The organism is Caulobacter endophyticus (assembly GCF_029543245.1).
Classification (GTDB): Bacteria; Pseudomonadota; Alphaproteobacteria; order Caulobacterales; family Caulobacteraceae; genus Caulobacter; species Caulobacter endophyticus_A.
This window is the reverse complement of sequence record NZ_JARQWV010000013.1, coordinates 1-55,732: the sequence shown is the minus strand read 5'-3', so window position 1 is coordinate 55,732 and position 55,732 is coordinate 1. Positions and strand designations below refer to the sequence as shown.

General features: G+C 68.6%; 53 protein-coding genes (1 of these 53 cut by a window edge). 27 read left to right on the top strand and 26 right to left on the bottom strand.

All coding sequences use genetic code 11. From position 1 onward, the window contains the following. On the top strand, positions 1–118 hold the 3' portion of the coding sequence (locus tag P7A99_RS13830) for a hypothetical protein (protein WP_277794411.1). Its footprint begins 95 nt before the window's first position; only the last 118 of its 213 coding nucleotides appear in the window; the start codon falls outside the window, past its left edge; it ends in the stop codon at positions 116–118. Between the two features lie 34 nt (positions 119–152). Here P7A99_RS13830 and P7A99_RS13825 read toward each other — a convergent pair whose 3' ends face one another. Both P7A99_RS13825 and P7A99_RS13820 read right to left on the bottom strand, forming a co-directional pair. Beyond that, entirely contained in the window at positions 153–929 is a 777-nt protein-coding gene (locus tag P7A99_RS13825) for a potassium channel family protein (protein WP_277794410.1), read from the bottom strand. Then, positions 922–1,521, bottom strand: coding sequence for a hypothetical protein (locus P7A99_RS13820; protein ID WP_277794409.1), 600 nt, complete (start codon positions 1,519–1,521; stop codon positions 922–924). Before P7A99_RS13820 ends, P7A99_RS13825 begins: the two co-directional genes overlap by 8 nt. A gap of 58 nt (positions 1,522–1,579) precedes the next feature. On the opposite strand from P7A99_RS13820, the gene dapF reads away from it, so the two are divergent. The 4 genes from dapF to P7A99_RS13800 are packed head-to-tail and all read left to right on the top strand — an operon-like array spanning position 1,580 to position 5,584. Continuing rightward, complete coding sequence (gene dapF, locus P7A99_RS13815) at positions 1,580–2,434, top strand: diaminopimelate epimerase (RefSeq protein WP_277794408.1); 855 nt, start codon at positions 1,580–1,582, stop codon at positions 2,432–2,434. After that, entirely contained in the window at positions 2,347–3,258 is a 912-nt protein-coding gene (locus P7A99_RS13810; RefSeq protein ID WP_277794407.1) for an SDR family NAD(P)-dependent oxidoreductase, read from the top strand. The genes dapF and P7A99_RS13810 overlap by 88 nt, the downstream gene beginning before the upstream one ends. Next, positions 3,255–4,601 (top strand): tRNA (N(6)-L-threonylcarbamoyladenosine(37)-C(2))-methylthiotransferase MtaB, encoded by a 1,347-nt coding sequence (gene mtaB, locus P7A99_RS13805; RefSeq protein ID WP_277794406.1) that lies wholly within the window; start codon positions 3,255–3,257, stop codon positions 4,599–4,601. The genes P7A99_RS13810 and mtaB overlap by 4 nt, the downstream gene beginning before the upstream one ends. Beyond that, entirely contained in the window at positions 4,598–5,584 is a 987-nt protein-coding gene (locus P7A99_RS13800) for an endonuclease/exonuclease/phosphatase family protein (RefSeq protein WP_277794405.1), read from the top strand. The genes mtaB and P7A99_RS13800 overlap by 4 nt, the downstream gene beginning before the upstream one ends. Before the next feature lie 187 nt (positions 5,585–5,771). On the opposite strand, the gene P7A99_RS13795 is transcribed toward P7A99_RS13800, so the two are convergent. Beyond that, entirely contained in the window at positions 5,772–6,182 is a 411-nt protein-coding gene (locus P7A99_RS13795; protein ID WP_277794404.1) for a thermonuclease family protein, read from the bottom strand. A 167-nt stretch (positions 6,183–6,349) separates the two neighbouring features. On the opposite strand from P7A99_RS13795, the gene P7A99_RS13790 reads away from it, so the two are divergent. Further along, complete coding sequence (locus P7A99_RS13790; RefSeq protein WP_277794403.1) at positions 6,350–6,784, top strand: GFA family protein; 435 nt, start codon at positions 6,350–6,352, stop codon at positions 6,782–6,784. A 167-nt stretch (positions 6,785–6,951) separates the two neighbouring features. Here the strand turns inward: P7A99_RS13790 and P7A99_RS13785 are convergent, their stop codons facing one another. Next, on the bottom strand, positions 6,952–7,581 hold the full coding sequence (locus tag P7A99_RS13785) for a trimeric intracellular cation channel family protein (RefSeq protein ID WP_277794402.1): 630 nt from the start codon (positions 7,579–7,581) through the stop codon (positions 6,952–6,954). Positions 7,582–7,696: 115 nt separating this feature from the next. Here P7A99_RS13785 and ftsY point away from each other — a divergent pair, with 115 nt between their 5' ends. The 5 genes from ftsY (at position 7,697) to xth (ending at position 11,984) form a co-directional block, all read left to right on the top strand. Beyond that, positions 7,697–8,638, top strand: a complete 942-nt coding sequence (gene ftsY / locus P7A99_RS13780; protein ID WP_165258571.1) for a signal recognition particle-docking protein FtsY — start codon at positions 7,697–7,699, stop codon at positions 8,636–8,638. Positions 8,639–8,642: 4 nt separating this feature from the next. Then, complete coding sequence (locus P7A99_RS13775) at positions 8,643–9,242, top strand: inner membrane-spanning protein YciB (RefSeq protein WP_277794401.1); 600 nt, start codon at positions 8,643–8,645, stop codon at positions 9,240–9,242. Positions 9,243–9,556: 314 nt separating this feature from the next. Continuing rightward, the gene (locus tag P7A99_RS13770; protein ID WP_277794400.1) at positions 9,557–10,126 is read left to right on the top strand and encodes a MarR family winged helix-turn-helix transcriptional regulator; all 570 of its coding nucleotides are present in this window, start codon (positions 9,557–9,559) and stop codon (positions 10,124–10,126) included. A 149-nt stretch (positions 10,127–10,275) separates the two neighbouring features. Then, on the top strand, positions 10,276–10,926 hold the full coding sequence (locus tag P7A99_RS13765) for an outer-membrane lipoprotein carrier protein LolA (RefSeq protein WP_431307675.1): 651 nt from the start codon (positions 10,276–10,278) through the stop codon (positions 10,924–10,926). A gap of 251 nt (positions 10,927–11,177) precedes the next feature. Further along, on the top strand, positions 11,178–11,984 hold the full coding sequence (xth, locus tag P7A99_RS13760) for an exodeoxyribonuclease III (protein WP_277794399.1): 807 nt from the start codon (positions 11,178–11,180) through the stop codon (positions 11,982–11,984). 180 nt (positions 11,985–12,164) lie between these two features. On the opposite strand, the gene dnaQ is transcribed toward xth, so the two are convergent. From dnaQ to P7A99_RS13735, 5 genes are read right to left on the bottom strand one after another with little or no spacing between them, the layout of a single operon-like run. Then, positions 12,165–12,887 carry a DNA polymerase III subunit epsilon gene (dnaQ, locus tag P7A99_RS13755; RefSeq protein WP_277794398.1) on the bottom strand — a complete coding sequence of 241 codons (723 nt, stop codon included), beginning with the start codon at positions 12,885–12,887 and terminating at the stop codon, positions 12,165–12,167. 31 nt (positions 12,888–12,918) lie between these two features. After that, a complete protein-coding gene (coaE, locus tag P7A99_RS13750; protein ID WP_277794397.1) occupies positions 12,919–13,518 on the bottom strand; it encodes a dephospho-CoA kinase in 600 nt (199 codons plus the stop codon). Beyond that, positions 13,515–14,378, bottom strand: a complete 864-nt coding sequence (aroE, locus tag P7A99_RS13745; RefSeq protein ID WP_277794396.1) for a shikimate dehydrogenase — start codon at positions 14,376–14,378, stop codon at positions 13,515–13,517. Before aroE ends, coaE begins: the two co-directional genes overlap by 4 nt. Then, positions 14,375–14,983, bottom strand: coding sequence for a Maf family protein (locus P7A99_RS13740; RefSeq protein ID WP_277794395.1), 609 nt, complete (start codon positions 14,981–14,983; stop codon positions 14,375–14,377). Before P7A99_RS13740 ends, aroE begins: the two co-directional genes overlap by 4 nt. After that, the gene (locus tag P7A99_RS13735; RefSeq protein ID WP_277794394.1) at positions 14,980–15,882 is read right to left on the bottom strand and encodes a pyruvate, water dikinase regulatory protein; all 903 of its coding nucleotides are present in this window, start codon (positions 15,880–15,882) and stop codon (positions 14,980–14,982) included. The genes P7A99_RS13740 and P7A99_RS13735 overlap by 4 nt, the downstream gene beginning before the upstream one ends. A gap of 447 nt (positions 15,883–16,329) precedes the next feature. On the opposite strand from P7A99_RS13735, the gene hemE reads away from it, so the two are divergent. The 4 genes from hemE to rho all read left to right on the top strand — a co-directional run bounded on the left by hemE (position 16,330) and on the right by rho (position 20,693). Beyond that, complete coding sequence (gene hemE, locus P7A99_RS13730; RefSeq protein ID WP_277794393.1) at positions 16,330–17,358, top strand: uroporphyrinogen decarboxylase; 1,029 nt, start codon at positions 16,330–16,332, stop codon at positions 17,356–17,358. A gap of 5 nt (positions 17,359–17,363) precedes the next feature. Continuing rightward, positions 17,364–18,413: a ferrochelatase gene (gene hemH / locus P7A99_RS13725; RefSeq protein WP_347276694.1), complete on the top strand. Its 1,050-nt coding sequence runs from the start codon at positions 17,364–17,366 to the stop codon at positions 18,411–18,413. After that, the gene (locus tag P7A99_RS13720; RefSeq protein WP_277794487.1) at positions 18,368–18,874 is read left to right on the top strand and encodes a CopD family protein; all 507 of its coding nucleotides are present in this window, start codon (positions 18,368–18,370) and stop codon (positions 18,872–18,874) included. The genes hemH and P7A99_RS13720 overlap by 46 nt, the downstream gene beginning before the upstream one ends. A 370-nt stretch (positions 18,875–19,244) precedes the next feature. Further along, positions 19,245–20,693, top strand: a complete 1,449-nt coding sequence (gene rho / locus P7A99_RS13715) for a transcription termination factor Rho (RefSeq protein ID WP_277794392.1) — start codon at positions 19,245–19,247, stop codon at positions 20,691–20,693. A gap of 281 nt (positions 20,694–20,974) precedes the next feature. Here rho and P7A99_RS13710 read toward each other — a convergent pair whose 3' ends face one another. Both P7A99_RS13710 and P7A99_RS13705 read right to left on the bottom strand, forming a co-directional pair. Further along, positions 20,975–21,940, bottom strand: coding sequence for a quinone oxidoreductase family protein (locus P7A99_RS13710; RefSeq protein ID WP_277794391.1), 966 nt, complete (start codon positions 21,938–21,940; stop codon positions 20,975–20,977). Next, positions 21,940–22,632 carry a dienelactone hydrolase family protein gene (locus P7A99_RS13705; protein ID WP_277794390.1) on the bottom strand — a complete coding sequence of 231 codons (693 nt, stop codon included), beginning with the start codon at positions 22,630–22,632 and terminating at the stop codon, positions 21,940–21,942. The genes P7A99_RS13710 and P7A99_RS13705 overlap by 1 nt, the downstream gene beginning before the upstream one ends. 115 nt (positions 22,633–22,747) lie before the next feature. Between P7A99_RS13705 and P7A99_RS13700 the strand changes: the two genes are divergently transcribed. The 6 genes from P7A99_RS13700 (at position 22,748) to P7A99_RS13675 (ending at position 28,828) form a co-directional block, all read left to right on the top strand. Beyond that, positions 22,748–22,993, top strand: a complete 246-nt coding sequence (locus P7A99_RS13700; protein WP_101720421.1) for a DUF6489 family protein — start codon at positions 22,748–22,750, stop codon at positions 22,991–22,993. A 4-nt stretch (positions 22,994–22,997) separates the two neighbouring features. Further along, entirely contained in the window at positions 22,998–24,335 is a 1,338-nt protein-coding gene (gene mnmE / locus P7A99_RS13695; RefSeq protein ID WP_277794389.1) for a tRNA uridine-5-carboxymethylaminomethyl(34) synthesis GTPase MnmE, read from the top strand. A 172-nt stretch (positions 24,336–24,507) separates the two neighbouring features. Continuing rightward, positions 24,508–26,376, top strand: a complete 1,869-nt coding sequence (mnmG, locus tag P7A99_RS13690) for a tRNA uridine-5-carboxymethylaminomethyl(34) synthesis enzyme MnmG (RefSeq protein WP_277794388.1) — start codon at positions 24,508–24,510, stop codon at positions 26,374–26,376. Then, complete coding sequence (gene rsmG, locus P7A99_RS13685) at positions 26,376–27,035, top strand: 16S rRNA (guanine(527)-N(7))-methyltransferase RsmG (RefSeq protein WP_277794387.1); 660 nt, start codon at positions 26,376–26,378, stop codon at positions 27,033–27,035. Before mnmG ends, rsmG begins: the two co-directional genes overlap by 1 nt. Next, positions 27,019–27,825 carry a ParA family protein gene (locus P7A99_RS13680; RefSeq protein ID WP_277794386.1) on the top strand — a complete coding sequence of 269 codons (807 nt, stop codon included), beginning with the start codon at positions 27,019–27,021 and terminating at the stop codon, positions 27,823–27,825. Before rsmG ends, P7A99_RS13680 begins: the two co-directional genes overlap by 17 nt. A 100-nt stretch (positions 27,826–27,925) precedes the next feature. Continuing rightward, positions 27,926–28,828: a ParB/RepB/Spo0J family partition protein gene (locus P7A99_RS13675; protein ID WP_277794486.1), complete on the top strand. Its 903-nt coding sequence runs from the start codon at positions 27,926–27,928 to the stop codon at positions 28,826–28,828. Positions 28,829–29,076: 248 nt separating this feature from the next. On the opposite strand, the gene P7A99_RS13670 is transcribed toward P7A99_RS13675, so the two are convergent. Both P7A99_RS13670 and mutS read right to left on the bottom strand, forming a co-directional pair. Next, entirely contained in the window at positions 29,077–31,899 is a 2,823-nt protein-coding gene (locus P7A99_RS13670; protein ID WP_277794385.1) for a [protein-PII] uridylyltransferase, read from the bottom strand. Positions 31,900–31,977: 78 nt separating this feature from the next. Further along, complete coding sequence (mutS, locus tag P7A99_RS13665) at positions 31,978–34,680, bottom strand: DNA mismatch repair protein MutS (protein WP_277794384.1); 2,703 nt, start codon at positions 34,678–34,680, stop codon at positions 31,978–31,980. Positions 34,681–34,782: 102 nt separating this feature from the next. On the opposite strand from mutS, the gene P7A99_RS13660 reads away from it, so the two are divergent. Continuing rightward, positions 34,783–35,226: an energy transducer TonB family protein gene (locus tag P7A99_RS13660; RefSeq protein WP_277794383.1), complete on the top strand. Its 444-nt coding sequence runs from the start codon at positions 34,783–34,785 to the stop codon at positions 35,224–35,226. Here the strand turns inward: P7A99_RS13660 and P7A99_RS13655 are convergent. From P7A99_RS13655 to P7A99_RS13640, 4 genes are all read right to left on the bottom strand, one after another. Then, positions 35,223–36,134, bottom strand: coding sequence for a cobaltochelatase CobT-related protein (locus tag P7A99_RS13655; protein WP_277794382.1), 912 nt, complete (start codon positions 36,132–36,134; stop codon positions 35,223–35,225). The genes P7A99_RS13660 and P7A99_RS13655 overlap by 4 nt on opposite strands. Before the next feature lie 150 nt (positions 36,135–36,284). Continuing rightward, positions 36,285–37,439, bottom strand: coding sequence for a molecular chaperone DnaJ (gene dnaJ, locus P7A99_RS13650; RefSeq protein WP_277794381.1), 1,155 nt, complete (start codon positions 37,437–37,439; stop codon positions 36,285–36,287). A gap of 158 nt (positions 37,440–37,597) precedes the next feature. After that, positions 37,598–39,505, bottom strand: coding sequence for a molecular chaperone DnaK (gene dnaK / locus P7A99_RS13645; protein ID WP_277794380.1), 1,908 nt, complete (start codon positions 39,503–39,505; stop codon positions 37,598–37,600). A 314-nt stretch (positions 39,506–39,819) separates the two neighbouring features. Further along, entirely contained in the window at positions 39,820–42,459 is a 2,640-nt protein-coding gene (locus P7A99_RS13640; RefSeq protein ID WP_277794379.1) for a M1 family metallopeptidase, read from the bottom strand. Between the two features lie 92 nt (positions 42,460–42,551). Here P7A99_RS13640 and P7A99_RS13635 point away from each other — a divergent pair, with 92 nt between their 5' ends. Further along, positions 42,552–43,169 carry an alpha-ketoglutarate-dependent dioxygenase AlkB gene (locus P7A99_RS13635; RefSeq protein WP_277794378.1) on the top strand — a complete coding sequence of 206 codons (618 nt, stop codon included), beginning with the start codon at positions 42,552–42,554 and terminating at the stop codon, positions 43,167–43,169. A gap of 238 nt (positions 43,170–43,407) precedes the next feature. Here P7A99_RS13635 and dnaA read toward each other — a convergent pair whose 3' ends face one another. The 5 genes from dnaA to mutM all read right to left on the bottom strand — a co-directional run bounded on the left by dnaA (position 43,408) and on the right by mutM (position 48,324). Next, positions 43,408–44,895: a chromosomal replication initiator protein DnaA gene (dnaA, locus tag P7A99_RS13630; protein ID WP_277794377.1), complete on the bottom strand. Its 1,488-nt coding sequence runs from the start codon at positions 44,893–44,895 to the stop codon at positions 43,408–43,410. Positions 44,896–45,324: 429 nt separating this feature from the next. Beyond that, entirely contained in the window at positions 45,325–45,600 is a 276-nt protein-coding gene (gene rpsT, locus P7A99_RS13625) for a 30S ribosomal protein S20 (protein ID WP_058347097.1), read from the bottom strand. Between the two features lie 137 nt (positions 45,601–45,737). Then, a complete protein-coding gene (locus tag P7A99_RS13620) occupies positions 45,738–46,523 on the bottom strand; it encodes an enoyl-CoA hydratase (protein WP_277794376.1) in 786 nt (261 codons plus the stop codon). A gap of 27 nt (positions 46,524–46,550) precedes the next feature. Then, positions 46,551–47,411: a TraB/GumN family protein gene (locus tag P7A99_RS13615; protein ID WP_277794375.1), complete on the bottom strand. Its 861-nt coding sequence runs from the start codon at positions 47,409–47,411 to the stop codon at positions 46,551–46,553. A 49-nt stretch (positions 47,412–47,460) separates the two neighbouring features. Next, on the bottom strand, positions 47,461–48,324 hold the full coding sequence (mutM, locus tag P7A99_RS13610) for a bifunctional DNA-formamidopyrimidine glycosylase/DNA-(apurinic or apyrimidinic site) lyase (protein WP_277794374.1): 864 nt from the start codon (positions 48,322–48,324) through the stop codon (positions 47,461–47,463). Between the two features lie 83 nt (positions 48,325–48,407). Here mutM and P7A99_RS13605 point away from each other — a divergent pair, with 83 nt between their 5' ends. Together P7A99_RS13605 and ubiB are read left to right on the top strand one after the other, a co-directional pair. Beyond that, positions 48,408–49,166 carry a class I SAM-dependent methyltransferase gene (locus P7A99_RS13605; protein ID WP_277794373.1) on the top strand — a complete coding sequence of 253 codons (759 nt, stop codon included), beginning with the start codon at positions 48,408–48,410 and terminating at the stop codon, positions 49,164–49,166. Between the two features lie 5 nt (positions 49,167–49,171). Then, positions 49,172–50,680, top strand: coding sequence for a 2-polyprenylphenol 6-hydroxylase (gene ubiB / locus P7A99_RS13600; protein ID WP_277794372.1), 1,509 nt, complete (start codon positions 49,172–49,174; stop codon positions 50,678–50,680). 133 nt (positions 50,681–50,813) lie between these two features. Here the strand turns inward: ubiB and P7A99_RS13595 are convergent, their stop codons facing one another. Both P7A99_RS13595 and P7A99_RS13590 read right to left on the bottom strand, forming a co-directional pair. Beyond that, on the bottom strand, positions 50,814–51,239 hold the full coding sequence (locus tag P7A99_RS13595; RefSeq protein ID WP_277794371.1) for an HIT domain-containing protein: 426 nt from the start codon (positions 51,237–51,239) through the stop codon (positions 50,814–50,816). Beyond that, entirely contained in the window at positions 51,232–52,278 is a 1,047-nt protein-coding gene (locus P7A99_RS13590; protein WP_277794370.1) for a MaoC family dehydratase, read from the bottom strand. The genes P7A99_RS13595 and P7A99_RS13590 overlap by 8 nt, the downstream gene beginning before the upstream one ends. A 132-nt stretch (positions 52,279–52,410) precedes the next feature. Here P7A99_RS13590 and mdh point away from each other — a divergent pair, with 132 nt between their 5' ends. After that, positions 52,411–53,373, top strand: coding sequence for a malate dehydrogenase (gene mdh / locus P7A99_RS13585; protein ID WP_101720443.1), 963 nt, complete (start codon positions 52,411–52,413; stop codon positions 53,371–53,373). Positions 53,374–53,610: 237 nt separating this feature from the next. Here the strand turns inward: mdh and P7A99_RS13580 are convergent, their stop codons facing one another. Together P7A99_RS13580 and P7A99_RS13575 are read right to left on the bottom strand one after the other, a co-directional pair. Continuing rightward, positions 53,611–54,042: a CBS domain-containing protein gene (locus P7A99_RS13580; RefSeq protein ID WP_277794369.1), complete on the bottom strand. Its 432-nt coding sequence runs from the start codon at positions 54,040–54,042 to the stop codon at positions 53,611–53,613. 77 nt (positions 54,043–54,119) lie between these two features. Next, positions 54,120–55,025 (bottom strand): NAD(P)H-binding protein, encoded by a 906-nt coding sequence (locus P7A99_RS13575; RefSeq protein WP_277794368.1) that lies wholly within the window; start codon positions 55,023–55,025, stop codon positions 54,120–54,122. A gap of 96 nt (positions 55,026–55,121) precedes the next feature. Here P7A99_RS13575 and P7A99_RS13570 point away from each other — a divergent pair, with 96 nt between their 5' ends. Beyond that, entirely contained in the window at positions 55,122–55,541 is a 420-nt protein-coding gene (locus tag P7A99_RS13570; RefSeq protein WP_277794367.1) for a winged helix-turn-helix transcriptional regulator, read from the top strand. The last annotated feature ends 191 nt before the right edge of the window (positions 55,542–55,732 follow it).

The following is a 55,732-nucleotide window of genomic DNA, read 5'->3' as shown; positions in this document are numbered from 1 at the left end:
CCGACTTCGGCAAATCGGCACAGGTAAAGCGCACATCGACGTCGAGACTGATGTCGCTTTCTCGGATTTGATGCGAACGCTCGAGCTAAAGGCTCGGTCTGCCGGAATGATCAAGTAAACTTGGCCGGGGCGGACAACCGCCCCGGCTCTCATCACGCCCCGTCGTCCGGGATGCACAGCATCTTGCCGCAGGCCTTGCAGTGCACGGCGTCGGGATCGTGCTTGCGCAGGCCGCAGTCGGGGCAGGGATAGGTCACCTTGTGCGGCCGCAGGATCGACTGGATCAGGCCGATGAACAGCGACACCCCGCCGATCATCACCGCCATCGACAGAAGCTTGCCCCACACGCCCGGCAGGGTGACGTCGCCATAGCCCGTGGTCGTCAGGCTGGTGACGGTGAAATAGAGGGCGTCCACATAGCCGGCTATTCCCTCGTGACGCCCCGCGAAGCTGGAATAGACGAAGCCCGTCACCACGAAGACGAAGGTCAGCAGCGACGAGGCTGCGCGGGTGATGTCCTCGATGCGGGTGTCGTCGTAGCGCCTGGCCACGGTGCGCCAGAAGAACTCGCTGTGCACCAGGGTCCACAGCCGCAACACCCGCAGGAAGCCGAAATTGTAGAGCCAGGCGGGGAACATCAGCGTGGCCAGCACGAACAGGTCGATCCAGGTGATCGGCTTTTTCAGCCAGCTCTTCATGTCGCCGTGGGCGATGGCGCGGGCGATGAGGTCGGCGGCCAGGAACGTCGCGACCCCGTAGTCGATCAGGTAGAAGGTCACCCCGTGGTGGTGCATCAGCGGAGCGGCCACGAAGAAGCCGATGATGATCAGGTCGATCAGGATCACCGCATAGCGGAACCGCACCGCCGTGGGCGAGGCGCCGTGATAGAGGGCGCGCAGGCGGGCGCGCAGGCGCAGATCCTCAGCCATTGTCGGCGACCAGCCGCAACGGCGCGCGCTTGGCCTCCACCGGCGCGGGCGGCGAGCCGCCCACCAGGGTCAGGGCCGTCTCATAGCCGCCGCCGAAATCGACGCGGGTCATGGTGTCGAGTTGGCGCGGGATCGGCTCGCGTTCCCAGACGGCGCCGGGGTCGATGTCCTGCATCCACACAACTCCGCCTTCGACGCTGATGATCGCACCGATGTAGCAGACACCCGACTTGGCGGTCTCGGCATGGACCGTGACCACCGGGAACAGACGGGCCGCGGTCACCAGGATGTCGCCGAGGCTGTTGAGCACCACCGCCGGGGTCTCGGGCTGGGTCTCGCCGCGCTTCTCGAGCGCCGCCTCGATGAACTCAGGGTAGGGCGCGGGCTGCAGGTTCTTGACGTCGGACAGGCGATAGCAGCCGAAGCCGTTGAAACGGATGTGGTCGCTGATCTCGCAGAGCATCAGGAATTCGGGTCCGATCCCGACCACATAGCCGTTCACCCAGCCGTTCTCGAAACGCCGGTGAAAGCGCATCAGCCGACGCGCTTGCATGGCGCTGTTCAGTTCCTCGCGAACATCCTTGGCCGTCATCTCACTGCGTCGTCCCGCTGCGGTGCATTTTGCGTCGCTTTCGACTATATAGCCGCCCATGAGCCGCACCTTCCTGAAGATGAACGGGCTCGGCAACGACTTCGTCGTCATCGAGACCCTCACCCAGCCGTTCGAACCCTCCGCCGAGGAGATCCGCGCGATCGCCAAACGCGGCCAGGGCGGGATCGGCTGCGACCAGGTGGTGGCCATCGATCCGCCGAAGGCGGACGGCGCCTCGGCCTATGTGCGCTTCTGGAACGCCGACGGCGAACCGGCCGGCGCCTGCGGCAACGCCACCCGCTGCGTGGCCTGGCTGCTGATGCAGTCGGGCGGCAAGGACGCCGTGGCCTTCGACACCAGCGCCGGGCGCCTGTCGGGCGTGATGGCCGGCGACAAGCGCGTCACCGTCGACATGGGCGAGCCGCGCCTGTCGTGGGAGCAGATCCCGCTGGCCGAAGAGATGGACACCACCCGCGTCGAGCTGCAGGTCGGCCCGATCGACGCCCCGTGGGTGCACACCCCGGTCTGCGTCTCGATGGGCAATCCCCACGTGGTGTTCTTCGTCGACGCCCCGGTCAGCGACGAGTTCGCCGAGAAGACCGGCAGCCTGGTCGAGCACCACCCGCTGTTCCCCGAAGGGGTCAATGTCGGCTTCGCTCACATCGTCTCGCGCGACCACATCAAGCTGAAGGTCTGGGAACGGGGCGCGGGCCTCACCGCCGCCTGCGGCACCGGCGCCTGCGCCGCCCAGGTCGCCGCCGTGCGCCGGGGCCTGACCGACCGGACCGCCACCGTCGAGTTCGAGAGCGGCCCGCTGGTCATCGAATGGCGCGAGGCCGACGGCCACGTGATCATGACCGGCCCGGTGGCCCTGGAGTTCACCGGCAAGCTGCCCGAGACCGTCAGCGCATGAGCGAGCTGCACCCCGCCCTCGCGCCCGGCAAGACCGCTGTAATCACCGGCGCGGCCGACGGCATCGGCCTGGCCGCCGCCAAGGCCTTCGTCGAGCTGGGCCTCAACGTGGTCATGGCCGACGTCACCGGCCGCAAGTTGAAGCAAGAGGCCGAAGCCATCGGCGCCCTGGCCGTGCCCACCGACGTGGCCGACCGCGCCGCCGTCGAAGCCCTGCGCGATATCGCCGTCGAACGCTTCGGCGCGGTCGACGTCCTGATGAACAACGCCGGCGTGGGCGGCGGCGGCGACGCCTTCTCGGGCGACGACGCCTGGAAGCGCATCCTCGACGTCAACCTGTGGGGCGTGATCAACGGCGTCCAGGTGTTCGGCGAAGAGATGGCCGAGAGCGGCCGTCCGGGCCTGATCATCAACACCGGCTCCAAGCAGGGCATCACCCAGCCGCCGGGCGACACGGCCTACAACGTCTCCAAGTCGGCGGTGAAGGCCTTGACGGAAGGGCTCGCCCACACCCTGCGCGAAATCGTCGACTGCCAGGTCAGCGCCCACCTGCTGATCCCCGGCTTCACCTTCACCGGCATGACCAAGCGCGGCCCGGGCGGCAAGCCCGACGCGGCCTGGACGCCCGAGCAGGTCGTCCACTTCATGCTGGCCCGCATCGCCGCCGGCGACTTCTACATCCTGTGCCCGGACAACGATGTGCCGCGCGCGCTGGACGAAAGGCGCATGGCCTGGGCCATGGGCGACGTCATCGAGAACCGCCCGGCCCTGTCGCGCTGGCATGACGACTGGAAGGACGCCTTCGCGGCGTTCGTCGCGTCATGACCGTCTACACCGTCATCAAGGCCCAGCCGACGCCCCCATCTCCTCAAGAAGGGCCCGAAGTCGGCGAGGAGGGCGGTCCGGCCGTGACCATGCCCGGCGCCAACGGCGTCGACGTCGTCACCTTCGGCTGCCGCCTGAACGCCTATGAGAGCGAGGCCATGCGCGCCCGCGCCGCCGCCGACGGCCTGTCGGACGCCGTGGTGTTCAACACCTGCGCGGTGACCAACGAGGCCGTGCGCCAGGCCCGCCAGGCGATCCGCAAGGCCCGCCGCGAGCGTCCGGACGCGCGGATCATCGTCACCGGCTGCGCCGCCCAGATCGACCCGGCCGCCTTCGCCGCCATGCCGGAAGTCGACCTCGTGCTCGGCAACGCCGAAAAGGCCGCCCCCGGCGCCCTGGTCGAGACCACGACCCGCGTGCGGGTCAACGACATCATGTCGGTCAAGGAGACCGCCGGTCACCTGATCGACGGCCTCAAGGACCGCGCCCGCGCCTATGTCGAGGTGCAGAACGGCTGCGATCACCGCTGCACCTTCTGCATCATCCCCTACGGCCGCGGAAACTCGCGCTCGGCTCCGGCCGGCGAGGTGGTCGAGCAGGTGCGCAAGCTGGCGGCCGAAGGCTATCGCGAGGTCGTACTTACCGGCGTCGACGTCACCTCCTGGGGCGCCGATCTGCCGGGCGAGCCGACCCTGGGCCAGCTGGTGGGCCGCATCCTGCGCATGGTTCCCGACCTGCCGCGCCTGCGTCTTTCCTCGATCGACGCGGCCGAGATCGATCCGGACCTTCTGAAGCTGTTCGCCGAAGAACAGCGTCTAATGCCGTACCTGCACCTGTCCCTGCAGGCGGGCGATGATCTGATCCTCAAGCGCATGAAGCGCCGGCACAATCGCACCGACGCCCTGAACCTGGTGGCCAGCGTTCGAGCCGTGCGCCCGGACGTGGCCTTCGGCGCCGACCTGATCGCCGGCTTCCCGACCGAGAGCGAAGAGGCGTTCGAAAACACCGTCCGCCTCGTCGAGGAGGCGGGCCTGGCCTTCCTGCACGTCTTCCCCTACAGCGCCCGCCCCGGCACGCCGGCCGCGCGGATGCCGCCGGTGAAGGGTCCAGTGATCAAGGACCGCGCCAAGCGGCTGCGCGAAGCCGGCCAGCGCGGCCTGGAACGCCACCTGGCCGCCCAGGTCGGCCGCGTGCTGCCGGGCCTGGTCGAGCGCGACGGCCTGGCGCGCGCCGAGGACTTCACCGAGATCGCCTTCACGGGCGAGGCGCCGGCCGGCGAGATCGTGGCCTTCCGCGTCACCGGCCACGACGGAACCCGCGTGATCGCCGAGCGGGCCGCTTGAAGCGCCTTCTCGCGGCCGTCCTCGCTTGTCTGATCGCCGCGCCCGTCACGGCGCGCGCCGACGAGACGCGGCCGGATGAGGCTTCGGTCAGCTTCAGCGTCATGACCTACAACGTCGCCGGCCTGCCCTGGCCGGTGAAGAAGGGTCGCGGCGAGGCGCTGAAGAAGATCGGCGACGAACTGGCCAAGATGCGCGCCGCCGGGACCGAGCCCGATGTCGTGCTGATCCAGGAGGGCTTCCGCAAGGAGATCGGCGAGCTGGTCGACCGCTCGGGCTATCCCTATGTGGCGCGCGGCCCAAAGCGGAAGCAGCGCGACGCCAGTCTGTGGGCCAAGGGCGAAAAGCCCGACTATCGCCGCGTGGCCTACCGCTGGAAGGGCGAGGGCCTGGGCAAGTGGGGCTCCAGCGGCCTGTGGGTGCTGAGCAACCATCCCATCGAGGACGTAAAGTCCCACGCCTATCGCTACTGCGCGGGGCTGGACTGCCTGGCCAACAAGGGCGTGATGCTGGTCAGCCTGAACGTGCCGGGCCTGCCCACGCCGGTCGAGGTCGCCGACACCCACCTCAATTCCAAGGGCGCCTCGCGCGTGCCCCGTTCGCGCAACCGCATGGCCCACCACCTGCAGGCCGACGAGTTCAAGCGCTTCATGGCCGCCGACCGCACGCCCGGCGCGCCGCTGATCGTCGGTGGCGACTTCAACGTCATGCACGCGCCCGACCGCTTCGACTACGTGATGGCCGACTATCCGTTCGAGGTGGTCAGCCGCTGGTGCCACAACCTGCCGGGCGCCTGCGACACCCAGATCTCCTACGACGGCGACGCGCCCTGGCTCGACACCCAGGACCTGATCGGTTTCCTCGACGGCGACAGGGTCGACGTCACGCCCACCCGGGTGGAAGCCACCTTCGACGGCGCCCACGAGCCGGTGCTCTCGGACCACGACGGCTATCGCGTCACCTTTCAGCTGACGCCGAAGCGCTAGCGGCGACCGGCCGGGACAGAGGGCTTCCCAAGCCCATAAGCTCCCGCCTTCCTGGGCCTTGTGCCCAGGACCCATCGTTCAGCCTGCTCGGACCTATTCAGGTCTGAAGCGCCGAGGCGGCGGCGCCATGGACCCTGGGCACAAGGCCCAGGGAGGCGATGGAATTTCAGCTTTCCGAACTTGATCCCTATCGCCGACCGCCCCGGCCGGCGCCGCCCTCGACGCCGCCGCGCGCCCTCAGCAGGTCGCCCACCGAGGCGCCGTCGATGGTGCAGCGGGCCACGACCCGGTCGTAGGAGTGCTTGATCGCCCGGCATTGCAGGTACTGCCGCCAGACCACGTCCTCGAGCATGGTCTTGGCCGCCCGGCCGCCGGCAGAGTGCAGTTCCGGGGCGTAGAAGTCCGACACCCGCACCTCGATCCAGGTCGACGGATCGCTGCTCCTGCCGACGCACAGACTGTCGCCGTCGCCGACATAGCGCACCGGGCCGTCGAAGCGCGCGCCCGGCGCGGGCAGGGCGCCCTCGCACGGATCGGCCAGCGCCACGGCCGGCGCCGCCAGCAACGCCGTCGCCAGAACCAGTCCCCAGCCCCTCATCGATCCCTCCGCCTTGCGCGAGAGGAATCGGTACGCCCTATCGAAGCAGTTGTATTTTCTCACGATTTACTAACTCGAACGCATTACTGCGCCCGTTCAACACCGCGTCGGGCCTTGCTGTCACGCGGGATCTGACCTCTGTTGCCGCCCTGCTTGCGGAGAGGATCATGGGCATTAGCGGCGGCTGCCAGTGCGGCGTGGTGCGGTTTCGCGTGGAGGGCCAGCCAGGCCGCGCCTCCATCTGCCATTGCCGGATGTGCCAGAAAGCGTTCGGCGGCCCTTTCGGCGCTCTGGTGACGGTAAGCCAGGCCGACCTGACCTGGACGCGGGGGCAGCGGGCGACCTTCCAGAGCTCCGACGCGATCCGCCGCGGCTTCTGCGCCGCCTGCGGCACGCCGCTGACCTACGAATGGAGCCAGGAGAAGATCGACCTGGCCGTCTTCGCCTTCGACGATCCGTCGGCTGTCGAGCCCGTGGTCCAGCTGGCGATCGAGAACCGGCCGGCGTGGATGGAACATCTGGCCGACATGCCGGTGCGTCCGCCCATGGGCGGATCGGCGAGCCCGGTGGTGTCGAGGCAGCATCCGGACTTCGATACGTGATCCCTCTCCCCTTGCGGGAGAGGGTGGCCTGCGAAGCAGGTCGGGTGAGGGGTCTCTCAGACCTCAAAGCCGCGTGAGACGGTCAGGCCGGGTGAGGCGTCTTACATCTGAGAGACCCCTCATCCGTCGGCCTTCGGCCGCCACCTTCTCCCGCAAGGGGAGAAGGGTCAGGACTGCTTCTCTTCCCCGCCCATGAACCCGGGCAGGCTCCAGCCGAACTTGATGGCGCAGGCCCTAAGGCCGAACGCCGCGACAAACCCGGCGATGCCGGCCGGCCAGAAGCCGACGTTCAGCCACTGCAACACCGCGAACACGGCCGCGCCCAGCAGGGCGGCGGTGATGTAGATCTCGCGGCGTAGCAAGAGGTTGGGCTCCTCGGCCAGCACGTCGCGCACCACCCCGCCGAAGGCCGTGGTCAGCACGCCCATGATCACCGAGGTGAAGGGATGCACGCCCAGGCTCAGGGCCTTGGCCGTGCCGACCACGGCGTAGGCGGCCATGCCCAGGGCGTCCAGCCACAGCAGGGCCCGGAACCGCCAGCCGCGCTGGCCCAGCAGCCATATCACCAGGGCCGCAGCCAGGCAGGCCAGGATGTAGCCCGGCCGCTGGATCCAGAACACCGGTGCGTCGATCAGCAGGTCGCGCAGCGTGCCGCCGCCCACGCCGGTGATCGCCGCAAAGAAACCGAAGGTGATGATGTCGTGCTTGCGCCGCGCGGCGGCCAAGGCTCCGGTCGCGCCGAACACGGCGGCGGCGGCGTAGTCGAGCCAGAACAAGGCGGCGGCCAAGGGATCCATGATCTCTAGACGCCATGCTCCGGAGCCAAGCGCAACCGTTCACGCTTCCGTGGCGCTAACCCTGAATCGTAAATCGCGTCTTCACTTTTCCACCCACCTCGCTACAGGAGCGCGGATGAGCGAAAAGCCCTCGCAGAAACAAGGCTGGTTCCAGCGGCTCACCGCCGGCCTGGCCAAGTCCTCCCAGCAGATGACCGACCAGGTCACCGGCGCCTTCACCAAGAAGCCGCTGGACCAGGAACAGCTCGATGCGCTGGAGGAAATGCTGATCGAGGCCGACCTCGGCCCGCAGATCGCCGCCCGCATCACCGACGCCTTCGGCAAGGCCCGCTTCGGCAAGGCCTCGAGCGACCGTGAGGTCAAGGAAGCCCTGGCCGAGCTGATCACCGCCGAACTGGCCGACCGCGAAGGCCGCTTCGACCCGCTGGACGGTCCGCGCCCCTATGTGGTGCTGTTCATCGGCGTCAACGGCTCGGGCAAAACCACGACCCTGGGCAAGATCGCCGCCGACCTGACCGAGAAGGGCGCCCGCGTCCTGATCGCCGCCGGCGACACCTTCCGCGCCGCCGCCGTCGAGCAGTTGAAGGTGTGGGCCGACCGGGCCGGCGCCGACTTCATGTCCAAGCCCACCGGCAGCGACGCCGCCGCCCTGGCCTTCGAGGCCGTCGAGCGCGCCAAGGCCGAGGGCTACGACGTGGTGCTGATCGACACCGCCGGCCGCCTGCAGAACAAGCAGGGCCTGATGGACGAGCTGCTCAAGGTCATCCGCGTGGTCAAGAAGGTCGATCCCGACTACCCGCACGAGACCCTGCTGGTGCTCGACGCCACCGTCGGCCGCAACGCCCTGGCCCAGGAAAAGGTGTTCGGCAACAGCGTCGGCGTGTCCGGCATCGTCATGACCAAGCTGGACGGCACCGCCCGCGGCGGCGTGCTGATCCCCGTCGCCCGCGCCTCGGACAGCCCGATCAAGCTGATCGGCGTCGGCGAGGGGATCGACGACCTGCAGCCGTTCGACGCCCGCGCCTTCTCGCGCTCGCTGGTCGGGCTGGAGGACTGAGCGCGTGACCGCCGAGAGCAAGAAGAAGACCGCCTGGGTGCGCACCGCCGTCGACTACGGCGCGCCGATCGCCTTCGCCGTCACCTATTTTGTCACCAAGAACTTCCAGACCGCTACCTGGGTGCTGGTCGCCGCCTCGGCCCTGGCCCTGGTCGTCGGCTACGCGGTCGAACGGCGCGTGGCCCTGCTGCCGCTGTTCTCGGGCCTGATGGCGCTGATCTTCGGCGTGCTGGGCCTGGTTTTCCACAGCGACGTGTTCGTCAAGATCAAGGTCACCGTCGTCAACGGCGCCCTGGCGGCCTTCATGATCGGCGGAGTGTTCCTTGGCCGCGCGCCGCTGAAGGCCCTGATGGGCGAGGCGCTGCACATGTCGGACGCCGCCTGGCGGACCCTGACCCTGCGCTACGGCGGCTATTTCGCGCTGGCGGCCATCGCCAACGAGGTGGTGCGTCTGACCCAGGACACTCCCACCTGGGTGAAGTTCCGCATCGCCCTCTTGCCGCTGGCCATCGTCTTCTCGCTGACCCAGACGCCCTTCATTATGAAGCACATGGCCAAGCCGGACGACCAGAAGACCCCCGAGCCGCCCGACGCCGGGTTCTAACGGCTCCATAGGACCCTTTTCCTCAAATTCATCGTCATCCCGGAAAGCCCGAAGGGCTTATCCGGGACCCAGGAGACCGGGCTCGGTGGTTTGGTCCGGAGCCTTGGCGCTTGCCGGCGCAATGCGGCGGCCCCTGGGTCCCGGCTCTACGCTGCGCGGAGCCTGTCCTCGGGCGCGCTTCGCGCGACCCGGGGGGCCGGGATGACACCGAAGGTGCGGGTTAGACGCGATCCGCCGACCACGGACCATCTGTCGTCAAACCGACGTGTTAGCGTGCTAGCTGGACGTCCGTCAGCGGAAACGGGGCGGACGACATGGCCAAGCACAAGAGCGACAAGACCGCGGCGCGCGAGGTCGGGGTGCTGGACCGCTCGCCCAGCCACCTGCTGCACCGGGTGCTGCAGACTGCTCTCGACATCTATGTGGAAGAGACCGGCGTCGGCGGGATCACCCAGCGCCAGTTCGCCGTCCTGGCCGCCGTGGCCCAGCACGAAGGCGTCACTCAAACGGGCCTCGTGAAGGCCACCGGCATCGATCGCTCGACCCTGGCCGACATGGTCGCCCGGATGATCGCCAAGGGCCACCTGGAACGTCAGCGTTCGGAGCAGGACGCCCGCGCCAACTCCGTACGCCTCACGCAGGCCGGCCGTCTGATCCTGGAAGAGAGCCTGCCGCGCGTGGCCGCCGCCGACGCACGCATCCTGTCGCTGCTGAAGGCCGGCAAGCGCGACGGCTTCCTCGACCTGCTGGCCGAGATGGCGGCGGTCGACCTGAGCGCGCCCCGCCCCGAGCCGAAGGTCAAGAAGCCCAAGGCCGAAAAGGCCGACAAGCCGAAGAAGGAAAAGAAGGCCAAGAAGGACAAGGACGCCAAGAAGGCCGCCTGACCCGACTTTGCCGCGAAACCTCAGCCGTTCGGCGGCGTTTCTTTCAGCCCCAACCTGAACGGCCCTTCATCGCAGCGCCGGAAAACGGCCCTTCCATGGCCTTTCCCGCGACGCGCGGTCAGGGCAAAGGTGGAGGCGAAGGAGTTCGCATGACGCAGACCACCATGAATCGTCGCAGCCTGATCGCCGCCGGCGGCGCGGGCCTGATGGCCGCCGCCTTCGGCGCGCCGGCCCTGGCCCAGGAGCTGTCGGACGAGGACAAGGCGCTGATCGCCAAGGCCACGGCCTATATCCAGGGCCTGAGCAACGCCAAGGGCCGCTTCGTCCAGACCGATCCGCGCGGCGTGACCACCCAAGGCACCCTATGGCTGCAACGTCCGGGCAAGGCCCGCTTCGAGTACGACGGCCCCAACGGCCTGCTGGTCGTCAGCAACGGCAATAATGTCAACATCTTCGACAGCCGCCTGAAGACCTTCGAGAGCTATCCGCTAAGCCGCACGCCGCTGGCCCTGCTGCTGGCGCGCGAAGTGCGCCTGGACCGCGGGGTGAAGATCACCAGCGTGCGCAAGCTGGCCGACGGCTTCACGATCGTCGCCCAGGACGCCAGGCGTCAGACCCTGGGCCGGCTGGAAATGAACTTCAGCAGCGCGCCCGAGCTGATCGGCTGGACCATCAGCGACGTGAAGGGCGGCCAGACCCGCGTGCGCCTGTCGGGCCTCGACAAGGTCGCCGCCATCGATCCGAAGCTGTTCGTACTGACCGATCCGCGCCGCCGCACGGGCAAGCCGGCCACGGGCTGAGATCCGTGCAAACAGCCCCGTTTGTGACATTCTCACAACATGCAACAGATAAGCGGTTTTCCGCTTGACTAAAAATCACGGCGTGGCACTTTTATCACGCATGGCGATGAGCGCCCGACCCGCTCTTCGCAAACCGTGCCGGATCTATCCCCTCCCGGCGGCGGCATGAGAGACCTGACTTTCGCCCGGACGCTTCGTGTGTCCGGGCGTTTTTCTTTGTGGTCCGCGAGCTGTGCAGGTAGGGGAGCGGCATGCGCCTCCGTATCGCCACCTGGAACGTGAATTCCGTCCGCCTGCGCGCCGAACAGGCCGCCCGCTTCGTCGACGAAGCCGCGCCCGATGTCCTGTGCATGCAGGAGATCAAGTGCCAGGACGGCGAGTTCCCGCGCGAAACCTTCGAGGCCATGGGCCTGCCGCACATCAAGATCGCCGGCCAGAAGGGCTGGCACGGCGTGGCCATCGCCTCGCGCCTGCCGATCGAGGACGTCCCCACCCTGATGAACTGCCGCGAGGGCCATGCCCGCTGCGTGGCCGTGAAGGTGGCCGGCGTCGAGATCCAGAACTTCTACATCCCGGCCGGCGGTGATTTGCCCGACCGCGTCGCCAACCCGAAGTTCGACCACAAGCTGGATTTCTACGAGACCCTGACGGCCGCCCTGAAAAAGCGTGATCCCAAGGATCCGCTGATCGTCACCGGCGATCTCAACATCGCGCCGGGCGAGAACGACGTCTGGAGCCACCGCCAGATGCTGAAGGTGGTCAGCCACACCCCGGCCGAGCTCGAGGCCTTCGACGCCATGATCAAGTCGATGGATCTGCTGGACCTGCCGCGCCTGGCGACGCCCGAACCGGAAAAGCTGTTCTCGTGGTGGAGCTATCGCGCCGCCGACTTCCGCAAGTCCAACCGCGGCCTGCGCCTGGACCACATCCTGGCCAGCCCTGGTCTGCGCGACGCGGCCATCGTCGACGGCAAGGTCTCCTCGCGGGTCCACGACGACGTCCGCGAATGGGAACGCCCCAGCGACCACGCGCCGGTCACGGCGGATCTGAAGGTCTGATTCCTTTCACCTTCTCCCATAGGGAGAAGGTGGGGCCCATGCGCAGCATGGGAGGATGAGGGGTTAAGACGTCGGCCGGCGCGCCGGCACGATCTTGGCAATCGGCGAGGGCAAACCCCTCACCCTGCCACCGCTACGCGGCGGGGCCCCACCTCTCCCTCCGGGAGAGGTTTCTTCAGGCTACTCCGCCGCCGGCGCTAGTTCCGGCAGGTCGAACTTCAGCCAGACGGCCTTGTCCTTCAGGGTCGACTTGACCCAGTCGGCATGCACCGCCCGTTCGGCCTCGGTCGAGCGGAAGGGCAGGGGGCGCGGGCGGGCGCCGTAGCCGCCGGCGCGGGCGGCGCTTACGGCATTCACCGCCACCGCATGGGTCAGTTCGAGCGCGCGTTCCTTGCCGCCCTGCAGTTCGAGATAGACCTCGGCCAACAGGTGGGAGTCGATCAAGGCCCCGTGCTTGTCGCGGCTGTCGAGGCTGATCTTGAAACGCTTACAGAGCGCGTCGAGCGAGTTGTACATGCCCGGGAAGCGCTTCTTGGCCATGGCCAGGGTGTCGACCCAGCGCTCTTCCGGCAGCGGCGGGCGTCCGCATTTCTCCAGCTCGAAATTGACGAAGCTGCGGTCGAACGAGGCGTTGTGAGCCACGACGACGCTGTCGCCGACGAATTCCAGGAACTTGTCGGCGATCTCGTGGAACTTCGGCTTGCCGGTCAGGAAGGCGGCCGACAGGCCGTGCACCTTCTCAGCCTCGGCCGGCATGTCGCGCAGCGGGTCGCAGTACTCGTGGAACGACCGGCCGGTGGGCATGTAGTCCACAACCTCGATGCAGCCGATTTCGACCAGGCGGTCGCCCGTCTTCGGATCGAAGCCGGTGGTTTCGGTGTCGAGGATGATTTCCCGGGCCATGGCCTTTCAATGGGCCGGTTCGACTCCGGCATCAAGCTTGGGCGGAGGTTCTCAACAGGGTCAGGATGTCGCGCACCTGGTCCCGGGCTGCATCCAAGCCCTTGCCGGTATCGACCACGAAGTCGGCGCGAGCGCGCTTTTCGGCGTCGGGCAGCTGGCGGGCCAGGATCGCCTCGAACTTCTCGGCCGTCATGCCGGGGCGGGCCAGAACGCGCTGGCGCTGGACATCGGCCGGAGCGCTGACCACCACCACCTTGTGGACGTTCTTCTGGCCGCCGGTCTCATAGAGAAGCGGCACGTCGAGCACGACGATGTCGTGGCCGGCGCCTTGCGCCTTCTCGAAGAAACCGATGCGATGGGCGCCCACCAGCGGGTGGACTATGGCCTCCAGCTTCTCCAGGGCTTCCGGATCGCCGACGACCTGGGCGCTGAGCCGCGCGCGGTCGATCGCGCCGTCCACGACAACCCCGGGAAACGCCGCCTCGACCGGCGCCACGGCCGCCCCGCCCACCGAATAGAGCGCATGCACGGCCGCGTCGGAGTCGTAGACCGGCGCGCCCTCGGCCTCGAACATCTTGGCCGTGGTCGACTTGCCCATGCCGATGGAGCCGGTGAGGCCAAGGATGATCACTTCAAACCTTCCCCGAGATGCGCCAGGGCGACGGCGCGGACATCCACACCCGTCGGCGGCGCCTGGCCGTAGAAGGCCTCGAACGACGGCACGGCTTGCAGCAGCAGCATTTCCAGACCGTCCACAGTGGGCCGGCCGGCGGCTTGCGCCCTTTGCAGGAACTCGGTGCGCAGCGGCTTGTAGACCATGTCCATCACCACGCAGCCTTGTGGGGTAAGCGTAAGGTCCGCCGGCGGACCCTCGCCGCCGCCCAGGCCCAGCGAAGTGGCGTTGATGACGAGCCCCGCGTCGGCCAGCAGGGCGGGGAGGGCGTCTTCGCCCGCCGCCGTGACCTTGTCCCCAAGAGCGTCGGCGATGGCCTGGGCCTTGGAAACCGTGCGGTTGACGATCCGGACGGCCGGCGCGCCGGCCAGCAGCAGGGCCGCCGCCGCGCCGCGCGCCGCCCCGCCGGCGCCGAGGATGACCACGGGCGCCGCGGTGACGTCGAAGTCCGGCGCCTGGACGCCGATCGCGCCCAGCAGGCCCGGGCCGTCGGTGTTGTCGGCGAAGATCGTGCCGTCCTCACGGAACCGCAGCAGGTTGGCCGCGCCGGCCAGCCGCGCCAGGTCGCTGGCCTCGTCGGCGCAGGCCAGGGCCCTCTCCTTGAAGGGGATGGTGACGTTGAGGCCGCGGATGACCCCGCCCCGGAAGCCGTTCACGAAGGCCTCGAAACGATCCAGAGCCGGCCCCATCGGCACATAGGCGCCGTCGATCCCGGCCTCGGCCAGCCAGGCGTTGTGCAGCAGCGGGCTCATCGAATGGACGATCGGCTGACCGCAGACGCCGGCCACCAGGGCCTGGCCCGTAATCTTGGAACTCATGCCTTAAGGGCTCCGTGCAGGCGCAGGAAGTCGAGCAGGCCGGTCATCGGCAGCCCGAGGATGGTGAAGTAGTCGCCGTCTATACGATCGAACATCTGCAAGCCTTCGCCCTCGAGCATGTAGCAGCCGACAGACGACAGGATCTGCTCGCCGTTGCGCTCCAGATAGCCATCGAGCCAGGCCTCGCTGAACGGCCGCACCGACAGCTTGGCGGTTTCGACGATCCGCCAGATCGGCTGGCCGTCGCGGGCCACGACGACGCCGGAATGCAGCTTGTGGATTTCTCCGCGCAGCTCCAGCAGGCGGGCGCGGGCCGCCTCGATGGTGTCGACCTTGTCGAACAGCCGGCCTTTCAGTTCCAGGGTCTGGTCCGAACCGATGACCAGGCCCGGCCGCCTGTGGGAAACCTTGACCGCCTTCATCTCGGCCAGCGCGTCGGCGACGTCACGCGGCGTGACCTCTTCGGCCAGCAGGCCGGCCTTGGCCGCCTCTTCATCCACACCCGAGGCCACGGCCTCGAACGGAACCCCGGCGTTCTTGAGGATCGTCTGGCGCGTCCAGCTGGTGGACGCCAGCACGATCGGCGTGGGGGAGGGGGCGCTCATCCCAGAACCTCGACCTGGCCGCGGCCGCCCGACAGCAGGTTGATGATCGCTGCGGCGGTTTCTTCCACGGAGCGGCGGGTGACGTCGATGATCGGCCAGCCGTTCTTTTCGAACAGGCGGCGGGCGGCGATGATCTCGGCCCGCACGCTGTCGGTGTCGATGTAGTCGCTCTCTCTATTCTCCTTGAGCGACAGCAGGCGGTTGCGGCGGATCTGGATCAGCCGCTCGGGCGTGGTCATCAGGCCGACGATCAGGGTGTTCTTCAGCTCGAACAGCTGCTCGGGCGGCGGCCGGCCCGGCACCAGCGGCACATTGGCCGCGCGCACGCCGCGATGGGCCAGATAGATGCAGGTGGGCGTCTTGGAGGTGCGCGACACGCCCACCAGGATCACGTCGGCCTGGGTCAGGTCCTGGCCACCCTGGCCGTCGTCGTGGGCGATGGCGTAGTCCAGGGCCTCGATACGGTCGAAATAGTCGTTGTTCAGCGCGTGCTGCGCGCCCACGCGCGTGGAGATCTTGGCCCCCAGATAGCGCGACATGGCGCTGACAACCGGATCGAGCGCGGCGATGCACGGCATGTCGAGCTTGCGGCAGCCTTCTTCCAGCGCCGAGCGCAGGTTCGGATCGATGATGGTGTGCATAACCACGCCAGGGGCTCCGGCGATTTCCTCGAGCGCCCGATCCAGCTGCCGGATGGAACGGACCAGCGCGTAGATGTGTTCGATAGGCAGGATGTCGGTGAACCGTGCACAGACCGCCCGCGCCATGGCGTTCAGCGTCTCGCCCGTGGAGTCCGACACCAGGTGGATATGGAAGTAGGTGGCGAACCGCGCGGTGTGGCGATCGGTCTCAGCCGAGGCCCCATCCTGTGGATCATCCGTTAAGGGTTGCTTTACCACTCTGGGAGCCTTCTGGGGACAAGCGGGCGCCAAATGCGCCCCAGCGCGACGCTGCGCCGCGCCCCTGTGATAAACGGCCTCATTGACGCCGGACAATCCCCAGCTTGAAACTGCCCACTTGGACCTGTGCCAGAGCGTTGTCCCGCGCCTGTGAAAAGTCCTAACGGATAGTTAATTTCCCGTTCACCATCGTCTGGGTTCCGTAAGGAATCCGGCAGGTTGGAAGCTTGTCCACGGAGTTCACAAGGTATGACTCCCATGTGTACCAAGCTGGGGCATACCGAGTAGGGCCTGTTGGAGTCCTCCACACAGGCGGACTTATCCCCGTGTTGCACTTGCCCACCCCCTTCTTCCTCTCTTTCTAAGATTCTTATTTTTAAGAAGAATAGGAGGGTACGGGGTCGCACGGACTTGAGTGGAACGGCTCGCCGGGATTTAACGCCTGGTATGACGAGCTCCCCGATCCCGAAGTTTCTCTCCGTGCTGGCCGGTGAAACCGCCGAGCGTCCCCCGGTCTGGTTCATGCGCCAGGCGGGACGGTATCTGCCCGAGTATCGGGCCGTGCGGGCGACGACCCCGGACTTCATCAGCTTCTGCCTGAACCCGGAGAAGGCGGCCGAGGTCACCCTGCAGCCGCTGCGCCGCTTTCCGTATGATGCGGCCATCGTCTTCGCCGACATCCTGCTGATCCCCGGCGCTCTGGGCCAGAAGGTCTGGTTTGAGGCCGGCGAAGGCCCCAAGCTGGGCGAGCTGCCCGATCTCGACGCCATGGCCGACAAGACCCAGCAGGCCGGCGAGGCCCTGAAGGCGGTCGGCGAGACCCTTTCACGCGTGCGGGCCGACATCGATCCTTCCAAGGCGCTGATCGGTTTCGCCGGCGCGCCGTGGACTGTGGCGACCTATATGATCGAAGGCGGATCCAGCGATCGCTCCGGCGCGCGCACCTTCGCCTATCAGCATGCCGAGAAGCTGGACCGACTGATCCAGATCCTGGTCGACGCCACGGTCGATTATCTGGCCATGCAGGCGGCTTCCGGCGCCCAGGCGCTGAAGCTGTTCGAGAGCTGGGCCGAAGGCCTCTCAGAGCCGCTTTTCGACCGCCTGGTGACCAAGCCCCACATCGCCATCGTCGAGGGCCTTCGCGCCCGCGGCGTGACCGTGCCGCTCATCGGCTTCCCCCGCGGGGCCGGAACCCTCGTCGAGGCCTACGCGCAGGCTGTGCCGGTGGAGGGCGTGGCGCTCGACACCTCGGCCTCGGCGAAGCTGGGCCAGACGATCCAGAAGACCAAGACCATCCAGGGCGCCCTGGATCCTCTGCTGCTGCGGGCCGGCGGGCCGGCGCTGGACGAGCGGGTGGAGCAGATGCTCGAGCAATGGGGGCAGGGCCCCTATATCTTCAACCTGGGCCACGGCATCCTGCCCGACACGCCGATCGCTCATGTCGAGCAGGTGCTGAAGCGGGTGACCGGCCTGTGAGCGAAGTGAAGAGCGGCGCGGGAGCCGGGCGACGGATCGCCGTCGTCCTGTTCAATCTCGGCGGACCCGACGGCCAGGCGGCCGTGCGGCCGTTCCTGTTCAACCTGTTCCGCGACCCGGCGATCATCCAGGCGCCGTTCTTCGTTCGCTATCCGATTGCGGCGCTGATCTCGACCACTCGGGCCAAGTCGGCGCGCGCGAACTACGCCCTGATGGGCGGCGGCTCGCCGCTGCTGCCGGAAACCGACAAGCAGGCGCGGGCGCTGGAGGCGGTTCTGGCCGAGCGCCTGCCGGGCGATACGGTCAAGGCCTTCGTGGCCATGCGCTACTGGGACCCGCTGACCGGCGAGACGGCCAGGGCGGTGAAGGCCTGGAAGCCCGACGAGGTCGTGCTGCTGCCGCTCTATCCACAATACTCCACAACGACGACGGCCTCGTCGCTGAAGGCGTGGAACAAGGCCTACCGCAAGGGTCCGGGCCGGACGACGACGCTGTGCTGCTATCCGACGGCCGAGGGCTTCGTGCAGGCGCACGCGGATCTGATCCGGGCCGAGTACGTCAGGGCAGGCTCGCCCCGGCCGGCGCGGATCCTGTTTTCGGCCCACGGCCTGCCGGAGAAGGTGATCACCGCCGGCGATCCCTACCAGCGCCAGGTCGAGGCCACAGCCGCCGCCGTTGTCGAGAAACTCGGCGACATCCTGGGCGAGGGCGTCGACTGGAAGATCAGCTACCAGAGCCGCGTCGGCCCGCTGAAATGGATCGGTCCGTCCACCGACGACGAGGTCAAGGCGGCTGCCGAAGCCGGCCTGGCGCTGGTGGTCACGCCGATCGCCTTCGTCTCCGAGCACATCGAGACCCTGGTCGAACTGGACGTCGAGTATCGCGAGCTGGCCTACGAGCACGGCGGCTCGATCTATGCCCGCGTTCCGGCGCTTGGCGTATCGCCTGCGTTCATCGATTGTTTGGGGACTCTCGTGACTGAGGCGCTTTCTTCGCAAGCGTCGCAGATCTGCGGCAGCGACCGACCCTGCCCCTCTTCTGGAGCCCGCGCGTGACCGACTTCCTGGTCGAGCATTTCAACCTGATCCGCGGCCTGCACATCCTGGCCGTGATCGCCTGGATGGCGGGGATGCTCTACCTGCCGCGCCTCTACGTCTATCACACCGGCGCCACGCTGGGCTCGGAGATGGACGCGACCTTCAAGGTCATGGAGCGCCGCCTGCTGCGGGGGATCATCAATCCGGCGATGATCGCCGCCCTGGTCTTTGGCCTGGGCCTGATCATGGCCGACGGCGCGATCCGCGGCTGGGACTTCCTGCTCAAGCCCTGGATGCTGGCCAAGCTGGCCGGCGTGTTCTTCCTGTTCGGCTGGCACGGCTTCCTGTCGAAGGCCCGCAAGGCGTTCGAGGCCGGCCAGAACACCCGCTCTGAGAAGTTCTGGAGGATGACCAACGAGCTGCCCTTCGTGGCGGCGATCGTCATCGTGCTGTCGGTGACGACCAAGTACCTGAACTAGCGGGGGCCAACCCCTCGTCCTTCGACAGGCTCAGGAAGAGGGTTTGGCCTGCCGGCGTCGCCGTCGGTGCCCCTGAGCCGACCCTGGTCCTCATCCTGAGCTTGTCGAAGGACGAGGGCCATGCACAGCGTCTCCATCGGTAGCGCTTGACCGCGAACCCGCCTTGTGGTTCCCGTCTTGGTCAGACGTTGCGGCCATACCGCAGCGTTCCCGCCTTTCACGGATCGCGCCCGTCCTGGTGCGCCTCATGATCCGTTCCCCTGATCGATCCGCGCCGTCGTCATGGCGCGACCCCATCGCCGCCTTCGCCTGAAGCCGGCTGAATTTCTATCCAAGCCCGGATCGTATCCGGGCGACCGCGAGTCTATGCATGACTGAAGAAACCGATCCGCAAGCCCCGCTCGAGCTGGACGCCCCCATGGACGCCATTGTGGACGCCACGGAAGAGGCCGCCGTCGAGATCGCGACGGAAACCGCCGAGATTGTCGCTGAAGGCGATGTCGGCGACGAGGACGACAATTCCGAGATCACGGCGGCCATCGCCGCCATGGGCCTGACGCGCATGTCGCTGCAGGAACTGAAGGAAAAGTCCCCGGCCGACCTGCTGGCGTTCGCCGAGACCTTCGAGGTCGAGAACGCCAACTCCATGCGCAAGCAGGACATGATGTTCGCGATCCTGAAGACCCTCGCCGAAGAAGGCGTGGAGATCTTCGGTTCGGGCACCATGGAAGTGCTGCAGGACGGCTTCGGCTTCCTGCGCTCGCCGGAAGCCAACTACCTGCCGGGTCCGGACGACATCTACGTGTCGCCCTCGCAGATCCGCAAGTTCGGCCTTCGCACCGGCGACAGCGTCGAGGGCGCGATCCGCTCGCCGCGCGAAGGCGAGCGTTACTTCGCCCTGACCAGCGTCTCGAAGATCAACTTCGAAAGCCCCGAGAACGTGCGCCACAAGGTGCACTTCGACAACCTGACGCCGCTCTATCCCGAAGAGCGCCTGAACATGGAACTGCCCGATCCGACCATCAAGGATCGCTCGGGCCGCGTCATCGACATCGTCGCTCCGCTCGGCAAGGGCCAGCGCTGCCTGATCGTCGCTCCGCCGCGCGTGGGTAAGACGGTGATGCTGCAGAACATCGCCAAGTCGATCGAGACCAACCACCCCGAGTGCTATCTGATCGTCCTGCTGATCGACGAGCGCCCGGAAGAAGTCACCGACATGCAGCGCACGGTGAAGGGCGAGGTCATCGCCTCGACCTTCGACGAGCCGGCCACGCGCCACGTGCAGGTCGCCGAGATGGTCATCGAAAAGGCCAAGCGCCTGGTCGAGCACAAGCGTGACGTCGTCATCCTGCTGGACTCGGTCACGCGTCTGGGCCGCGCCTACAACACCACCGTCCCGTCGTCGGGCAAGGTGCTGACCGGCGGTGTCGACGCCAACGCTCTGCAGCGCCCCAAGCGCTTCTTCGGCGCCGCGCGTAACGTGGAAGAGGGTGGTTCGCTGTCGATCATCGCCACGGCCCTGATCGACACCGGCAGCCGCATGGACGAAGTCATCTTCGAAGAGTTCAAGGGCACCGGTAACTCGGAAATCGTCCTGGACCGCAAGGTCGCCGACAAGCGCATCTTCCCGGCCATCGACGTGCTCAAGTCGGGCACCCGCAAGGAAGAACTCATCACCCCGCGCGACCAGTTGCAGAAGACCTACGTGCTGCGCCGGATCCTCAACCCAATGGGCGCTTCGGACGCCATCGAGTTCCTCCTCGACAAGCTGCGCCAGTCGAAGACGAACGGCGATTTCTTCCAGAGCATGAATACTTAAGCTTGGTGTTTCACGTGAAACACGAGAAAGGCCCCGGAGCGATCCGGGGCCTTTTCTGTTGGTCGGTGGTGACAGATCCTCCCCTTTGGGGGGAGGTGGCCCGGAGGGCCGGAGGGGGACGTCCACGGCCGGCGAGTGGCCTTCGTCCTTCGACAAGCTCAGGATGAGGACCAAGGTCGGCGTGGTCGAAGCTTGGCCCCGTCTCTTCAGCCGTCGGCCTTCACGGCAGCCGAAAGCCTCATCCTGAGCTTGTCGAAGGACGAGGCTTTCGTTTCACGTCCTCACGGAACCAGCACCGTCGCCCCGGTCGTCTTCCGCCCTTCCAGCGCCCCATGCGCGGCTCGGGCCTCCGCCAGCGGGAACCGCTGGCCGATCTCGATCTTCACCGCGCCCGAGGCCAGGACCGCGAACAGGGCCGCTGCGCTCTCGTCGAGCTCTTCCGTCGTGACGATGTAGTCGAACAGGCGAGGGCGGGTGATGAAGGCCGACTTGGCGCCGAGCTCTAGGGGAGCGAACGGCGGCACGGGACCCGAGGCGTTGCCATAGGTGACCAGCACGCCGCGACGGCCCAGGCTCTTGAGGCTACCCTGGAAGGTGTCCTTGCCGACGCCGTCATAGACGACCGGCACGCCGGCCCCGTCGGTGATCTCGGCCACCCGTGCGGCGACATCCTCGTGATCGTAGAGGATCACGTGGTCGGCGCCGAGATCACGGACGACCTGGGCCTTGGCCTCCGAGCCGACCGTGGCGATGACGCTGGCGCCCAGGGCCTTGGCCCATTGAACCAGGATCTGGCCAACGCCGCCGGCGGCGGCGTGGACCAGCACCGTCTGGCCCGCCTGCACCGTGAAGCAGCGGCGAACCAGGAACTCGGCCGTCATGCCCTTCAGCAGCACGGCGGCGGCGACCTCGAGCTCGACACCCTCGGGAACCTTCACCGCCCGGTCGGCCGGTACCACCGAGGCCTGGGCATAGGCGCCCATCGTGCCGTTGTAGGCGACGCGGTCACCGACGGCGAAGCGGGTGACGCCCTCGCCGACGGCCTCCACGTGACCGGCGGCCTCCAGGCCCAGCACCTGCGGGTACTTCACCGGATAGAGGCCCGAGCGGTGATAGGTGTCGATGAAGTTCAGACCGACGGCCGCGTGGCGGACGAGGATCTGGCCGGGGCCGGGCGAGGGGAGGTCGCGCTCGACGACCTCCAGAACCTCGGGGCCGCCGGCGGCCTTGGCTTCGACGGCCAGCATCAGGCGAGGGTCTTCTTGAAGAAGGCCAGGCTGCGGCCGTTGGCCAGGGCGGCGTCGGCGGCGTCATAGTGCTCGCCGCCTTCACGGGCGAAGGCGTGGTCGCGTCCAGTATAGGTATGAAGCGTGATCTGCGGGTGATCCTTCAGCGCCGCGAAGATCACCTGCTGGGCTTCCTTGGGCACGAACTTGTCTTCTTCGGCCACGTGCAGCAGCAGCGGCTTCTCCAGCTTCTCGGCCTCGCCGACGTGCTTCTCCAGGCCGACGCCGTAATAGGAGACGCTGGCGTCGGCGTCGGTGCGGGTCGCCGTCAGGAAGGCCAGCAGGCCGCCCAGGCAGTAGCCGACCGCGCCGACCTTGCCCGACGACTGCGGGCGGATGGCGTCGATGGTGGCGTCGATGTCGGCCACGCCGGCGTCCACGTCGAACGCGTTGAACAACTCGAAAGCTTTCTTCCACTCGGCTTCCGACTTGTCGGTGATGTCGATGCCAGGCTCGATCCGCCAGAAGAGGTCGGGGCACACGGCCAGGAAGCCTTCGCCGGCCAGCTTGTCGCAGATGTCGCGCATCACCTGGTTGACGCCGAAGATCTCCTGGATGACGACGATGGCCGGCGGATTGTCTCCCGTGGCGGGACGCGCCACATAGGCCGAGAAGTCGCCATCGGGCGTGTTGATCGTGAGGGTCTCGCTCATGGGGCTCTCCACATACAATAAGCCGTCGATGGGACTTTCGACCGAAGCGCTCTAACCTGCCCCGAGCAGTGCGCGGCGTCACAATCTCGTGGCCTGCCGCCAGGGAACTTTTTCGATGAAGATGACGATCGAGATCGACTGCACCCCGGTCGAGGCGCGGGCCTTCCTGGGCCTGCCCGACGTAAGCGGATTGAACGACCATCTCGTCAAAGAGATGCAGGCCCGCATGGACGCCAACATGGCGATGCTGGCGCCTGAGGAGCTGATGAAGAACTGGATGGCGTTTGGGGCCGGGGCCCAGGACAGCTTCCGCAAGCTGATGACGGCCGCGGCCGGAGCGGCGGTCGGCAAGCGCGACTGATCTGATGGCCGACACGATCTACGCGCCGGCGACGGCGGCCGGGCGCGCCGCCGTGGCGGTGATCCGCGTCTCGGGTCCGGCCAGCGGCGAGGCTGTGCGCGCTCTCACGGGAAACCTGCCCAAGCCGCGCCAGGCAGCCTTGCGCACTCTGCGCCACGATGGCGTCGTGCTCGACGATGCCTTGGTGCTGTGGTTCCAGGGACCGGCCAGCTACACTGGCGAAGACGCCGCCGAGTTTCACGTGCACGGGGGCAGGGCGGTCGTCGAGGCCTTGCTGGCCGCGCTGTCGGCCCTGGGCTTGCGCCTGGCCGAACCGGGCGAGTTCACGCGCCGGGCCTTCCAGCATGGCAAGCTCGACCTGGCCCAGGCCGAGGCCGTGGGCGACCTGATCGACGCCGAGACCGAAGGCCAGCGCAAGCAGGCGCTGGGCCAGCTGGGCGGAGCGCTTGGACGCCGCTACGACGCCTGGCGCGATCTGCTGGTCCAGGCCCTGGCCATGCTGGAAGCCGCCGTCGACTTCCCCGACGAGGAGCTGCCGGAAGACGTGGCGGCGCGCGCCCGCCCCGGGCTGGAGACCTTGAGGGCCGAGATCGACGCGGCCCTGGCCGATGTCGCACGTGGTCGCCGGGTGCGGGACGGTTTCCGCATCGCCCTGGTCGGCGCGCCCAACGCCGGCAAGAGCACGCTGCTCAACGCCCTGGCTGAGCGCGACGCGGCGATCGTCACGGCGACGCCGGGCACCACGCGTGACGTCATCGAGGTTCCTTTGGTGCTGGGCGGCTACAAGGCCCTGCTGGCCGATACGGCGGGGATCCGCGAGACCGCCGACGATATTGAGGCCGAGGGTGTGCGCCGCGCACGGGTCTGGGCCGAGGAGGCGGACCTGCGAATGTGGGTCGTCGACGCCGGCGAGTTTCACGTGAAACATTCCGAACACCACACAATCGTCCGTAGCGGCGACTGGCTGGTGATCAACAAGACCGATCTGGTAGAGCCGGCCGTGGTGGCGGCCATACGCGAGCAGACGGCGCAGCTGGGATTGCACGTGGTGGCGCTGTCGGCGCGGGAGGAGGGGGCCGATGCCATTCGCGCCGACCTGACCGATCACGTGGTGCAGGCGTTGTCCGGCGCGGAGTTTCCGGCGGCCACGCGCATCCGCCACGCGGAACGTCTGGGGGAGGCGAGGGCCTATCTCGAACGCGCTCTGGCCGAAACAGACGACGTGGAACTGGCGGCTGAGGACGTACGCCTCGCTTCCCGTGCATTGTCCCGGATCACAGGCCGCATCGATCCCGAGGACGTGCTTGACCGTGTCTTTTCAAGCTTCTGCATTGGGAAGTGAATGTTTCACGTGGAACAGGGGCTTGAACCGTCCACAGCCTGACCACAGATACGCGCACTGCGTTTCACGTGAAACGCCCCGGACTCGACTCGCCCACAGGGCGGCTTGAAGCTATAAGTCAGGCACGCGCCCGCTGGGTCGGGCGCGTTCCGCATTGAGGCGCGTTTCTCCCTTGTCCAGCTCTTCGCCCCAGTCTTGGGACGTCATCGTTATTGGCGGCGGTCATGCCGGTTGCGAGGCCGCGGCGGCCGCCGCGCGCACGGGCGCGCGCACCCTGCTGCTGACCCACAAACGTGAAACCGTCGGCGAGATGTCCTGCAACCCGGCCATCGGCGGCCTGGGCAAGGGCCACCTGGTGCGCGAGATCGACGCCCTGGACGGCCTGATGGGCCGGATGGCCGACAAGTCCGGCATCCAGTATCGGATGCTGAACCGTTCGAAGGGCCCCGCCGTGCGTGGTCCGCGCTCGCAGATCGACCGCAAGCTCTATCGGCAGGCCATGCAGGCCGAGCTGTTCGCCTATCCCAACCTCGACGTCATCGCCGCCGCAGCCGAAGACCTGATCGTCGAGGACGGCCACGTGGCCGGCGCCGTGGACGGGGAGGGGACGGTCTATCGCGCGCCAAAGGTCGTGCTGACCACGGGCACCTTCCTCAAGGGCGTCATCCACCAGGGCGAGACCCGCATCCCGGCCGGCCGCGTCGGCGACCAGCCCTCGATCGGCCTGTCGGACCGGCTCTACGGCCTGGGCTTCGACATGGGTCGCCTGAAGACCGGCACGCCCGCCCGCCTCGACGGCAAGACCATCGCCTGGGACCGCCTCGACATGCAGGCGGCCGACGACGAGCCCGTGCCGTTCTCGTTCCTCAACGACAGGATTGACGTGCCGCAGATCCGCTGCGGCATCACCTTCACGACCGAGGAAACCCACAAGATCATCGCCGATCGCCTGGGCGAGTCCGCGGTCTATGGCGGCCGCGCCACGGGGATCGGCCCGCGTTATTGCCCGTCGATCGAGGACAAGGTCGTCCGCTTCGCCGACAAGACCAGCCACCAGGTGTTCCTGGAGCCGGAAGGCCTGGACGACGACACCGTCTATCCGAACGGCGTCTCGACCTCGGTCTCGGCCGAGACCCAGCTCCTGTTCCTGCGCACCATCCCGGGCCTCGAAGCCGTGGAGGTGATCCGCTACGGCTATGCGATCGAGTACGACTATGTCGATCCGCGCGAGCTCTACGCCACGCTGGAGACCAAGCGCCTGCCGGGGCTCTATCTGGCCGGCCAGATCAACGGCACCACGGGCTATGAAGAAGCCGGCGCGCAAGGCCTGGTCGCCGGCATGAACGCCGCGCTCTCCGCCCTGGGCCGCGAGCCGGCCGTCTTCGCGCGTGACGAGGCCTATATCGGCGTGATGATCGACGATCTGGTCACCCGTGGCGTCACCGAGCCCTATCGCATGTTCACCAGCCGGGCCGAGTTCCGCCTCACCCTGCGCGCCGACAACGCCGACCAGCGCCTGACCGAGCGCGGCGTGCAGCTGGGCGTCGTGGGCGAGGTTCGCGCCGCCGCCTGGGCCGCCAAGAAGGCCGAACTGGAGGCCGTTCGCGCCCGCGCCCGCGCCCTGAACATGACCCCCGCCGAGGCCGTGAAGGCCGGCTTCAAGGTCAATGCCGACGGCCAGCGCCGTGACGTCCTGGCCATGCTGGCCTATCCGGACGTCGGCCTCGACGAGCTGGTCCGCGTCTGGCCAGAGATCGCCGACTGGAGCCCGATGGCCCGCGAGCAGATCGAGATCGAGGCGGCCTATGCCGGCTATCTCGACCGCCAGCGCGCCGACGCGGAATCCCTGCGCAAGGACGAGGACCTGCGCTTGCCGGCCGACCTCGACTATCGCGACATCGGCAGCCTCTCCAACGAGGTGCGCGAGAAGCTGATCCGGGTGAAGCCTCTGACGCTGGGCCAGGCGGCCCGCATCGAGGGGGTTACCCCCGGCGCCCTGACGGCCCTGCTGGCCCACGTGCGACGGGGCCGGGCCGCCTGATGGCTGTTTCGGAACTCGTCATCGAAACGCTCGACCCGGTCGACGCCGCGGCCTTCCAGAGGCTGACGGGCTCGACCGACGCGCAGGTCGCCGACCTGGCGCGCTACAAGGAGTTGCTGGCGGAATGGAACGAGGTGATGAACCTCGTCGGTCCGGCCTCGATGGCCGCCTACTGGAACCGCCACGCTTGGGACAGCGCCCAGTTGCTGACCTTCGCGCCGCAGGCCAAGACCTGGGCCGACCTGGGGGCCGGCGCCGGCCTGCCCGGCGTGGTGCTGGCCATCCTGCTGAAGGGCGTGCACGGGGCCAAGGTCCACCTCGTCGAGAGCATGGCCAAGCGCTGCCGCTTCCTCGACGCCGTCTGCCGCGAGCTCGACCTGCCGGTCGAGATCCACAACGCCCGCGCCGAGAGCCTGGACCTGAAGGTCCAGGTGGTCACCGCCCGGGCCTGCGCGCCGATGCCGCGCCTGCTGGAATACTCGCAACCCTATTTCAAGCGCGGCGCGGTCGCCTGGTTCCTGAAGGGTCAGGAGGTCGCCGCCGAGATCGCTGAAGCGAAGAAGACCTGGAAGTTCGAGTCGGACGTGCGGAGCTCCAAGAGCGACCCGCGCGGCCATGTCGTGCAAATCAAGGGGCTGAGCCGTGTCCGCAAAGTCTGAGCTGAGAGTCCTGGCGGTCGCCAACCAGAAGGGCGGGGTGGGCAAGACCACCACGGCCATCAACCTGGGCACGGCCCTGGCCGCGTGCGGCGAGCGCGTGCTGCTGATCGACGCCGACCCGCAGGGCAACTGCTCCACGGGCCTGGGGATCGGTCGCCTGCAGCGCAAGAAGACGCTGTACGACGTGCTGATGGGCGAGGCGCCGGTGGTCGAGGCCGCCGTGCAGACCTCGCTGCCGGGCCTGGACGTGATCCCGGCCGACGCCGACCTGTCGGGGGTGGAGCTGGAGCTGGGCCAAGTGGCCCGCCGTTCCTACCGCCTGCGCGACGCCCTGGAGCCGCTGCGCGCCAACGGCCCCTACACCTATGTGCTGATCGACTGCCCGCCGTCGCTGAACGTGCTGACGGTCAACGCCATGACCGCCGCCGACGCGGTGTTCGTGCCGCTGCAGTGCGAGTTCTTCGCCCTGGAAGGCCTGACCCAGCTGATCCGCACCATCGAGCGGGTGCGCGGCAGCCTGAACCCGCGCCTGGAGATCCAGGGCGTGGTGCTGACCATGTACGATCGCCGCAACAGCCTCTCCGAGCAGGTGGCCCGCGACGTGCGCGAGCATTTCGGCGACAAGGTCTACGACGCGGTCATACCGCGGAACGTGCGGGTGTCGGAGGCGCCGTCCTTCGGCAAGCCGGTGCTGCTGTATGATCTCAAGTGCGCCGGCTCGCAGGCCTACCTGCGGCTGGCCCGCGAGGTCATCAGCCGCGAGAAGGATCGCCAGGCCCAGGCCGCCTGATCCACAGGCCTACCCATTTGAGCGCCGACCTGAGGATACGGGTCGAAGTCGTTATTGAAGTTGAAGTTTCGAGGAGACGGTCGTGGTCGGTGAAGCGGGGATGTCGGAAGGCCGTCGGGGTCTGGGTCGCGGTCTGTCGGCGCTGCTGGGCGAGGTCGAGGCCGCGCCGGCCCAGGCGCCGGGCGACAATACCGGCGGTTCGCGGGAAGCCCCGATCGAGCTTCTGAAGCGTAATCCCGATCAGCCCCGCCGGACCTTCCGCGAGGAAGACCTGGTAGAACTTTCCAACTCGATCGCCGAGAAGGGCGTGCTCCAGCCGATCCTGGTGCGGCCCGCGCCGGGCGCTCCGGGCGAGTACCAGATCGTCGCCGGCGAGCGTCGCTGGCGCGCCGCCCAGCGCGCCGGTCTCAAGACCGTGCCGATCATCGTGCGCGAGCTCGACGACCTGGCCGTGCTCGAGATCGGCATCATCGAGAACGTCCAGCGCTCGGACCTCAACATCCTCGAAGAGGCGCTGAGCTACCGCGTGCTGATGGACAAGTTCGGCCGCACCCAGGACGCCATCGCCCAGACCATCGGCAAGAGCCGCAGCCATGTGGCCAACACCCTGCGCCTGCTGGCCCTGCCTGAAGCCGTGCAGCAGCACCTGGTCACCGGCGCCCTGACCGCCGGCCACGCCCGCGCCATCGCCACCGCCGCCGATCCGGCCGCCCTGGCCCAGCAGGTCATCGACGGTGGCCTGTCGGTGCGCGAGACCGAGACCCTGGCCCGCGTGGCTCAGACCGGCGACGCGACCCCGCGCGCCAAGAACGGCGGCGCGGCGCCGCCGCGTGCGCCGCGGTCCAAGGACACCGACACCCAGGCCCTCGAAGCCGACCTGTCGTCGGTGCTGGGCCTCGACGTCGAGATCGATCATCGCGGCGGCGCCGGTTCGCTGATCGTGCGCTACGCGACGCTCGAGCAACTCGACGATCTCTGCAATCGCCTGACGCGGGGCGTCTGACCGGACCCGTTTTCAGGGTCTTCTGTGGCGCATGAAGAAAGGCGCGGCCGTATCCCTGGCTGCGCCGTTCGCCACAGGCGAGGGCGGGGAGGGCGAAGTTTCAGCCTAATCCCTTGCTGCATAAGGGAAAAGTTCCGGTCGGATCGCTGAATCGAAAGCTCCGGCGGCGGAAGTTTTCCACACGCCGGCGACGCGGCCGGCGCTGAATTGTTTGACCGAAGTTCCGAATCGCTGTCCGCGCGCTGTTCCTAGCGCGCGATGCTCGCCCGCGCCCGCTTGAGCCCCGGGCGGGTGTTCGGGGCGCCCGCCTCGTTCTGCTCCAGCGCCGACAGCAGGTCGGCCTTCAGCGCCGAGACCTTGCGAGCGTCGGCCAGCTTTCCGCCCTCGGCCGTCTGCACGTAGAAGGCGTCGACCGCCCGCTCGCCATAGCCGTCGATGTGGGCCGACTGGATGGAGAGGCCGTTGTCGGCCAGGGTGCGGGCCAGGGCCTGCAGCAGGCCCGGACGATCGCGGCCGGAGGCTTCCACCACGGTGGCCTCGTGCGAGGCCTCGTTGTCGACGACGACGGTTGGGGCGATGGCGAAGGCGGCCGTGCGGGTCAGCTCGCCGCCGCGCCGGGCCTCGACATTGACGCCCTCGCCGCGGCCGGCGGCTTCCAGGGCGTCGGCCAGACGGCGCAGGGCGCGGGGGTTCTCGCAGCCGAGCGGCGCGCCGGTGACGTCCTGCACATAGAACACGTCCAGCGCCTGGCCCTGGCGGGAGGTGAAGACCCGCGCCCCGACGACGTTGCCGCCCAGCGAGGAAATGGCCAGCGCTAGATCGGCGAACAGGCCGCGCCGGTCCTTGGCGGCGATGACGATCTCGGCGGCGTTGGCCCCCGGATTGACCTTGCCCTCGGCGGCCGCGCCGCCCTGGATGGCGGCCCGGCGGGCCAGGGCGGCATGGTCGAGCAGGTCCTGCGAAGCGAAGGCGCCGAAATAGGCGTCTTCCATCGCCGCGGCCCAGCCCTTGGCGGCGGGATCGGCGGCGATGAGGGCCTCGCGCGCGACGGCCGCGGCGGCCTCCTGGTGGCGCTGGACGTTGGCGGTGGCGTCACTGCCGCGCCCGCCCCGGAAAACCGCTTCAGTGGCGTTGTAGAGCTCGCGCAGCAGCTGGCCCTTCCAGCCGTTCCACACGCCGGGCCCCACGGCCCGGATATCGGCCACGGTGATGACCAGCAGCAGGCGCAGGCGCTCGGGGTTCTCGACGATGCGGGCGAAGGCCGCCACGGTGCCGGGGTCCGACACGTCGCGCTTCTGGGCGAAGTCGCTCATCACGAGGTGGTTCTCGACCAGCCAGGCCACCAGCTCGACCTTGGTGCGCTCGACGCCCAGGCGCTCGCAGGCGCTGCGGGCCGAGCGGGCCCCGGCCTTCTCCTGGCCGCCGACGCCGCCCTTGCCGGTGTCGTGCAGCAGCATGGCCAGGAACAGGGCCTCGCGGTCCTCGATCAGCGGCATGATCGACACGGCCAGCGGATGGTCTTCGGAGAGGCGCCCGGCCGCCATGTCGCCGATCAGGCCCACGGCCCGCAGGGTGTGCTCGTCCACCGTGTATGAGTGGTACATGTTGAACTGCATCTGGGCGACGACCCGGCCGAACTCGGGGATGAAGCGGCCCAGCACGCCGGCGTCGTTCATCAGGGTCAGGGTGCGGTAGGACCGCTTGCCGCGCGCCAGCAGGTCGAGGAAGGCCCGGGTGGCCTCCGGATCGCGGCGCACCTTCGAGGTGATCAGCCCCAGATGCCGGGTCACCGCCGTGAAGGCGTCGGGGTGCAGATCAAGGTCGCGCTCGTCGGCGATCCTGAACAGCCGGATCAGATTGACCGGATCGCTCTCGAAGATCTCGGGCCCATCGATGTTCAGGCGGCCGCCGTCCTCGTAGAAGCCCGGGGCGTCCAGGGCCTTGCGCTTGGGCTTGGCGCCCGGAAGGAAGCGCGAGATGCCCTTGGGCTCGTTCTTGAAGTGCTCGGCCTCCAGCTTGGCCGAGAAAGCCCGCGTCAGCGCCCCCACTTCCTTGGCGATCAGGAAGTAGCGGCGCATGAAGCGCTCGACCGCCGGCGCGTCGCCGCGGTCGCCATAGCCCATGCGGCGGGCGATCTCGGGCTGCAGGTCGAAGGTCAGCCGCTCTTCGGGGCGGCCCGTGGTGAAATGCAGGTGCGCGCGCACCGCATGCAAAAAGTCGAAGGCGCGGATGAAGGCCTTGGTCTCGCGGCCCGAGAACACCTCCATCTTGAAGACGTCCTCCGGCGCGTCGACCGGGTGCAGGTACTCGGCGATCCACACCAGGGTGTGCAGGTCGCGCAGGCCGCCCTTGCCCTCCTTGACGTTGGGCTCGACCATGTAGCGGCTGGCGCCGGCGCGGGCCTGGCGGTCGTCGCGCTCCTTCAGCTTGGCGGCCACGAACTGCTGGCCGGTGCCCTTCATCACCTCGTCGCGGAACCGCTTCTTGAGGTCGGCGGCCAGGCGCTCGTCGCCCGTCAGTCGCCTGGCCTCGAGGATCGAGGTGCGGATCGTGAAGTCTTCCTTCGAGAGGCGCACGCACTCCTCGATGGTGCGCGAGGCGTGGCCGACCTTGAAGCCTAAGTCCCACAGCGCATAGAGCATGTACTCGATCACGCTCTCGACATGCGGCGTCTGCTTGTAGGGCCGCAGGAACAGCAGATCGATGTCGCTGAACGGCGCCAGGGTGGCGCGGCCGTAACCGCCCACCGCCATCAGCGCCAGGCGCTCGCCCTCGGTGGGGTTGCGGGCCCGGAAGACGTGCACCGTCGTGAAGTCGTAGAGGGCGGTTATCACCTCGTCGGTGACGCCGCTGAGCAGGCGGGCGGTCTCGACGCCGCCGGCGCCGTTCTCCAGCCGCTCCTTGGCGATCATCCGGCCGCGAAACAGGGCCTGCTTGAGGATGTCGATCGCCCGGGCGCGCTGGGCGGCCTCGTCGCCGATGGCGTCCAGGGCGGCGGCCGAAAGGCGCGCGCGCAGGGCGTGGCCGTCGACGACGTGTTCCAGGGGCGTGGGGCGGAGGCGGCGGGGCATGGCGGTTATATGGGTGTCCGAGACGGGCGGCCAAAGCGACCACCGGAACCGGCCGCCGCCATGCTCCTATGATTGATCCTAGGTCTTGAGCAGACCCTTAAGGCGATAAAGCGCTTCGAGGGCCTCCCGGGGGCTCATGCCGTCCACGTCCAGCTCCTTCAGCGCGCCATCCACGGCGCTGGGCGCCGAAACCACAGGCGCCGCCGCGACGGGGGCCGTGGCCGCGAACAGCGGCAGGTCGTCGAGCTTGGCCGGTGATTCGGTCTTGCTCTCCAGGCGGTCCAGCACCTCCTTGGCGCGGGCCACCACCTGCGGCGGCACGCCGGCCAGCTTGGCCACCTGCACGCCGTAGGAGCGGTCGGCCGGGCCGTCGGCCGCCTCGTGCAGGAACACCAGGTCGCCGTTCCATTCCTTGGCGCGGAGGCTGAGGTTGGAGACGTGCGCCATGCGCTCCTCCAGCGTCGCCAGCTCGTGATAGTGCGTGGCGAAGAGGGCGCGGCAGCGGTTGGTGTCGTGCAGCGATTCCGCGCAGGCCCAGGCGATGGCCAGGCCGTCATAGGTGGCGGTGCCGCGGCCGATCTCGTCGAGGATCACCAGGCTGCGCGGGGTGGCCTGGGTCAGGATGGCGGCGGTCTCGACCATCTCCATCATGAAGGTCGAGCGGCCGCGGGCCAGGTCGTCGCCGGCGCCGACACGGCTGAACAGGCGGTCGACCACGCCCAGCCGGAAGTTCTTGGCCGGCACGTAGCAGCCGGATTGGGCCAGGATGGCCAGAAGGGCGTTCTGGCGCAGGAAGGTCGACTTACCGGCCATGTTCGGGCCGGTGACGATCGACAGGCGGGCGGCCACTTCGCCGGCGGCGTCCAGGCGGCAGTCGTTGGGGGTGTAGGGGTCGCCGGCGCGACGCACGGCGGCCTCGACCACCGGGTGGCGGGCGGCCTTGGCCTCGAAGGCCAGCGACTTGTCGACGATCGGGCGCACGGCCCCGGCGTCTTCGGCCCATTCGGCGAGGCTCGAGGCCACGTCCAGGCGGGCCAGGGCCTCGGCGGCGGCCTGGATCGGCTCGGCCAGGGCGCAGGCCTCGGCGCGCCAGTCCTCGTAGGCGGCCACTTCCATGGCCAGGGCGCGCTCGGCGGCCTGGGCGATGCGGGCGTCCAGGTCGGCCAGCTCCACGGTGGTGAAGCGGACCTGGTTGGCCAGGGTCTGGCGGTGGATGAAGGTGGCGTTCAGCGGCGGCTGGAACAGCGGGTCGGCCTTGCCGGCGGTGGCCTCGACGAAATAGCCGAGCACGCCGTTGTGGCGGATCTTCAGCGAGATGCCGGCCTCTTGGATGAGGCGCTGTTCCAGGGCGGCCACGACCCGGCGGCTGTCGTCGCGCAGGGCGCGGGCCTGGTCTAGTTCGGGGCGGATGCCAGGGGCCACGAAGCCGCCGTCACGGGCCAGGGCCGGCAGGTCGGGGCCAAGGCCGGCTTCGAGGGTGTTCAACAGCTGCGAGACGCCCTGGTGCAGCGACGGCGTCAGGGCCGCCAGCGCCCCTTCCAGCTCGACCGGCGGCGGCGACAGCGGGTCGCCCGAGCCGCCGACCATGCCGGCCAGCTTCTCGCCGGTCTTGAGGCCGTCGCGCAGGCAGGCCAGGTCGCGCGGACCGCCTCGGCCCAGGGCCAGGCGGGCCAGGGCGCGAGCCATGTCGCCCGAACCCTTCAGCTGCTCGCGCAGGCGCTCACGCAAGGAGCGATGCTCGACGAACCACTCGACGGCGTCCAGGCGCTGGTCGATGGCGGCCGGGTCGAGCAGGGGGCGGGCCAGGCGCGAGGCCAGCATGCGGGCGCCGCCGGGCGTGACGGTGCGGTCGATGGCCGCCAGCAGCGAGCCGTTGCGGTCGCCGTTCTGGGTGCGGTCGATCTCCAGGCTCGAGCGGGTGGCCGGGTCGATCGACATGACGTCGGCTTCGGCCGCGCGACGGGGTGCGCGCAGGGCCGGCAGCTTGCCGGCCTGGGTCATTTCCAGGTGGGCGGCGATCAGGCCCAGGGCGCCGATTTCCGCCGCCGCCAGGCCGCCGAAGCCGTCCAGGGTGTCGACGCCGTAGAGGCGCTTGACCCGGGTCTCCGAGGCCTGCGGCTCCGACAGGGCGGATGGCATCGGTTGAATCAGCCCGCCGCAGATCTTCAGGGTCTGGGCCAGGTGGTCGTCGGCCAGCAGGCGGTCGGCGACCAGGGTCTCGGACGGCGACAGGGCCGCCAGAAGGGGGCCCACGCCGTCCTTGCCGGTCGAGAAGCACTCGACCTCGCCGGTGGACAGTTCCACGGCCGCCACGGCCGCCTGACCGGCGCGAATGGCCACCGCCGCCAGCCGGTTGGCGCCCCGGGCGTCCAGCAGGCCGTCCTCGGTCAGGGTGCCGGGCGTGACGACCCGGACGATGTCGCGGCGGACCACCGACTTGGAGCCGCGCTTCTTGGCCTCGGCGGGGTCTTCCATCTGCTCGCAGACGGCGACCTTGAAGCCCATGCGGATCAGTTTCGACAGATAGGCCTCGGCCGCGTGATGCGGCACGCCGGCCATCGGGATCGGCTGGCCGGCATGGGTGCCCCGGAAGGTCTGGGAGATGCCCAGGGCGGCCGCCGCGCGGATCGCGTCGTCGAAAAAGAGCTCGTAGAAATCGCCCATCCGGAAGAACAGCAGCGCGTCCGGCTGCCGGGTCTTCATGTCGAAGAACTGCTGCATCACCGGCGTGGCGCCGGTGGCGTCGAACGTCTGGACGGGCGGAGAAACGGGGGCGTTCATCCGACCGGAAACTACAGAGCGTCGCGGTTTTCGTTAAGGGGTGCGACCGGGGTTTTTCGGCGGAACAGGCGCCTCTAAGCTTGACCGGAACGCGGGGGTGGCATGAACGACGACGAACAGGTCGGGACGACGACTTACAAGCCTGACTGGCAGCGCAAGCCGACGGCCGACCAGATGGCTCGGTACTATCCCGAGCGGGCGCAGAAGGCCGAAATCGGCGGCGCGGCGACCATCAGGTGCATGGTCGGATCCGGCGGCCGGCTGAACAGCTGTGTAGCGGTGAAGGAGACGCCGGAGGGCTATGATTTCGGCAAGGCGGCGGTGCGCCTGTCGGCCGAATTCGAGATGACTCCGCCGCCGCCGGATCTGGTCGACAAGAAGGAGGTGACCATTCCGATCACCTTCGCCGTGCCGCCGTCGCGGCCTTTCCTGCCGCCGATCGACATGGCCCAGTTCGGGGCGGGCCTGCTGGTTCTGGTGATCGTTGTCGGCGGGCTTCTTGGCCTGATCCGCGTCGTGCAGGCCGACCGTCGAGTGGATATCTAGGCGGCCGGTGCTGAAGTGACGAGGAGCCGCGCCACCAGCGCCAGTAGTTCATCGGACAGTCGAACCGGATCCTGAGCTTTCGCGCCATAAGGATAGTTGGGCCAGATGTCGTCGCCGACGCCGACGGCCGTCAGCGTGATGTCGCCTGCTGCGATGATGTCGTCGATCACCAGTTCCAGGTGCTTGACCAGATAGTCGGGCGGGTTGGCGCTGAGGGTCGCGTCGTCGGCCGGCGCGCCGTCCGAGACCACGATGAGGATCTTACGGGGCTCCGGTCGCTGGCGGATGCGGCGAGCGGCCCACAGCAGCGCCTCCCCGTCGAGGTTTTCCTTGAGCAGGTCGGACCGCACCATGCGTCGCAGCTCGTCTTCGGCGAAGGGGCGGGGATCGTCGCCCTCGCGATGGACGATATGCAGCAGGTCGCTCAGCCGGCCGGGGTCGGCGGGGCGTCCTCGCCGAATCCACTCGAAGCGTGATTTGCCGCCCTGCCAGGTCGAGGTCGTAAATCCCAGAACCTCGACCTTGACGCCCAGTCCAGGCAACAGGCTCTGGATGAGATCCGCGGCCCTGGCGACATGGAAGATCTTGTCGCCGCGCATCGAGCCCGACTGGTCAAGCAACAGCATGACGGTGGTTTCGGAAAGGTCCTGCGCGGAGGACGCCGTACGCACCCTGTCGATGGTTTCGAGCGCCACGCTGGAGGGGGCGCGGTCGCTCAGCAGGCGTCGCCAGCCGTCGTCGAGCGTCGCTGCCTCCTCGACCTTCAGCGTCCCCAGGATCTCTCCGAGACGATCAGCCTGGATCTCGCGGTCGAACGCCGTGGTGAAGGCGTGATAGGGGCGCTGCGCCGATCGCTTTGTGACGCGTCGAAACAGGTCCTGGAACAGGCTGCGCGGGTCTTCTTCCACCACTGATCACCCCCCGGCGCATCGCATCTTCGCCGTTCGTCTCATGCGGGTAAGCCTGGGGCGATGCAACATCGCACGGCGCCCGGGGGATAAGAAAAAGGCCCGCCGGAGGGCGGGCCTTGATCGATCGTGCGGGCCGGGACCCTGGGCCTAGTTCCCCGTCACTTCTTCCCAGAAGCGCTTGGCCTTGCCGACGAAGTTGGCCGACTTGGGATTCTGCTTGTCGTCGCACAGGCCGGCCAGCTCCTTGAGGAGCTCCTTCTGGCGGGCCGACAGGTGGGTCGGGGTTTCGACGAACAGCTCGACCACCAGATCGCCGCGCTGGCGGTTGCGCAGCGACGGCATGCCCTTGCCCTTCAGGCGGACGGTCTTGCCGGTCTGGGCGCCTTCGGGAACCTTGACGCTGACGCGGCAGGTGCCGTCGCAGGTCTCGCCGCCCTTGAGGCACGGAGCGTCGATCTCGCCGCCCAGGGCGGCCACGGTCATCGGCACCGGCACGGTGCAGAGCAGGTCCAGGCCGTCGCGCTCGAACAGCTCGTGCGGGGTCACCGACAGGAAGAGATAGAGGTCGCCGCGCGGGCCGCCGCGGACGCCCGCGTCGCCTTCGCCCGCCAGGCGGATCCGGGCGCCGTCGTCGACGCCGGCCGGGATGCGCACCGACAGGACGCGTTCCTTGCGGACCTGGCCGTGGCCATGGCAGCCGGCGCAGGGGTCGAGCACCAGGCGGCCCGAACCGCCGCAGCGGGGGCAGGCGCGCTCGACCGAGAAGAAGCCTTGGGTGGCGCGCACGCGGCCGGCCCCGCCGCACGAGCCGCAGACGGTGGGGCTCGTGCCGGGCTTGGCGCCCGAGCCGTCGCAGACCTCGCAGGTCATGGCCGCCGGGACGGTGATCTCGACCTCGGCGCCGGCATAGGCCTGCTCCAGGGAGATCTCCAGGTCGTAGCGCAGGTCCTGGCCGCGCTGCGGGCCGTTGGACTGGCGACGGCCGCCGCCGAACATCTCGCCGAAGACATCGCCGAACACGTCGCCGAAGATGTCGCTGGCGTCGAACCCGCCGCCCATGCCGCCGGGACCGCCTTGCGGGCCGTTGACGCCGGCGTGGCCGAAGCGGTCGTAGGCCGCGCGCTTCTGCGGATCGGAGAGGACCGAATAGGCCTCGTTGATTTCCTTGAACCGGCCGCTCGCGTCCTCGCAACCGCCGTTGCGGTCGGGGTGGTGCTGCATCGCCAGCTTGCGGAAAGCGGACTTCAGGCCCGCGTCGTCGCAGGTCCGGGTCACGCCGAGAATTTCGTAATAATCGCGCATTGTCAGCGTTCGGCGCCCGTGAGGCTCAACAAGTCAAAGGGTGTCGAGAAAGAGGTGGGGGAGGGGGCGCCCCGCCGCAAGGCGTCAAACGGGCGCACCACAAAACGAGCGCGCCGGCGAACGGGTCTCGAAAGAACGTTCGCCGGCGCGTCCATGGCTTAGGAAGCCGGCTTGTCGGCGCCGTCCACTTCCTCGAACTCGGCGTCAACGACGCCGTCGTCCGCGGCGGCCTCGGCGCCGGCTTCGGCGCCTTCACCACCCTGCTGGGCGGCGTACATGGCCTCGCCCAGCTTCATCGAAGCCTGGATCAGGGCTTGGGTCTTGGCCTGGATGGCCTCGACGTCCTCGCCTTCCAGGGCGGTCTTCAGCTCGGTGACGCCGGTCTCGATCGCGGTTTTTTCAGCCGCGCCGACCTTGTCGCCGTGCTCGGCCAGGGCCTTCTCGGTCGAGTGCAGGATCGCCTCGCCCTGGTTCCTGGCCTCGACCAGCTTCTTCTTTTCTTCGTCCGCGGCCTTGTTGGCCTCGGCTTCCTTGACCATGCGCTCGATGTCGCTGTCCGAGAGGCCGCCGTTGGCCTGGATGCGGATCGAGTGCTCCTTGTTGGTCGCCTTGTCCTTGGCGTGGACCTGGACGATGCCGTTGGCGTCGATGTCGAAGGTGACCTCGATCTGCGGCACGCCGCGCGGCGCCGGCGGGATGCCCACCAGGTCGAACTGGCCCAGGATCTTGTTGTCCACGGCCATCGGGCGTTCGCCCTGGAACACGCGGATGGTCACGGCCGACTGGTTGTCGTCAGCGGTCGAGAAGGTCTGCGAGCGCTTGGTCGGGATCGTGGTGTTGCGCTCGATCAGCGGGGTGAACACGCCGCCGAGGGTCTCGATGCCCAGGGTCAGCGGGGTCACGTCGAGCAGCAGCACGTCCTTGACGTCGCCTTGCAGCACGCCGGCCTGAACGGCCGCGCCCAGCGCCACGACTTCGTCGGGGTTCACGCCCTTGTGGGGTTCGCGACCGAAGAAGTCCTGCACCGCCTGCTGGACCTTGGGCATGCGGCTCATGCCGCCGACCAGGATCACTTCGTCGATGTCGCTCTTCTTCAGGCCGGCGTCCTTCAGAGCCTGTTCGCACGGACCGATGGTGCGGGCGATCAGGTCGTCGACCAGGGCTTCGAGCTTGGAGCGCGACAGCTTGATGTTCAGGTGCAGCGGGCCCGAGGCGTTCATGCTGATGAACGGCAGGTTGACCTCGTACTGAGCCGTCGACGACAGCTCCTTCTTGGCCTTCTCGGCTTCCTCGCGCAGGCGCTGGAGGGCCAGCTTGTCCTTGCGCAGGTCGACGCCCTGCTCCTTCTTGAACTCGTCGGCCAGGTAGTCGACGATCCGCAGGTCGAAGTCTTCACCGCCCAGGAAGGTGTCGCCGTTGGTCGACTTCACCTCGAACACGCCGTCGCCGATCTCCAGGATCGAGACGTCGAAGGTGCCGCCGCCCAGGTCGTAGACCGCGATCTTCTTGCCGTCGTTCTTGTCCAGGCCGTAGGCCAGGGCCGCCGCGGTCGGCTCGTTGATGATGCGCAGGACTTCCAGGCCGGCGATCTTGCCGGCGTCCTTGGTCGCCTGACGCTGGGCGTCGTTGAAGTAGGCCGGAACGGTGATGACCGCCTTGGTCACCGGCTCGCCGAGGTGGGCTTCGGCAGCTTCCTTCATCTTCTGCAGGATGAAGGCCGAGACTTCCTGCGGCGAGTAGTCCTTGCCGTGGGCCTTCACCCAGGCGTCGCCGGTCGGGCCCTTGACGATCTCGTAGGGCACCATGCCCTTGTCCTTCTCGACCACCGGGTCGTTCGCATTGCGGCCGATCAGGCGCTTGATGGCGAACAGGGTGTTGGTCGGGTTGGTCACGGCCTGGCGCTTGGCGGGTTGGCCGATCAGGCGCTCGCCGTCCTCGAGGAAGGCGACGACCGACGGGGTGGTGCGAGCGCCTTCGGCGTTCTCGATCACCTTCGGGTTCTTGCCGTCCATGATGGCCACGCACGAGTTCGTGGTGCCAAGGTCGATACCGATAATCTTGCTCATGTGGTGTGCCTGCAGCTCCTCGAATGGCGGACGGCGGTGACAAGGGCCTTATCAGAAGCGCCCCGGTTTTTCTCGGTCCGTCCCCGTCTGGTCGCGTCTAGGGTTGATCCAAAATCCTGCCGCCTGGACGAACCAGGCGAAAGGAGAGGCTTCAATCGAAGTTGACGAGCCCGTCAACCCCGCTTCGATGCCCGATATGGGGGATACGCGTGCAGCCGCAACCCCATTCCCGCAGCGAAAGAAGGGGAATCTGCAAGACGGAAGGTCGCAGCGTCGGCCAGTCGACCCTTGGCCGACGCCGCGAAAAGTTCCGTTCAGCCGGCCTTGGCCACCCAGGCGGTGATCGCCGGCAGCCGCTCGCGACGCACCTTGGCCCGGTATTCGATCGCCGAGACCGCCTTGTCGGCCTCCTTGCGCGAGCCTTCGGCGAGGTTGGCGGCCGCCCAGGCCTTCAGCTTCTCGGCCGTCTCGACCTTGCCCGAGGCCTTGGCCAGGCTCGGGATGAAGCGAGTGCGGGCGCTGTTGTCGACCTTGGCGTCGACGGCGTCGCGATGGGCCGTGGCGAAGTCGAAGGCCATGTCCGGATGGCGCGAGGCCACGGCCGAGATCATGCCGGCCGAGTTGGTCTCGCCCGGCTCGGCGGTCAGGGCCAGGTCCAGGGCCTTGCGGGCCAGGGCCTCGTCGTCGGCCGCGGCCAGCAGGTTGTAGAGTTGGGTGCGGACCAGCGGCGTCTTCTCGGCCTGGGCCTGGGCGTGGATGGCGTCCCAGGTCGCGGCGTCGGCGTTGACGGCCACGACGCCCAGGATCGTCTTGCGCAGCGGGCCGGGGATGGCGGCCGGGTCGGTCTTGTCGGCGGCGAAGCGCTTGCGGGCCTCGGCGACCACGGTCGGATCGCCCAGCTCGCCCAGGGTGGCGATCAGGTCGCCGCGCAGGATGGCCACGGTGTCGAGCTCGCCGGCCTTGGCCTCCCAGCCCACGCGGGCCAGCAGCGGCGACAGGCGGGCGATGGCCAGCTTGCGGAAGGCGGCGCGCTCGGGCTGGCCTTCGTAATAGCCGTCGATGGTCGACAGCACGCTGGCGACCTTGGACAGCACCTGCGGGTCGGCCTCGGCCGGCGTGGCGGCGATCAGGGCCAGGGCGTCGGTCGGCGACTGCTGGCCCGCCGTACCCATCGACCAGGCGTCCGACAGCAGGCCCAGCTGGTCGATCGCCGGCAGCTTGCCGAAATCGGCCGCCAGGCGCTGGAACTGGGCCGGGGCGTAGAGGGTGCGGTAGTAGCCGCTCTGGCCGGCGTTGACGACCACGGGGCCGCAGCCCTCGACCGTCAGGCTGGCCTTGCCGCCCTCGACCACGGTCTTGGCGACGGCGGCGCCGTCCAGCGCCTTGGCGACGACCGGCACGCGCCAGGCCAGGGGCGTCTTGTCGGGGAAGTCCTTGCTGAACTCGCCCTGGGTCAGGGTCAGCACCTGCTTGCCGGCCTGGCAGGCGCCGGCCTCGACGCGGATCAGCGGCACGCCCGGCTGCAGGGTGAAGTCGTGGGCGATGGCGGTGATCGGCTTGCCGGCGGCGGTCTCGACCGCCTTCCACAGATCGTCGCTGACCGTGTTGCCGTAGGCGTGGGCCTTGATGTAGGCGCGCACGCCGGTGCGCCAGGCGTCTTCGCCGACATAGCCCTCGAGCATGCGGATGACCGCCTCGCCCTTCTGATAGGTGATGGCGTCGAAGGCCTGGCTGGCCTGCTCGACGGTCTCGACGTGCTGCACGACGGGGTGGGTCGTCACCAGGCCGTCCAGGTTCATGGCGTATTCGCGCCCGCCGACGGCGGCCAGGGCGGCGTTCCATTCGGGATGGAACTTCTCGGTCGCCCGGCCTTCCATCCACGAGGCGAAGCCCTCGTTGAGCCACAGGTCGTCCCACCAGGCCATGGTCACCAGGTTGCCGAACCACTGGTGGGCGGTCTCGTGGGCGACGGTGGTGTAGATGTTCTGGGCGTCGCGCTGGGTCGAGATCTTCGGATCCATCAGCAGGGCGTATTCGAAGTAGAAGATCGCCCCCCAGTTCTCCATGGCGCTGAAGAACTGGCTGCGGCCGGGGGCGGCGATGTGGTCCAGCGCCGGCAGGGGATAGTTCACGCCGAAATAGTCGTTGTACCAGGCCGTCATCGGGCCGGCCGACTCCAGCGCGAACTTCGCCTTGGCCAGGTCGCCCTTCTTGGTCACCACGCCGATGTCGACGCCGGCGGTCTTGATGCTGGCCCGCTCGAACTCGCCCAGGCCGAAGAACAGCAGGTAGGTCGACATCTTCGGCGAGGTCGCGAAGGTCACCTTCGTCTTGCCGTCGCCCAGGTTGACGCTCTTGGCGATCGGCATGTTGGAGAGGGCCATCTGGCCGGTCGGGATCGTCGCCTCGACGCTGAACGTCGCCTTATGGAACGGCTCGTCCCACGAGGGGATGAACCGGCGGGCGTCGGAGTTCTCGAACTGGGTGTAGAGGGCGCGCCTCTGCCCTTCCTCGGTGTCGTAGTCGAGGGCGAACAGGCCCGCGGCCTGGGTGTAGATCTTGCCGGCGTAGTCGATGGCCAGCACGTGCTTGCCCTTGGCCAGCGGCGCCTTGACGGTGAAGGCCGCCGTCTGTGCGTCCTCGTCGACCTTGATGGTCGCCGGCTTGCCGTCGATCGTGGCTTTCGCGAACGTCAGCTCGGCCGCCTGCAGCGTGATGGTCGCGGTCGGCTCGGTCACCTCGACGGCGATCTTCACCGAGGCGGTGAAGCTCATCGCCTTGGCGTCGGGCGTGAAGGCGAGGTCGTAGTGGGTGGGATGGGCGTTGCGCGGCAGCTGGGTGGTGACGGTGGCCGGCGTCGCGCCTTTCGAGCCCGAAGCGGCCGGAGCGGCGAGGGCGGTCCCCGAGGCGAGAAGCAGCGTGACCGCGGCGGCGGTGGACAGAAGACGACGCATGAACGGCCCTGGTATGGAATGATCGTGCGGAGAAACCCGCGAAGGCGCGAACCAACACCCATCCGCCCGTCCACAGGCATTAATTCCGCGTAATGATGACCCCCGTCAGCCTCGTCCCCGGTTTCGATCTCTGGCCCGGCCTGCTGTCGCCGGACGCCCAGCGCGCCCTCGTCGAGATCGTGCTGGCGGCCGCGGCGATCGCGCCGCCGGCCAATTACGCAACGCCCTACGGCAAGGCGATGAGCGTGGCGATGACCAGCCTGGGCCCCCTGGGCTGGACCAGCGACGCGGCCGGCTATCGCTACGCCGACCGTCACCCCGGGACCGGCGCGGCCTGGCCGGCGATGCCCCAGGCGCTGCTCGATCTTTGGGCGGCGCTGGGCGATCCGGAGGTTCCGCCCGACGCCTGCCTGGTCAATTTCTACAGCCCCGAGGCCCGCATGGGCCTGCACCAGGACCGCGACGAGGCCGACCCGCGCTTTCCGGTGCTGTCGATCTCGCTGGGCGACACGGCGGTGTTCCGCATCGGGGGAACGTCACGGAAGGATCCGACCCGCTCGTTGCGCCTGTCGTCCGGCGACGTCTGCCGGCTGTCCGGCCCCGCGCGCCTGGCCTTTCACGGCGTCGACCGCATCCTGCCGGGCTCCTCGCGGCTCGTGCCAGGGGGAGGGCGGATCAACCTGACCCTCAGGCGGGCGCGGGCGGCTTAGCACTTCCCTCTCCCCTTGCGGGAGAGGGTGGCCCGCGAAGCGGGTCGGGTGAGGGGTCTCTCAAAACTCAAAGCCGCGTGCGGCGGTTGAGGCGGGTCGCTAAACCGACAGGACTATCGACCCCTCATCCGTCGGCCTTCGGCCGCCACCTTCTCCCGCAAGGGGAGAAGGGCCATGACCAAACGAAAAGGGCCGCCCCTTGCGGAGCGGCCCCTTCGGTCGACCTGTGAAGCCCTGATCAGCCGCGCAGCTTGCGGGTGATGGTTTCCAGGTCCTGGCTGAGCACGGCGTCTTCCTGGCGCAGGGCCTCGATGCGGCGCACGGCGTGCAGCACGGTGGTGTGGTCGCGACCGCCGAAGCGACGGCCGATGTCCGGCAGCGAACGGGTGGTCAGCTGCTTGGCCAGCCACATGGCGGCCTGGCGCGGACGGGCGATGGCGCGGTTGCGGCGCTCGCTGAGCAGGTCGGCCTGCTTCATGCCGTAGTGCTCGGACGTCGCCTTCTGGATGTCGTCGATGGTGATCCGCTTTTCGCCGCCGCGCAGGTGCGGGCGCAGGATCGCCTGGACTTCATCCAGCGACAGGCGCGACAGGCGCTCGCCGGCGCGGGCGGTCAGGGTGTTGAGCGCCCCTTCCAGCTCGCGGACGCTGTCGGTGAAGCGGTCGGCCAGGAATTGCAGCACTTCGGGGCGCACCGAGCCGGTGAAGCCTTGGGCGCGGCCGAGGGCCTCGATCTTGCGCTCCAGGATGCCCAGGCGCAGCGAGCGGTCGGCCGGCTCCATGCCGCAGACCAGGCCCGCCGACAGGTGCGAGCGCAGGCGTGCGTCCATCTCGGTCATGGCCGAGGGCGGACGGTCGGCCGAGAACACCACCCGGCGGCCGTCCTCGACGAGGGCGGTCAGGGTGTGGAAGAGCTCTTCCTGGCTCGACTGCTTGCCGGCGATGAAGTGCACGTCGTCGATGATCAAGAGGTCGGCGCCGCGCAGCTCGTCCTTGAAGGCCGTGGTCTGGCGATCCATGACCGCGCGGACGAAGGTCGACAGGAAGCGCTCGGCGGTCAGGTACACGACGCGCTTGTTCGGGGCGGCGCGCATGGCCTCCCAGGCCAGGGCGTTCAGCAGGTGCGTCTTGCCGAAGCCGTAGGGGCCGTGGAACAGCACCGGGTTGAAGTGGCCGTCGGCCCAGCTGGCGACGCGGCGCGCCACGGCGTGGGCGAATTCGTTGGCGGGGCCCGGAACGAAGCTGTCGAACGTGAAGCGTTCCTGCAGGCCCTGGATCGGCGAGGTCTTGCCGGCGACGGGGGCCGCGGCGGCGGGAACGTCGCTGGAGACCGGCAGCACGATCTCGATCGGCTGCGGCTTGGCCTCGACATAGACGGCGCCGGTCGTGGCCGAGGCGGCGTCGGCCGAGGCTTCGAATTCGAGGCGCGACTTCAGGTCCAGGCGGCGGCCCACGGCGTCGCCGGCGGCCCAAAGCTCGCCGATGCGGCGCCAGGCGCTGCGACGGATCCAGTCGCGCGCGATGCCGGTGGGGGTGACGAGCACGACGTCGCCGGCTTGCGTCTCGCGCAGCACCGCGGGCGCGATCCACGAGCCGAAGGCGGCGTCGCCCAGCTCGCGCTTCAGGGAGACGCAGACCTTATTCCACACGATGCCGGCAGGCTCGCGCGTGACGGCGGCATACGCCGCCGACAATTCCTGACTGGCCGCCCCGACCTTGATCGACATCAGTTCACCGCCTCGCGCCTGCATACACACAATTACAGATTTGCCGGTCGCAAGCCCCCCATGGCGCACGACCGAGCTCAGAAACTCTCCCCCCGCATTTATTGAGGACACACAGGGGCTTAACCGGCGAACGCATGGTGTCCGCCGCCGCCGCTGTCGTCACAAGACTGGGAGAGCGCTGAGACCTTTAAACTAGCCACCGGCCCGGGCCGGTCAAACGGAAAACTTGCGTCCGATCGCGGATATTTCTGTTGACTCGCGACACCGCCTCGCCCGTCAAGGGAAAGCCGTTTTGAAGACTTTCGTTCGACGAGCCGGGGGGCAGGTAAAGGAGTACATAGACAAAGCAAAAGCCGACCGAGTTGCCTCGATCGGCTTCTACAAGTCTTTGATTTCGCTGAACGAACGGTGTTCGTTCGCGATCTGGACTTAGGCGGCGGCCTTATCCAGCTTCTTCAGACGGGCGGCCAGGCGCGACACCTTGCGCGAACCCGTGTTCGGGTGAACGACGCCCTTCGAGACGGCGCGCATCAGCTCCGATTGAGCCTCGATGAACGCGGCCTTGGCGACGGCGACGTCGCCCTTGGCGATGGCGTCTTCGAACTTGCGCAGGAAGGTGCGGACGCGCGAACGACGAGCGGTGTTCACTTCGGTGCGACGGGCGATCTTGCGGATCGCTTTCTTGGCGCCGGGATTATTGGCCATGGATAGGACCTTCAAACGGACGGCCGCGCGGGCGGCCGCGAAGCAGGTGAAATCAAGAGCGCGCGGATATACGGGAAGCCCGCCGACCGGTCAATCCATCCACAATGGGAATCTTCGCCCGGCGAGCGACCGGCGCGTCACGAACCCTTGAACGCGGGTTTGCGCTTCTCGACGAAGGCGGCCATGCCCTCCTTCTGGTCGTCGAAGGCGAACAGCGAGTGGAACAGCCGCCGCTCCAGCGCCACGCCCGTGGTCAGGGTGGTCTCGTAGGCGGCGTTGACCAGTTCCTTGTTCATGGCCGTGGCCAGGGGCGACTGGGCGGCGATCCTGGCGGCGACCTTCACGGCCTCGTCGACCAGCTGGTCGGCCGGGAAGATCCGCGAGACCAGGCCCGCGCGCTCGGCTTCCTCGGCGTCCATCATCCGGCCGGTCAGGATCATGTCCATGGCCTTGGACTTGCCGACCAGGCGGGTCAGGCGCTGGGTGCCGCCGATGCCGGGCGCGACGCCCAGATTGATTTCGGGCTGGCCGAACTTGGCGGTGTCGGCGGCCAGGATGAAGTCGCACATCATCGCCAGCTCGCAGCCGCCGCCCAAGGCGTAGCCGGAGACCGCGGCGATGATCGGCTTGCGCACCGTCTCGATGGCCCGGGCCTGGGCCGTGAAGAAGTCGGCCTTGAACATGTCGGCATAGGACTTGTCCGACATCTCCTTGATGTCGGCCCCGGCGGCGAAGGCCTTGGGCGAGCCGGTCAGCACGATGCAGCCCACCGTGTCGTCGCCCTGGGCCTGGGCCAGGGCCTGGCCCAGCTCGGTCAGCAGAACGCTGTTGAGGGCGTTCAGGGCCTCGGGCCGGTTCAGGCGGATCAGGGCCACGCCGGGCGCGGTTTCGGGGCGTTCGACGATCAGGGTCTCAAAGGCCATCGGCCGTCCTTCCTCATTCCTGGCCGTCTAGCGCGGCCCTTCGACATCGTAGCCCAGGGCGCGCAGGCGGGCCGGCAGGCCGTCGGGACCCAGAAGGTGCCCCGCGCCGACCACCACCACCGTCCGGCCCGATCCGGCCAGGCGCGCTTGCAGGGCGTCCATCCACCGTGCGTTACGCTCGACGATGAACCGACGATAGAGGGCGGGCGAAGATTTCCGCATTCCGCCGACCACGGCGCGCTCCAGCGCCTTCTGATCGCCCTGCGACCAGGCGGCCACCAGCCGGCGATAGGCGCCGGGGTCTTTTTCCAGCTGTTTGACCGTGGCGTTCAGGGTCCGCACCTGGTCGGTCTCGGAGGCGCCGGCGAACAGGGCCATCTGCTCGTCGGGGGTCTCGAAGGCCTTGCGCGCGACCTTGGGCGGGGCGGCCGCCTGCAGCCGCCGCTCGACCCCGTCCTCGGCCAGGCCTTTGTCCTGGGCGAAGGCGGCCGTGGTCAGCCGCACCTCGGCCATCCACGGCTTGAGGCGTTCCAGTTCGCTCATTGGCACGTCCAGGCGATCCGCCAGCTTGCGCAGCCGGGCGGCGGCGCGGGGCTTCAGCCGCGAGGTCAGGGTCTGGCCCGGCGGCAGCAGGCCATAGGCGCCGGCCAGGTCCTGCATCCGCCGGTCGGCGGCCGCGTCCATCGGAACCTCGAACCACAGGTCGTCGGCCTGGGCGAGGGCGGCGTCCAGGGCCGGCGGCTTCCAGTCGAGGTCCCTGGGCAGCACGTGCATCGAGCCGAACAGCACGATCTCGGAATCCGCGTCGCGCACCGTCCACACCGGCGGCGCAGCCAGGGCGGGCGTGGCCAGCAAGGCGGCCAGGGCGACGAGAAGGGAACGGAACATCACGCCAAACCGATATGTCGCGCCGCAAGCGGAGCAGGCGCGGCCAGGGTCATTTCTGACAAACGGGGCAGAAAAAGGTTGAGCGCCCGGCCTGCACCTCGCGGGCGATCACCCCCTTGCAGCCGGGGGTGGGGCAGGGCTCGCCCTCGCGGTCATAGACCCGGAAGCGGTGCTGGAAATAGCCCAGCGCCCCGTCGGCGGCGGCGAAGTCCTTCAGTGACGAACCGCCGACCTCCACCGCCTCGGCCAGCACGTCCTTGATGGCTGCCGTCAGCGGACCCAGTCGCTTGCCGGCGATCTGGCCCGAGGGCTTGAACGGCGAGATGCCCGAGCGGTGCAGCGCCTCGCAGACATAGATGTTGCCCAGGCCCGCCACCGTCTTCTGGTCCAGCAGCAGGGTCTTGGGCCCCTGCTTGCGGCCGCCGAAGGCCTTCACGAGCGTCTTGGCGTCGAAGGCGTCGCTCAAGGGTTCCGGTCCCATGGTCGCGAACCACGGGTGGCGGTCGACGCGGTCCGTGGCGATCAGGTCCATGAAGCCGAACCGGCGGGGGTCGTAATAGGTGACGGTCGCGCCCTCCTCGGTCTCGAAGACCACGTGGGCGTGCTTGTCGTCCGGCTTGACCTCGCGGGCGAAGTCGCCGGGCCTCACCGATCCTTCGGGCGCCGCGATCTCGAACCTTCCGGTCATCCCCAGGTGCATCACCAGGGTGTCGCCGCGATCCAGCGGCGCCAGCAGGTACTTGGCCCGCCGCTCCAGCCGCAGGATTCTCGCGCCGGTCAGCCGCTGGACGAAGCCGTCGGGCAGGGGAAAGCGCAGGTCGGGGCGGTTGGCGCGTACGCGAGACAGGCGCGCGCCGGACAGGACGGGCTCGAGTCCGCGGCGGACGGTCTCGACTTCGGGCAGTTCGGGCAAGGAAGACCCCTTAAAACGATGACGCGGCGCGAGACGCGGTCTAATAGGCGAAGATCATATAGAGAGCCCGACCCGTAGACGTCATGAGCAAGCCCTCCGCCACTTTCGGATTCAAGGACGTGGACCCCGCCCTGAAGGCAGGTCTGGTGCGCGGGGTCTTCGACCGTGTCGCCAAGAACTACGACCTGATGAACGACCTGATGAGCGGCGGCGTGCACCGTCTCTGGAAGGACGCGGTCGCCGCCCGCCTCAACCCGCAGCCGGGCGAGATCATCATCGACTGCGCCGGCGGCACCGGCGACATGGCCCGCCGCTTCGCCAAGATGGCTCGTTCCGCACAGCAGCGCCGCGGCGGCCCCGACGCGACCATCAACATCATCGACTACAACGCCGAGATGATCATGGCCGGGATCGAGAAGGGCGGCGAGCCCGAGATCACCTGGACCGTGGGCGACGCTCAACGCCTGCCGCTGCCCGACGCCTATGCCGACGCCTATGTGATCTCGTTCGGCATCCGCAACGTCACCGACATCGACGCGGCCCTGCGCGAAGCGCGCCGCGTGCTGAAGCCCGGCGGCCGTTTCCTGTGCCTGGAGTTCTCGCGTCCGGCCACCGAAGCGCTCGCGAAAGCCTACGACGCCTACAGCTTCAAGGTCATCCCTCAGGTCGGCGAATGGGTCGCCAAGGACCGCGACGCCTACCAGTACCTGGTCGAAAGCATCCGCCGCTTCCCCGACCAGAAGACCTTCCTGTCGATGATCGAGGCCGCCGGCTTCAAGCGCGCCACCTACACCAACTTCACCGGCGGCGTGGCGGCCCTGCACCAGGGCTGGGCGCTCTAGAGCCCATGCAGCGACTGTCCGCGTTCGTCCGCCTGATCGGCGCCGGCTGGCGCCTGGTGCGCGCCGACGCCCTGGTTCCCAAAGAGGTCGAGCCGCTGCTGCCGCCGTCGGCCAAGCTGGCCGGCCGGTTCCTGCGCCTGTTCGCCGGCGGCAAGACCCGTAAAGGCCGTCCGGGCGAGCGCCTGGCCCGCGCACTGGAAGGTCTGGGCCCCGTCGCCATCAAGATGGGCCAGTTCCTGTCGACGCGGGCCGACATCTTCGGCGCGACCTTCGCCGAGGACCTGTCGCACCTGAAGGACCGCCTGGCGCCGTTCCCGACCGCGATCGCGCGGGCCGAGGTCGAGCGCAGCCTGGCCCGGCCGATCGACAGCCTCTACGCCAGCTTCGGCGAGCCGGTCGGCGCGGCCTCGCTGGCCCAGGCCCACGAGGCGACCCTGCTGGACGGCGCCAAGGTCGCCGTGAAGGTGCTGCGTCCGGGCATCGAGCGCCGCGTGGCCGAGGACAGCGCCACCCTGCGTCTGGCCGCCGATCTGGCTCATCGCCTGGTTCCCGCCGCCCGCCGCCTGCGTCCGCGCGAGTTCGTCGAGGTGGTGATCCGCGCGCTCGACCTGGAAATGGACCTGCGCTTCGAGGCCGCCGGCTGCGCCGAGTTGGGCGAGGCCATGGCGCTGGACACCCACATGCGCGCCCCGGCGGTGGTCTGGGACGGCGTCGGCAAGCGGGTGCTGACCCTGGCCTGGGCGCCGGGCGTGCCGCTGTCGGATGCCAAGGCGCTGGAGCAGGAGGGCCTCGACCGCAAGGCCCTGGCCGACAACGTCACCCGCGGCTTCCTGGCCCAGGCGCTGGACCACGGCCTGTTCCACGCCGACCTGCACGAGGGCAACCTGTTCGTCAGCGCCCCGGCCGCCATCACCGCCGTCGACTACGGCATCGTCGGGCGCCTGGGCCCGGCCGAGCGCAAGTACCTGGCCGAGATCCTCTATGGGTTCCTCAGCCGCGACTACGTCCGCGTAGCCAAGATCCACTTCGACGCCGGCTATGTGCCCGCCCACCAGGACATGGACGCCTTCGCCCAGGCCCTGCGCGCCGTCGGCGAGCCCGTCTTCGGCCGCGACGCCCGCCAGGTGTCGATGGGCAAGCTGCTGGCGCAGCTGTTCGAGATCACCGCCCTGTTCGAGATGGCCCTGCGGCCCGAGCTTGTGCTGCTGCAGAAGACCATGGTCACGGTCGAGGGCGTGGCCCGCCGCATCGACCCGGCCCACGACCTGTGGGCGGCCTCCGATCCCGTCGTCCGCCGCTGGATCGCCCGCGAGCTGTCGCCGGTGGCGCGGATGAAGGAACTGGCCGACGAGGCCCTGCGCGCCCTGAAAGCCATGGCCCGCTACGCCGAACAGCCGCCGGCGCCTCCGGCGGTGGTCGTGGAAAAGCGCCCCGTGTGGCCGTGGGTCCTGGCCGGCGCGGCCGCCGCCGCCCTGGCCTTCGCCGCAGGGCTGGGTGTGGCGACGTTGCTCTGATCCTTCTCCCCTTGCGGGAGAAGGTGTCGGCGATAGCCGACGGATGAGGGGTCGAAAGCCCTGTCCGATAGTTCTGAGAGACCCCTCACCCGACCCGCTACGCGGGCCACCCTCTCCCGCAAGGGGAGAGGGGTCAGAGGTTGAGCGCCTTCCGCGCCGCCGCGATCGCCGCGGCGCGCACGTCCTCGGGATAGGGAACGCCGGCGCTGTGACCCCACACCGGACCCGGCCAGGCCGGATCGCCGGCGCGGCGGCCCAGCACGTGGACGTGCAGTTGCGGGGTGACGTTGCCCAGGGCCCCGAGGTTCAGCTTGTCGATCGCCAGGCCCAGCACCTTGGCCACGGCCCGCACGGCCGCGCTGGCGGCGACGGCTTCCTCGGTCAGGGCCGCGCGGCCCTCCGGCGACAGGTCCTCGATCTCGACCAGGCCGTCGGCGCGGGGGATCAGCACCAGCCACGGATAGCGGGCGTCGTCGTGCAGGCGCACGTGGCACAGTTCCAGCTCGCCGACCGCGTGCGAGCTGGCCGGGAAGGCCGGGTGCAGAGAAAAATCAGCCACGCTTGGGGACCCCCGCCCAGTAGTCGAAATCCAGGATCACCGCCGGGTCATAGACGCCCTCGGGATCCTTGTCTGGGAAATCCGTACACGGCCTGTCCCTGGTGGCGACCAGCCGCAACCGCAGGGCGCCGAGCGCTCCCAGATCCGCCTTGTCCAGCACCTGGCTCCAGGCGAACGCCGTCGAGCCCGCGAAGAACGGCGCCACGTGGCGGCCGCCGTTGATCCCCAGGATCAGGCCGGCGTTCTGCAGCCCGTTGAAAGACAGGGCCTTGGCCGTCGAGATCACCACCCCGCCATAGACGAGGCGGCGGCCCGACGGGTCCTTGCTCCGTTCGAACTGGTTGAAGTGCACCTTGGCGGTGTTCTGCCACAGGCGCGTGGCCATCTGGTGCTCGGCCTCTTCCACCGCCATGCCGTCGACATGGTCGATCTTCTCGCCGACCGCGTAGTCCTCGAAGGCGTGCGGCGCGCCGGCCAGGGCCCAGTCGTAGGCCGAGAAATCCAGCCCCGGGGGAACCACCAGGTCCTGTGGCGCCACCGCCTTGGCCAGGTCCGGAACCGTCTGCCCCTCGACCACGGTCGCCGGGTCGCGCTTTCGCACCATCACCCAGCGCACATAGCTCAGCACCGCCTCGCCGCGCTGGTTGGTCCCGGTGGTGCGCACATAGACGACGCCGGTTTTGCCGTTGGAGTTCTCCTTGACCCCGATCACCTCCGAGGTCGCCGCCACGGTGTCGCCTGGAAACACCGGGGCCAGGAACCGGCCCTCGGCATAGCCCAGATTGGCCACGGCGTTCAGGCTGATGTCGGGAACGGTCTTGCCGAAGACGACGTGGAAGGCGACCAGCGGGTCGACCGGCGCTGCGGCCAGGCCGCTGGCCCGCGCGAATTCGTCTGACGAGAAAAGCGAAAACCGCGGTCCGTAGAGCGCCGTGTAAAGCGCGACGTCGCCGGCGGTCACCGTGCGCGGCGTAGCGTGGACCAGCACCTGGCCGACGCGGAAGTCCTCGAAAAAGCTCCCAGGATCGGTCTTGCTCACGGCGCCTCTCCTTGTGTTTGTTGTGATCGTTTTGCCGCAGCGCAGCGAAACGGGAAAGGGGGCTTGAGACTGAGCCGCGAGGGGCGTAGACCGCGCCCCGACATTTCCTGTCCACAGCCTGATGGAGACCCCATGGCTCGCGCGAAGATCGCCCTTATCGGCGCCGGCATGATCGGCGGCACCCTGGCCCACATCGCCGCTCGCGAAGAGCTGGGCGACGTGATCCTGTTCGACATCGCCGAAGGCACCCCGCAGGGCAAGGCGCTCGACATCGCCGAAGCCTCGGCCGTGTTCGGCAAGGACGTGGCCCTGAAGGGCGCCAACGACTACGCCGACATCGCCGGCGCCGACGTCTGCATCGTGACCGCCGGCGTGCCGCGCAAGCCGGGCATGAGCCGCGACGACCTGCTGGGCATCAACCTGAAGGTCATGAAGGCCGTCGGCGAAGGCATCAAGGCCCACGCCCCGAACGCCTTCGTCATCTGCATCACCAACCCGCTCGACGCGATGGTCTGGGCCCTGCAGCAGTTCTCGGGCCTGCCGAAGGAAAAGGTCATCGGCATGGCCGGCGTCCTGGACTCGGCGCGCTTCGCCTACTTCCTGGCCGAAAAGACCGGCGTGTCGGTCGAAGACATCCACGCCTGGACCCTGGGCGGCCACGGCGACGACATGGTCCCGATGGTCCGTCACTCGACCGTCGGCGGCCTGCCGCTGCCGGACGCCGTGAAGGCCGGCTTCCTGACCCAGGAAGAACTGGACGCCATCGTCGAGCGCACCCGCAAGGGCGGCGGCGAGATCGTCGCCCTGCTGAAGACCGGCTCGGCCTTCTACGCCCCGGCTGAAAGCGCCATCGCCATGGCCACCAGCTACCTGAAGGACAAGAAGCGCGTCCTGCCGTGCGCCACCTTCCTGAACGGCGAATACGGCCTGTCGGGCCTGTACGTCGGCGTGCCGGTCGTCATCGGCGCCGCCGGCGCCGAGAAGATCGTCGAGTTCGAAACCAACGACGCCGAAAAGGCGATGTTCGCCAAGTCGGTGGAGTCGGTCCAGGGCCTGATGGAAGCCTGCAAGGCCATCGACCCGTCGCTGGTCTAAGACCGGTTCGACACCTCGATACGACGAAGGGCGGCCCCGAAAGGAGCCGCCCTTTTTCTTTTGGCCTTCCCAAACCTTCTCCCAGAGGGAGAAGGAGGGGCCCGCGCCGCAAGGCGTGGGAGGATGAGGGGTTAGGGACCGAGGACGGCGTGCCGGCACGACGTCAGGCGCCGTCACCCCTCACCCTCCCAGGCTATCGCCTGGGCCCCTCCCTCTCCCCTCCGGGAGAGGGGAAAATCAGTGCGCCGCCTCGCCGGGCTCCTGCGAAATCTCCTCCAACGTCCTGCCGACCTGCTTGGCGCCGTAGTCCTTGGCCACGTCGCCCAGCGACAGGATGCCGGTCAGGTTTCCGCTCTCGTTGAGCACCACCAGGCGGCGGACCTGGTTGTTGGCCATCTTGGCGGTGGCGTCGGCCAGGATGTCGTCTTCCTTGACCGACAGCACCTCGCCGTCGCTCATCACCTCGGAGACGGGGCTGTCGAAGCTGCGGCCCTCGGCCACCACGCGCAGCACGATGTCGCGGTCGGTGACCAGGCCCAGGACCTTGCCGTTGTCGACCACCGGCACCACGCCGCTGTCGATCTTGGCCATCACTTCGGCGACCTTGCGGATGCTGTCGCCGGGACGGGCGACCGAGACCTGGCTGGTCATGGCGTCGCTGACTTTCATGGGTCTTCCTCCTTCTGGGGGAGTGGAATTGGACCCGCTAGAAACCCCGCGACGCCGCAGACCGTTCCGCTTGTTCTCTAGGCCAGCGCCGCCTTCTGGCCGGCGAGGAAGGTCGCGACCGAGGTCGGCGCCTTGCCGGTCAGGCTTTCGACGGTGTCGGTGAGCACGGCGTGGCGGCCCTCGGCTGTGTCGTGATCGAATACGGCCAGCAGCTCCACATAGGCCGGCGGCAGACCCGCGCCCGCCAGGCCCGCGCGCAGGGCGTCCAGCGGGATATCCTGATGGGCCACCGGCTTGCCCGAGACCTGCGCCAGCAGGGCGGCCAGCTGGTCCTGGGTGACCGCCTCGGGGCCCGTCACTTCGAGGACTTGGCGGCCTTCCGCGCCCAGCAGGGCGGCGACGTCGGCGCGGGCGCAGTCCTCGCGGGTGACATAGGCGCGGCCCTTGCCGGCGGTGGCCGTGTAGAGGGTCCCGCTGGCCAGGGCCTGGCCCGCGCCCATCAGGATCGTCTCGGCATAGAGGTGGTGGCGCAGGATGGTCCAGTCGAGCGAGGCCTGCGCGAAGATCGCCGCCTCGGTCCAGAAGTGGTCGTCCAGCCCTTGCGCCTGCGGGCGCACGCCGGGGGCCGAGGTGTAGGCGATGTGCTTGACGCCGGCCTTGACGGCCGCGGCCACGGCGGCGCGGTGCTGGGCGATGCGGCGGCCGGGCTTGTCCAGCGCGTCGGTGCTGACCAGCAGCAGGCGGTCGACGCCGGCGAAGGCGGTCTCCAGCGAGGCCGGGTCGTCGAAGTCGGCGGCGCGCACTTCGACGCCCTTGGCCGCCAGGTCGGCCAGCTTGGCGGGGTCGCGGGTGGTGGCGATCACGTGCGGGGCGCCGGCCTCCAGCAGCAGTTCGACCACGCGGCGGCCCAGCTGGCCTCCGGCGCCGGTCACCAGAAGGCGGTCGTTCAGGAAGGGCTTGGCGGGAAAGAGCTGGGCGGTCATCGAAGGCGTCCTTTGCTGGTCTCTTTTCGAGACCAGGTGTAGATGTGAGACCGATCGTGCGCCGTAAAGACGGCAGTTTTCCGGGAGATAGGCACCTTGAAGGAACCACCGATCCTCTCACCGCAAGCCATGTGCGAGGCTATGGACGGTTGGCGCGACCAGGGCTTCACCAGCGCCGACTGCCCGGTGCGCGACGTCGTCGACCACCTGGGCGACAAGTGGAGCACGCTGATCCTGTCGCTGCTGTTCATCGGTCCCAAGCGGTTCGGGGCCCTGCGCCGCGCCGTGCCCGACATCTCCCAGCGGATGCTGACCCAGACCCTGCGCGACCTGCAGCGCGACGGCCTGATCGAACGCCAGGTGTTCCCGACCAAGCCGCCCAGCGTCGAATACAGCCTCTCAGCCCTGGGGATGTCGCTGCAGACCCCGCTGAACGCCCTGATCGCCTGGGCCGTGGAGCACCACGGCGCGATCCGCGAGGCGAGAGCACGCTATGACAGGGCCGAGGCGGCCTGAAAGATCCTCCCCCTCCGGGGAAGGTGTCGCCGAAGGCGACGGAGGGGGGAGGTTCTCAGCTTTCGAGACGCTGGCCAGGCAGCCCGCTCCTCCCCCGCTTGCGGGGGAGGGGGACCGGCGAAGCCGGTGGAGGGGGCGAGACTGGGCTACCGAGGTCCAGCAGCCCCACCCGTAAAATCCCCGCCAAAGCG

Bases quoted from the DNA above. Each gene is read 5' to 3' on its own strand.
- P7A99_RS13825 (WP_277794410.1), bottom strand. From the start codon at position 929: ATGGCTGAGGATCTGCGCCTGCGCGCCCGCCTGCGCGCCCTCTATCAC.
- P7A99_RS13820 (WP_277794409.1), bottom strand. From the start codon at position 1,521: ATGACGGCCAAGGATGTTCGCGAGGAACTGAACAGCGCCATGCAAGCG.
- dapF (WP_277794408.1), top strand. From the start codon at position 1,580: ATGAGCCGCACCTTCCTGAAGATGAACGGGCTCGGCAACGACTTCGTC.
- P7A99_RS13810 (WP_277794407.1), top strand. From the start codon at position 2,347: ATGGCGCGAGGCCGACGGCCACGTGATCATGACCGGCCCGGTGGCCCT.
- mtaB (WP_277794406.1), top strand. From the start codon at position 3,255: ATGACCGTCTACACCGTCATCAAGGCCCAGCCGACGCCCCCATCTCCT.
- P7A99_RS13795 (WP_277794404.1), bottom strand. From the start codon at position 6,182: ATGAGGGGCTGGGGACTGGTTCTGGCGACGGCGTTGCTGGCGGCGCCG.
- P7A99_RS13790 (WP_277794403.1), top strand. From the start codon at position 6,350: ATGGGCATTAGCGGCGGCTGCCAGTGCGGCGTGGTGCGGTTTCGCGTG.
- P7A99_RS13785 (WP_277794402.1), bottom strand. From the start codon at position 7,581: ATGGATCCCTTGGCCGCCGCCTTGTTCTGGCTCGACTACGCCGCCGCC.
- ftsY (WP_165258571.1), top strand. From the start codon at position 7,697: ATGAGCGAAAAGCCCTCGCAGAAACAAGGCTGGTTCCAGCGGCTCACC.
- P7A99_RS13770 (WP_277794400.1), top strand. From the start codon at position 9,557: ATGGCCAAGCACAAGAGCGACAAGACCGCGGCGCGCGAGGTCGGGGTG.
- P7A99_RS13765 (WP_431307675.1), top strand. From the start codon at position 10,276: ATGACGCAGACCACCATGAATCGTCGCAGCCTGATCGCCGCCGGCGGC.
- xth (WP_277794399.1), top strand. From the start codon at position 11,178: ATGCGCCTCCGTATCGCCACCTGGAACGTGAATTCCGTCCGCCTGCGC.
- dnaQ (WP_277794398.1), bottom strand. From the start codon at position 12,887: ATGGCCCGGGAAATCATCCTCGACACCGAAACCACCGGCTTCGATCCG.
- aroE (WP_277794396.1), bottom strand. From the start codon at position 14,378: ATGAGTTCCAAGATTACGGGCCAGGCCCTGGTGGCCGGCGTCTGCGGT.
- P7A99_RS13740 (WP_277794395.1), bottom strand. From the start codon at position 14,983: ATGAGCGCCCCCTCCCCCACGCCGATCGTGCTGGCGTCCACCAGCTGG.
- hemE (WP_277794393.1), top strand. From the start codon at position 16,330: ATGACGAGCTCCCCGATCCCGAAGTTTCTCTCCGTGCTGGCCGGTGAA.
- rho (WP_277794392.1), top strand. From the start codon at position 19,245: ATGACTGAAGAAACCGATCCGCAAGCCCCGCTCGAGCTGGACGCCCCC.
- P7A99_RS13710 (WP_277794391.1), bottom strand. From the start codon at position 21,940: ATGCTGGCCGTCGAAGCCAAGGCCGCCGGCGGCCCCGAGGTTCTGGAG.
- P7A99_RS13705 (WP_277794390.1), bottom strand. From the start codon at position 22,632: ATGAGCGAGACCCTCACGATCAACACGCCCGATGGCGACTTCTCGGCC.
- P7A99_RS13700 (WP_101720421.1), top strand. From the start codon at position 22,748: ATGAAGATGACGATCGAGATCGACTGCACCCCGGTCGAGGCGCGGGCC.
- mnmE (WP_277794389.1), top strand. From the start codon at position 22,998: ATGGCCGACACGATCTACGCGCCGGCGACGGCGGCCGGGCGCGCCGCC.
- rsmG (WP_277794387.1), top strand. From the start codon at position 26,376: ATGGCTGTTTCGGAACTCGTCATCGAAACGCTCGACCCGGTCGACGCC.
- P7A99_RS13675 (WP_277794486.1), top strand. From the start codon at position 27,926: ATGTCGGAAGGCCGTCGGGGTCTGGGTCGCGGTCTGTCGGCGCTGCTG.
- P7A99_RS13670 (WP_277794385.1), bottom strand. From the start codon at position 31,899: ATGCCCCGCCGCCTCCGCCCCACGCCCCTGGAACACGTCGTCGACGGC.
- mutS (WP_277794384.1), bottom strand. From the start codon at position 34,680: ATGAACGCCCCCGTTTCTCCGCCCGTCCAGACGTTCGACGCCACCGGC.
- P7A99_RS13660 (WP_277794383.1), top strand. From the start codon at position 34,783: ATGAACGACGACGAACAGGTCGGGACGACGACTTACAAGCCTGACTGG.
- dnaJ (WP_277794381.1), bottom strand. From the start codon at position 37,439: ATGCGCGATTATTACGAAATTCTCGGCGTGACCCGGACCTGCGACGAC.
- dnaK (WP_277794380.1), bottom strand. From the start codon at position 39,505: ATGAGCAAGATTATCGGTATCGACCTTGGCACCACGAACTCGTGCGTG.
- P7A99_RS13640 (WP_277794379.1), bottom strand. From the start codon at position 42,459: ATGCGTCGTCTTCTGTCCACCGCCGCCGCGGTCACGCTGCTTCTCGCC.
- P7A99_RS13635 (WP_277794378.1), top strand. From the start codon at position 42,552: ATGATGACCCCCGTCAGCCTCGTCCCCGGTTTCGATCTCTGGCCCGGC.
- dnaA (WP_277794377.1), bottom strand. From the start codon at position 44,895: ATGTCGATCAAGGTCGGGGCGGCCAGTCAGGAATTGTCGGCGGCGTAT.
- rpsT (WP_058347097.1), bottom strand. From the start codon at position 45,600: ATGGCCAATAATCCCGGCGCCAAGAAAGCGATCCGCAAGATCGCCCGT.
- P7A99_RS13620 (WP_277794376.1), bottom strand. From the start codon at position 46,523: ATGGCCTTTGAGACCCTGATCGTCGAACGCCCCGAAACCGCGCCCGGC.
- P7A99_RS13615 (WP_277794375.1), bottom strand. From the start codon at position 47,411: ATGTTCCGTTCCCTTCTCGTCGCCCTGGCCGCCTTGCTGGCCACGCCC.
- P7A99_RS13605 (WP_277794373.1), top strand. From the start codon at position 48,408: ATGAGCAAGCCCTCCGCCACTTTCGGATTCAAGGACGTGGACCCCGCC.
- ubiB (WP_277794372.1), top strand. From the start codon at position 49,172: ATGCAGCGACTGTCCGCGTTCGTCCGCCTGATCGGCGCCGGCTGGCGC.
- mdh (WP_101720443.1), top strand. From the start codon at position 52,411: ATGGCTCGCGCGAAGATCGCCCTTATCGGCGCCGGCATGATCGGCGGC.
- P7A99_RS13580 (WP_277794369.1), bottom strand. From the start codon at position 54,042: ATGAAAGTCAGCGACGCCATGACCAGCCAGGTCTCGGTCGCCCGTCCC.
- P7A99_RS13575 (WP_277794368.1), bottom strand. From the start codon at position 55,025: ATGACCGCCCAGCTCTTTCCCGCCAAGCCCTTCCTGAACGACCGCCTT.